Annotated in this window: 47 protein-coding genes and 2 pseudogenes (2 of these 49 only partly in view); 27 read left to right on the top strand and 22 right to left on the bottom strand. The window is 69.3% G+C overall.

What is annotated here, in order from left to right; all coding sequences use genetic code 11:
• Positions 1-1,093: the 5' portion of an aminotransferase class V-fold PLP-dependent enzyme gene (locus WMF11_RS25320; RefSeq protein WP_437979205.1), read on the bottom strand. It extends 224 nt beyond the left edge of the window; the window shows 1,093 of its 1,317 coding nt (coding positions 1-1,093); it begins with the start codon at positions 1,091-1,093; its stop codon lies beyond the left edge, outside the window.
• Positions 1,094-1,576: 483 nt separating this feature from the next.
• Between WMF11_RS25320 and WMF11_RS25315 the strand changes: the two genes are divergently transcribed.
• On the top strand, positions 1,577-2,815 hold the full coding sequence (locus tag WMF11_RS25315; protein ID WP_437979204.1) for a YncE family protein: 1,239 nt from the start codon (positions 1,577-1,579) through the stop codon (positions 2,813-2,815).
• Positions 2,816-2,988: 173 nt separating this feature from the next.
• Here WMF11_RS25315 and WMF11_RS25310 read toward each other — a convergent pair whose 3' ends face one another.
• Positions 2,989-3,954, bottom strand: coding sequence for a phytochelatin synthase family protein (locus WMF11_RS25310; protein ID WP_437979203.1), 966 nt, complete (start codon positions 3,952-3,954; stop codon positions 2,989-2,991).
• A gap of 309 nt (positions 3,955-4,263) precedes the next feature.
• Here WMF11_RS25310 and WMF11_RS25305 point away from each other — a divergent pair, with 309 nt between their 5' ends.
• The 3 genes and pseudogenes from WMF11_RS25305 to WMF11_RS25295 form a co-directional block, all read left to right on the top strand.
• Positions 4,264-4,740: a hypothetical protein gene (locus WMF11_RS25305; RefSeq protein ID WP_437979202.1), complete on the top strand. Its 477-nt coding sequence runs from the start codon at positions 4,264-4,266 to the stop codon at positions 4,738-4,740.
• Entirely contained in the window at positions 4,737-6,140 is a 1,404-nt protein-coding gene (locus WMF11_RS25300) for a multicopper oxidase family protein (RefSeq protein ID WP_437979201.1), read from the top strand. The genes WMF11_RS25305 and WMF11_RS25300 overlap by 4 nt, the downstream gene beginning before the upstream one ends.
• Before the next feature lie 172 nt (positions 6,141-6,312).
• Positions 6,313-6,465, top strand: a pseudogene (locus WMF11_RS25295) (prolipoprotein diacylglyceryl transferase family protein); the annotation flags it as partial.
• Between the two features lie 11 nt (positions 6,466-6,476).
• Here the strand turns inward: WMF11_RS25295 and WMF11_RS25290 are convergent.
• The 3 genes from WMF11_RS25290 to WMF11_RS25280 are packed head-to-tail and all read right to left on the bottom strand — an operon-like array spanning position 6,477 to position 8,634.
• Complete coding sequence (locus tag WMF11_RS25290) at positions 6,477-6,938, bottom strand: methyltransferase family protein (protein ID WP_437979200.1); 462 nt, start codon at positions 6,936-6,938, stop codon at positions 6,477-6,479.
• A gap of 48 nt (positions 6,939-6,986) precedes the next feature.
• Positions 6,987-7,877 carry a sterol desaturase family protein gene (locus WMF11_RS25285; RefSeq protein WP_437979199.1) on the bottom strand — a complete coding sequence of 297 codons (891 nt, stop codon included), beginning with the start codon at positions 7,875-7,877 and terminating at the stop codon, positions 6,987-6,989.
• A gap of 46 nt (positions 7,878-7,923) precedes the next feature.
• Positions 7,924-8,634 (bottom strand): helix-turn-helix domain-containing protein, encoded by a 711-nt coding sequence (locus WMF11_RS25280; RefSeq protein WP_437979198.1) that lies wholly within the window; start codon positions 8,632-8,634, stop codon positions 7,924-7,926.
• Positions 8,635-9,528: 894 nt separating this feature from the next.
• Between WMF11_RS25280 and WMF11_RS25275 the strand changes: the two genes are divergently transcribed.
• Positions 9,529-9,951, top strand: a complete 423-nt coding sequence (locus WMF11_RS25275; protein ID WP_437979197.1) for a hypothetical protein — start codon at positions 9,529-9,531, stop codon at positions 9,949-9,951.
• Here the strand turns inward: WMF11_RS25275 and WMF11_RS25270 are convergent.
• Positions 9,948-10,412: a hypothetical protein gene (locus tag WMF11_RS25270; protein WP_437979196.1), complete on the bottom strand. Its 465-nt coding sequence runs from the start codon at positions 10,410-10,412 to the stop codon at positions 9,948-9,950. The two genes, WMF11_RS25275 and WMF11_RS25270, sit on opposite strands and share 4 nt — an antisense overlap.
• A 488-nt stretch (positions 10,413-10,900) precedes the next feature.
• On the opposite strand from WMF11_RS25270, the gene WMF11_RS25265 reads away from it, so the two are divergent.
• The 3 genes from WMF11_RS25265 to WMF11_RS25255 are packed head-to-tail and all read left to right on the top strand — an operon-like array spanning position 10,901 to position 14,902.
• The gene (locus WMF11_RS25265) at positions 10,901-13,048 is read left to right on the top strand and encodes a TOMM precursor leader peptide-binding protein (protein WP_437979195.1); all 2,148 of its coding nucleotides are present in this window, start codon (positions 10,901-10,903) and stop codon (positions 13,046-13,048) included.
• Between the two features lie 11 nt (positions 13,049-13,059).
• Positions 13,060-13,842 (top strand): SagB/ThcOx family dehydrogenase, encoded by a 783-nt coding sequence (locus tag WMF11_RS25260; protein WP_437979194.1) that lies wholly within the window; start codon positions 13,060-13,062, stop codon positions 13,840-13,842.
• Between the two features lie 22 nt (positions 13,843-13,864).
• A complete protein-coding gene (locus WMF11_RS25255) occupies positions 13,865-14,902 on the top strand; it encodes a TOMM precursor leader peptide-binding protein (protein WP_437979193.1) in 1,038 nt (345 codons plus the stop codon).
• A gap of 111 nt (positions 14,903-15,013) precedes the next feature.
• Here the strand turns inward: WMF11_RS25255 and WMF11_RS25250 are convergent.
• Positions 15,014-16,241, bottom strand: a pseudogene (locus WMF11_RS25250) (IS701 family transposase).
• A gap of 145 nt (positions 16,242-16,386) precedes the next feature.
• On the opposite strand from WMF11_RS25250, the gene WMF11_RS25245 reads away from it, so the two are divergent.
• The 7 genes from WMF11_RS25245 (at position 16,387) to WMF11_RS25215 (ending at position 25,183) form a co-directional block, all read left to right on the top strand.
• A complete protein-coding gene (locus WMF11_RS25245; protein WP_437979192.1) occupies positions 16,387-16,965 on the top strand; it encodes a hypothetical protein in 579 nt (192 codons plus the stop codon).
• A 767-nt stretch (positions 16,966-17,732) separates the two neighbouring features.
• A complete protein-coding gene (locus WMF11_RS25240; RefSeq protein WP_437979191.1) occupies positions 17,733-18,068 on the top strand; it encodes a hypothetical protein in 336 nt (111 codons plus the stop codon).
• A gap of 1 nt (position 18,069) precedes the next feature.
• A complete protein-coding gene (locus WMF11_RS25235; protein ID WP_437979190.1) occupies positions 18,070-19,446 on the top strand; it encodes an efflux RND transporter periplasmic adaptor subunit in 1,377 nt (458 codons plus the stop codon).
• A gap of 1 nt (position 19,447) precedes the next feature.
• On the top strand, positions 19,448-22,582 hold the full coding sequence (locus tag WMF11_RS25230) for an efflux RND transporter permease subunit (RefSeq protein ID WP_437979189.1): 3,135 nt from the start codon (positions 19,448-19,450) through the stop codon (positions 22,580-22,582).
• Positions 22,579-23,151 (top strand): TlpA family protein disulfide reductase, encoded by a 573-nt coding sequence (locus WMF11_RS25225; RefSeq protein WP_437979188.1) that lies wholly within the window; start codon positions 22,579-22,581, stop codon positions 23,149-23,151. The genes WMF11_RS25230 and WMF11_RS25225 overlap by 4 nt, the downstream gene beginning before the upstream one ends.
• Complete coding sequence (locus WMF11_RS25220; protein WP_437979187.1) at positions 23,148-24,503, top strand: TolC family protein; 1,356 nt, start codon at positions 23,148-23,150, stop codon at positions 24,501-24,503. The genes WMF11_RS25225 and WMF11_RS25220 overlap by 4 nt, the downstream gene beginning before the upstream one ends.
• A gap of 44 nt (positions 24,504-24,547) precedes the next feature.
• Positions 24,548-25,183 (top strand): cation diffusion facilitator family transporter, encoded by a 636-nt coding sequence (locus tag WMF11_RS25215; RefSeq protein ID WP_437979186.1) that lies wholly within the window; start codon positions 24,548-24,550, stop codon positions 25,181-25,183.
• 108 nt (positions 25,184-25,291) lie between these two features.
• Here WMF11_RS25215 and WMF11_RS25210 read toward each other — a convergent pair whose 3' ends face one another.
• From WMF11_RS25210 to WMF11_RS25200, 3 genes are read right to left on the bottom strand one after another with little or no spacing between them, the layout of a single operon-like run.
• The gene (locus WMF11_RS25210; RefSeq protein WP_437979185.1) at positions 25,292-26,926 is read right to left on the bottom strand and encodes an FtsX-like permease family protein; all 1,635 of its coding nucleotides are present in this window, start codon (positions 26,924-26,926) and stop codon (positions 25,292-25,294) included.
• A complete protein-coding gene (locus tag WMF11_RS25205) occupies positions 26,923-27,615 on the bottom strand; it encodes an ABC transporter ATP-binding protein (protein WP_437979184.1) in 693 nt (230 codons plus the stop codon). Before WMF11_RS25205 ends, WMF11_RS25210 begins: the two co-directional genes overlap by 4 nt.
• A gap of 34 nt (positions 27,616-27,649) precedes the next feature.
• The gene (locus WMF11_RS25200) at positions 27,650-28,318 is read right to left on the bottom strand and encodes a methyltransferase family protein (protein WP_437979183.1); all 669 of its coding nucleotides are present in this window, start codon (positions 28,316-28,318) and stop codon (positions 27,650-27,652) included.
• Between the two features lie 624 nt (positions 28,319-28,942).
• Here WMF11_RS25200 and WMF11_RS25195 point away from each other — a divergent pair.
• The 6 genes from WMF11_RS25195 to WMF11_RS25170 all read left to right on the top strand — a co-directional run bounded on the left by WMF11_RS25195 (position 28,943) and on the right by WMF11_RS25170 (position 34,249).
• Positions 28,943-29,554: a heavy-metal-associated domain-containing protein gene (locus WMF11_RS25195; RefSeq protein WP_437979182.1), complete on the top strand. Its 612-nt coding sequence runs from the start codon at positions 28,943-28,945 to the stop codon at positions 29,552-29,554.
• Complete coding sequence (locus WMF11_RS25190; RefSeq protein WP_437979181.1) at positions 29,551-29,892, top strand: DF family (seleno)protein; 342 nt, start codon at positions 29,551-29,553, stop codon at positions 29,890-29,892. Before WMF11_RS25195 ends, WMF11_RS25190 begins: the two co-directional genes overlap by 4 nt.
• 72 nt (positions 29,893-29,964) lie before the next feature.
• Positions 29,965-30,156 (top strand): hypothetical protein, encoded by a 192-nt coding sequence (locus WMF11_RS25185; protein ID WP_437979180.1) that lies wholly within the window; start codon positions 29,965-29,967, stop codon positions 30,154-30,156.
• Between the two features lie 17 nt (positions 30,157-30,173).
• The gene (locus tag WMF11_RS25180) at positions 30,174-32,351 is read left to right on the top strand and encodes a heavy metal translocating P-type ATPase (RefSeq protein ID WP_437979179.1); all 2,178 of its coding nucleotides are present in this window, start codon (positions 30,174-30,176) and stop codon (positions 32,349-32,351) included.
• A gap of 25 nt (positions 32,352-32,376) precedes the next feature.
• The gene (locus WMF11_RS25175) at positions 32,377-33,024 is read left to right on the top strand and encodes a hypothetical protein (protein ID WP_437979178.1); all 648 of its coding nucleotides are present in this window, start codon (positions 32,377-32,379) and stop codon (positions 33,022-33,024) included.
• A 7-nt stretch (positions 33,025-33,031) separates the two neighbouring features.
• Positions 33,032-34,249: a YncE family protein gene (locus WMF11_RS25170; RefSeq protein ID WP_437979177.1), complete on the top strand. Its 1,218-nt coding sequence runs from the start codon at positions 33,032-33,034 to the stop codon at positions 34,247-34,249.
• Positions 34,250-34,315: 66 nt separating this feature from the next.
• On the opposite strand, the gene WMF11_RS25165 is transcribed toward WMF11_RS25170, so the two are convergent.
• Entirely contained in the window at positions 34,316-35,722 is a 1,407-nt protein-coding gene (locus WMF11_RS25165; protein ID WP_437979176.1) for a WD40/YVTN/BNR-like repeat-containing protein, read from the bottom strand.
• Positions 35,723-36,169: 447 nt separating this feature from the next.
• Here WMF11_RS25165 and WMF11_RS25160 point away from each other — a divergent pair, with 447 nt between their 5' ends.
• Entirely contained in the window at positions 36,170-36,463 is a 294-nt protein-coding gene (locus tag WMF11_RS25160; RefSeq protein WP_437979175.1) for a DUF5132 domain-containing protein, read from the top strand.
• A 185-nt stretch (positions 36,464-36,648) separates the two neighbouring features.
• Entirely contained in the window at positions 36,649-38,844 is a 2,196-nt protein-coding gene (locus WMF11_RS25155) for a heavy metal translocating P-type ATPase (RefSeq protein WP_437979174.1), read from the top strand.
• Positions 38,845-38,874: 30 nt separating this feature from the next.
• On the opposite strand, the gene WMF11_RS25150 is transcribed toward WMF11_RS25155, so the two are convergent.
• The 9 genes from WMF11_RS25150 to WMF11_RS25110 form a co-directional block, all read right to left on the bottom strand.
• Positions 38,875-39,045 (bottom strand): hypothetical protein, encoded by a 171-nt coding sequence (locus WMF11_RS25150; protein ID WP_437979173.1) that lies wholly within the window; start codon positions 39,043-39,045, stop codon positions 38,875-38,877.
• Positions 39,046-40,048: 1,003 nt separating this feature from the next.
• Entirely contained in the window at positions 40,049-40,876 is an 828-nt protein-coding gene (locus tag WMF11_RS25145; protein WP_437979172.1) for a hypothetical protein, read from the bottom strand.
• A gap of 194 nt (positions 40,877-41,070) precedes the next feature.
• Positions 41,071-41,265: a hypothetical protein gene (locus WMF11_RS25140; protein ID WP_437979171.1), complete on the bottom strand. Its 195-nt coding sequence runs from the start codon at positions 41,263-41,265 to the stop codon at positions 41,071-41,073.
• A 24-nt stretch (positions 41,266-41,289) separates the two neighbouring features.
• A complete protein-coding gene (locus tag WMF11_RS25135; protein WP_437979170.1) occupies positions 41,290-42,036 on the bottom strand; it encodes a c-type cytochrome in 747 nt (248 codons plus the stop codon).
• A gap of 143 nt (positions 42,037-42,179) precedes the next feature.
• Positions 42,180-42,374 carry a hypothetical protein gene (locus WMF11_RS25130; protein WP_437979169.1) on the bottom strand — a complete coding sequence of 65 codons (195 nt, stop codon included), beginning with the start codon at positions 42,372-42,374 and terminating at the stop codon, positions 42,180-42,182.
• Positions 42,367-45,609: an efflux RND transporter permease subunit gene (locus WMF11_RS25125; RefSeq protein WP_437979168.1), complete on the bottom strand. Its 3,243-nt coding sequence runs from the start codon at positions 45,607-45,609 to the stop codon at positions 42,367-42,369. Before WMF11_RS25125 ends, WMF11_RS25130 begins: the two co-directional genes overlap by 8 nt.
• A 10-nt stretch (positions 45,610-45,619) precedes the next feature.
• Positions 45,620-46,951 (bottom strand): efflux RND transporter periplasmic adaptor subunit, encoded by a 1,332-nt coding sequence (locus WMF11_RS25120; protein WP_437979167.1) that lies wholly within the window; start codon positions 46,949-46,951, stop codon positions 45,620-45,622.
• Positions 46,948-48,126 carry a TolC family protein gene (locus tag WMF11_RS25115; protein ID WP_437979166.1) on the bottom strand — a complete coding sequence of 393 codons (1,179 nt, stop codon included), beginning with the start codon at positions 48,124-48,126 and terminating at the stop codon, positions 46,948-46,950. Before WMF11_RS25115 ends, WMF11_RS25120 begins: the two co-directional genes overlap by 4 nt.
• A 221-nt stretch (positions 48,127-48,347) precedes the next feature.
• Positions 48,348-48,668 (bottom strand): hypothetical protein, encoded by a 321-nt coding sequence (locus WMF11_RS25110; protein ID WP_437979165.1) that lies wholly within the window; start codon positions 48,666-48,668, stop codon positions 48,348-48,350.
• 1,097 nt (positions 48,669-49,765) lie between these two features.
• Between WMF11_RS25110 and WMF11_RS25105 the strand changes: the two genes are divergently transcribed.
• The 3 genes from WMF11_RS25105 (at position 49,766) to WMF11_RS25095 (ending at position 51,336) form a co-directional block, all read left to right on the top strand.
• Positions 49,766-50,062, top strand: a complete 297-nt coding sequence (locus tag WMF11_RS25105) for a hypothetical protein (RefSeq protein WP_437979164.1) — start codon at positions 49,766-49,768, stop codon at positions 50,060-50,062.
• Positions 50,063-50,293: 231 nt separating this feature from the next.
• Positions 50,294-50,539, top strand: a complete 246-nt coding sequence (locus WMF11_RS25100) for a hypothetical protein (RefSeq protein ID WP_437979163.1) — start codon at positions 50,294-50,296, stop codon at positions 50,537-50,539.
• A gap of 569 nt (positions 50,540-51,108) precedes the next feature.
• Complete coding sequence (locus WMF11_RS25095; protein WP_437979162.1) at positions 51,109-51,336, top strand: hypothetical protein; 228 nt, start codon at positions 51,109-51,111, stop codon at positions 51,334-51,336.
• Between the two features lie 290 nt (positions 51,337-51,626).
• Here the strand turns inward: WMF11_RS25095 and WMF11_RS25090 are convergent, their stop codons facing one another.
• Positions 51,627-52,172: a TetR/AcrR family transcriptional regulator gene (locus WMF11_RS25090; RefSeq protein ID WP_437979161.1), complete on the bottom strand. Its 546-nt coding sequence runs from the start codon at positions 52,170-52,172 to the stop codon at positions 51,627-51,629.
• Positions 52,173-52,261: 89 nt separating this feature from the next.
• Between WMF11_RS25090 and WMF11_RS25085 the strand changes: the two genes are divergently transcribed.
• Positions 52,262-53,515: an FAD-dependent monooxygenase gene (locus WMF11_RS25085; RefSeq protein WP_437979342.1), complete on the top strand. Its 1,254-nt coding sequence runs from the start codon at positions 52,262-52,264 to the stop codon at positions 53,513-53,515.
• 162 nt (positions 53,516-53,677) lie between these two features.
• Here the strand turns inward: WMF11_RS25085 and WMF11_RS25080 are convergent, their stop codons facing one another.
• Positions 53,678-56,860: the 3' portion of an RCC1-like domain-containing protein gene (locus tag WMF11_RS25080; RefSeq protein ID WP_437979160.1), read on the bottom strand. Its footprint extends 405 nt past the window's final position; 3,183 of the gene's 3,588 nt are visible here — the last part of the coding sequence; its start codon lies beyond the right edge, outside the window; it ends in the stop codon at positions 53,678-53,680.

Raw genomic sequence — 56,860 nt, 5'->3', positions numbered from 1 at the left:
ACATCCCCGGCTCGTCCGGGGTCAGCACCTCGACGTTGCCGAGCTGCTTCACCCGGCTCACCCATCGATCTCGCAGGTAGCACAGCCGGGCCTGCTTGACCGCGGCGCCCAGCGCCAGGTGATAGTCCAACGCGACCGGCAGGGTCAGGAAGGGGGCGACGTCGATCGTGCCCGAGTGAACCCGGGAGCGGATGTCGTCCGCCGTGAACAGCTCGTCGGCAAGGAAGCGGGCGACGTCGGCAATTCGACTCTTGCGGATATAGAGGAAGCCAGCGCCGAGCGGAGCGTTGATCCACTTGTGCAGGGAGAATCCAGCGAAGTCTGCATCCAGGTCGCCGACGTCGAAGTCCAGCTGGCCCCAGGAGTGGGCCGCGTCGACGATCACGTCCACGCCGACATCCCTGGCCATGGCGACGATCTCGTGCACGGGTACGACGAGGCCAGTCCGGTTGTTCATGTGGCTGAGCAGGAGCAGCTTGACCCGTGGGTGCTCGCGCAGCGCCGAGGCGTAGGTGTCGAGCACAGCCTGTCTGGTCGGCGGTTCGGGGATAGCGATCGGCACGACGTCCACGCCGCGCCGATCGCGCAACCAGTTGAACGCGTACTGGCAGCTCGGATAGTCGACGTCGGCATACATGACAGCGTCCCCCGGCCGCAGCCGGTCGTAGCCGGCGATGAGGCACTGCAGCGCCTCGGTGCCACCCCGTGTGAGCGCGATCTCCTCCTTGGGCACGCCCGCCACAGCGGCCAGCCGTTCGCGGATCTCGTCGACCTCTGCCTTGTACGTGGTGCGCAGCAAGTAGGAGTTCAGCTCGTTCAGCCGCTGGCTGTTGCGCATGTACTCGCGGTAGATCGGCTCGGGCATGATCCCGTAGTAACCGTTATCTAGATTGATAAAGTCTGGATTCTCCGGGTACTCGCGGGCGACCCCACGCCAGAACCCCTCGTCATGAGCGAGCACGGCGGGATCAACCCCCGTCGGCGCGGCGATCAGGGGAGAGCGTTCGGCCTGGGAACAAGCCGCAAAGGGCGCTCCGAGGGCGGTCGCGAGCGTGGCTACGTCAGCAAAAAAGTTCCGTCTGGACGAGGACATCCCGTTCCTCCACCATTCCCGTATTCGTGAGAGAGTGCGCCCCGGCGCTCCGAGGTTTCGATGCCGCGGAGGGGGATACGACATTGGCATGCTATCGACAGCGCTGCCTCAAAAGGCGCATCACCGTCTCCGACGGTCACGGCATCGGACATCGTCTGCCGCCGCAGCGGTCCGGCCCAGGAGCTCACGCTGGAACAGCGCCGCACGGGGTGTCCCCGGGCTGCAAGGAGGTTGAGCCTCGAACGAGTGGTCCTGTCTGGCCGGCCGCGAGCCGCCGCCCGGCTAGCTCGGACAGCATCTCCAGGCGCGCGTTGGCATCGCAACCACCCGGACATCGCCATGGGCCTGGCCTCTTGCGGCTGTCAATCAGGAATTTTCTGCCTCCAGTCGACTCCTGGTCGATTCATCGCCGCGTCCGGCGCGGGCGGGTGCGTGCTAGGGTGCGGCGTGTACGGGCAGGCGGCGCTCGTCTCGAGGTCATCCATGGTCATTGCGCGATTCCTGGGTTGCGCGCTCGCGGCGGCGACGCTGGCGAGCTGCAGCGATCCCGATCCCATCATCGAATACCGCTACCGTGCTTACGAGGGCGACCCGTATCCAAACCGGCCTCCGGAGATCGTGGTTCCGGAAGGCGGCATGGGCGTGGTGACCGATAGCCTCTCCGATACGATCTCCCTCATCGCGCTCGAGACCGGAGAGCGGTTCGGCGTCCGCCCGGTGGGCCGCGATCCCGTGACGATCGATGGGCCCCACCGCGTGGCCGTGGACGCAGCGGGCGGCGCGCTCTACATCACGCTGTCGTACCCTTCCACCGCCGGCGAGATCGGCTCCCATTCGGTACACGGCGGGAGCGCGGTGGCCGGCTATGTCCAGAAGCTCGCGCTCGACGACCTGCGCCTCCTCGGACAGGTGCGCGTCGAGCCCAACCCGGCCGACATCGTGATCTCGGAGGACGGCAGGCGCGTGGTCGTCTCTCATTTCGATCTCAAGCGCGCGCTCGACAACCCAGAGGATCCCGAGGCGGCGCGCTCATCGCTCGCGGTCGTGGATCCCGATGCGGTCTTGCCTGGTGGCTCGGCCGCGCCGAGGCTCATCCCGGTCTGCAAGGCCGCGCACGGGATCGCCCTCTCGCGGCCGGACGGCGCCCGGGCCTACGTCGCCTGTTATGGCGACGACGCGCTCGCGATCGTCGACCTGACGGACCCGGACGCCGAGGTAAAGCTCGTCCCCGTCGGCCCGCCCTTGGCGCCCGACGCCCACTCCTCGGGCTACGGGCCCTACACCGCCGTCATGTCGCCTGATGGGAAGACCATCGCCGTGAGCAACACGCTGAGCAGGGACGTGCGCTTCTTCGATGTCGAGTCGGAGACGTTCGACGAGTCCAAGAGGATCCTCACGATTGGCGCGCCCTACTTCGCCGCGTGGACCCCTGACGGGAGCGCCGTCTACGTGCCGACGCAGGTGCCCGACATGATCGCGCGGATCGGCATGGACCCGGACGACAACGGCGCCATTTCCCGGAACATCAGGGATGATTGCGTGAGGCCGCACCTTGCGGAGCTCGACGAGGAGCACGGGCTCTTCGTCGTCTGCGAGGGCGATCAGACCGTGACGCCGGGCAAGGTGCTCCGGCTCGATCCCGAGACGCTGGAGATGCGCAGCGAGTCCGAGGTGGGCCTCTATCCCGACGCGTTCGCGCGCGTCGCTGCGGGGGCGCGATGAGGGCGCGAGCAGGTCACGGCCACGCTCGCCTGCGCTGATTGTGCTCGTCCGTCGCGCTACTTCCGCGCGCTCGTATCGATACCGTCCGCGCGCATCTTCTCTGTGGAGGCCGGTCCGGCGACCGCGCCGGCCCCCCACGTTGACGAGCACGACCACGGCCAGCTCGATGCCTGCTACAGCGGCGGTGGGCGAGCGTCGAGAGCCGCCACCTGGGCGCGCAACCGCGCCAGGTGCTGCTTGACTGTCTGGGGCAGGTCGGGGCGGCGCAGCAGCTCGAGCAGAAGCGGCATGCTGGAGACTCCCTCGCGCAGGCAGCCGGTCAGCACCAGAACGTCGGTGCCGTCGAGATCGCGGAGAAAGCGCTCGACCTCGGCCCAGTTGGCCTCGTGCAGCGCAGCCACGGGCGCCACCGGATGCTCGCGCCGGATCGTCACGAACCCGCGGGACCGCCCCGAGGTGGGGTCGACAGGCAACATGGCGCGATGGAGCGCTTCGAGCGGGACCCAGTGAGGCGGGTACTTGAAGCGCGCCACGTCGAGCAGGAGCGCGAGGTCGCGGTCCGGGTGCATTCCACCGACCGGCGAGAAGTGGCCGCTCCCGGTCTGGTCCAGCGTCCGGCGGTCATAGGCAACGACCACGTGGTTGTCCTTGGCGCACGAGGTGGCGTCTCGGACCGCGGCGCGGAGCGCCTCCAGCGAGGAGGTCTCCGCGAAGCTCACGTCGGCCCGGGCGCCATTGCATCGGGCCAGGCATGCCAGCTGCGTCAGCGTGACGCCGTCGCGAGCGACGTCGTCGAGGGAGCGGCAACAGTCGAGTTGCTCCTCCGAGAACCAACGCCAGGGTCCCTTCCAGACACGCCCCGGATCGATCTCCAGCGCGTTGAGGACCATGACCAGCGTCCCCAGACCGCAGAAGGCAGGCTCGGCCTGAGTGTGGAACTGCTCGACGAGAGGGAAGAAACTCTCCATCGTCCCCAGGGCGAGCGCTTCGCGAAAGACCGCACGCCCCTCCTCGGAGGAGAACGGGATGCAGCCCGGTGGTAAGGGGCGCTTGTGATACGAGGGCATGGCAGAGGGGACGTGTTGCATGGTCCAGCGCAGCGTAGCAGAGTGCCCCCTTGCCGCGCCGGCCTGTTCCATGAGGCCTCGCGCGGTCGCCCTCCTGAAACGTGACCGGCCGCCCCGCAAGGCCGTATCGTCGATACCTCCTGCCCCTTCTGGCCGCGACAGGCTCGGAGGCCAGCCCGGCGGTACGCCTTGCCGGTGAGCGGACGGATCGAAGAACGTTGCGGGCATCCGCCTCTGGGCGCCGCAGGTGAAAAGACGTGTCCACGCGTCACGCCTGGCCCGCTGGTGCCTAGAACAAGTGGCGGCGTCCCGCTGCACCTCGCCGCTGTGACCGAATGGGTCACATTCGGGGACGCCAGGAACCAGCAAGGAGACACCGTCATGGCTTGCTCTCGATTCATCGGCCTCGCTGCTGTCAGCCTCGCCCTCGCCGCCTGCGGAGGGTCGGAGACGGGCCCCTCTCCTGTCGAGGGCACGGGAGGGGACGGCGGTGCGGGAGCGGCGAGCGGCACGGGGGGGCACGGCGGCACTGGAGAGGGCGGTGGGAGCGGCGGCGGGCCTGCGGCGACGACGCCCGATGCGCCCGTCCTGTCGTTCGTGATGCCGATGCTGGACGTGCTTCACGTCGAGTGGGTGCCACAGCCGGAGTGCGATGAGATCGAGGGCGAGCGCAAGGACCTGATGAACGACTACGCCGTCGCCTTTACCGTCGCAGGATCGAAGAAGGCCTACATGGACTCCGAGGCGACAGAGAACATAAAGTATACGTACCGTATGCGCTGCAAGGTGGGCGAGGTCTACTCCGGATACTCGAACGAGATGTCCGGCAATCCCACCGACGAGGAGGGCGCACCATGAGACGGATTTCGCGTGCTCTTTTGGGCGTCGCCTCGCTGTCGCTGCTCGCGGCCGGGTGCGTCGCCGAGCAGGCAGAGGAGCCGCCCGCCCCCGATGCCTGGGGCGAGCCCGCCGCCGCGCCCGACAGGAACCCCGATCCCAGGATCGTCGAGGTCGACCTCGAGGCCAGGGAGGCAGAGAAGACCTACCTGGAGGGCACGACCACCGCGGTCTGGTCCTACAACGGTACGGTCCCAGGGCCTCTGATCGAGGCGAACGTGGGCGACACGCTGATCGTCCACTTCAAGAACAGCCTGCCGGAAGCGACGACGATCCACTGGCACGGCGTCCGGGTGCCCAACGAGATGGACGGCGTGATGGCCGTGCAGCAGCCGATAGCGCCCGGCGCGACGTTCACGTACCAGTTCACGCTGCAGGATGCGGGGCTCTACTGGTTCCACCCGCACGTGATGGAGCCGGAGCAGATCCAAAAAGGGCTCTTCGGCCTGATCCGCGTGCGCGGACCGAACGAGCCGGAAGCCGACGTCGAGAAGATCGCCGTGCTCGGGGACGTGTTCCTGAACAAGGACGGGACCTTCAATGAAGAGCTCGACGACGACACGATCATGATGGGCCGCGAGGGCAATGTCGTGCTCGTCAACGGCCAGGTGATGCCGGCGCTCGATGTGCGGCCGGGCGGGCTCACGCGGCTCCGGATCGTCAACGTGGCGAACGGGCGCTTCTTCAACCTGGCGCTCCCGGGCCACACGTTCCGCGTCATCGGCACCGACGGCGGGCTGATCCCGAAGCCGTACGACACCGAGAGGCTCCTGGTCTCTCCCGGCGAGCGCTACGACGTGCTGTTGATCGCCGACGGCGAGCCGGGAACGGAGCTCACCCTGATGAACGAGCCCTACGAGCGCGGGCACCACACCGGACTGGCCGAGCCGATGCCGCTCGCCAGGGTGCGGATCGGCTCGGGACCCCGGCTGTCGGGGCGTACGCTCCCCGAGACGAGCCCTGCCATCGAGCGGCTCCCGGGCGGGCCGGCGGAGGCGACGATCACGTTCGACGAGGGGTATGTCGATGGCAAGCTGACGTTCACGATCGACGGCAAGGCGTTTCCGGACGTGCCGCCGATCAGCGTCGAGAATGGATCGATCCATGTCTATGACCTGAAGAACGACGCGGAGATGGACCACCCGTTCCACCTGCACGGCTTCTTCTTCCAGATTCTGGCCAGGGACGATGTGCCGGTGGCCGACGAGGATCTCGCCAACAAGGACACCGTGATCCTGCCGCAGCGGTCCACCGTGCGCATCGCGACGCGCTTCGATGAGCCGGGCATGTGGATGTACCACTGCCATATCCTCGAGCACACCGAGCGCGGCATGATGGGTGAGATCCACGTCGAGCCCTGAGGAGCCGCTCACCGTCGCAGTCAGCCCGTGCGCTCGACCACGCCGGCCGCGTACGAGCTCACGAACGCGCTCGACGCGCCCTCCTGAGCAGCGCCGGGGGCTTCGCCTGCGAGGCCCGCGCGCGCCCACGCCTTCTCGAAGGCCCACCTCGCCTTGAGGCGGCGCCGCCTTCGCGACCGTGGCCGTCCTCTACGCCGTGGGCCGCTTCGCCGTCGAGCTCGCCCGTGCCGACCCGCGGCCCACGGCTGGTCCGCTGAGGCTGCCTCAATGGCTGAGCCTCGCGGTCGTGGCGATGGTGGCCTTTGCGTGGGCGCGCGGCCGCTGAGCGAGAGCTCGTTATTTACGAATGAGGCCGAGCCCCGGCAGAAAGCGCCCCACCTTCTCGCAGTAGGCGGCGTAGGCCTCGCCGTGGGTGCGCAGCAGGTACGGCTCCTCGACGAAGCGAACCTGCAGCTCTATCGCGATGACCAGCGCCACGAACGAGGCGAGCGCAGCGGCGTTCGGAACAATCAGCATCATCCCGAGCGCGGCCAGCATCATGAAGCTGAAGATGGAATTCCGCATCAAAGCGAACGGCCCTCGGGTCACGAGGCTCGTGCGCTCCGCCTCGCTGACGCCGACGCGCCACGACTCTCCCATCGCCCCCTGTGACCGCAGCGTGCCGAGCGTACCTGAGATCGTCATGGCCACGTCGAGCCCGACGGCCATGGGACCGGGCTCGGCGAGCGGCCCGACCCAGGCCACGAGCTCCGCGATGGGGGCCGCCACGCCGAGCAGGATCGCGAGTGCAAAGAGCACCCCGCCGCCTCGGTGTACGCCGTTGTCGATCCCATCAGCGTCGATCGCTCATCCCTGGCTCGCCCCCCTCGAACGCGCGAGCAGAGGCCACCGTAACTGACCGATGTAATCACGCGGGAGATCCGGTTCGTCGTCCATCCCCACATCGAGCGGAGCATCTCCTTTCTTGAGAAGCGCCGTGCCAAAGAGGTAATCCCATACGGACAGGATCGCGCCGTAGTTGCCCTGCACGTCTCTGTAGAGGCGCTGGTGATGCCAGCGGTGCGACTCTGCGACGGCGAAGATGTACCGCAGAAGACCGGCCTCGTACTGGATGTTCCCGTGCTGAAGCATGAGATGGATCGTGATTGCCGCCATGTAACAGGCGACCACGGTCGGAGGCGCGCCCAGAACCCCGAGCACCAAGAAGGCTGGCGCTCCCTCGAGGAGCTCGTGCAGCACGTGGCGTCGCTGCCCGTTGAGCCAGTAAAGCCGGCGTGGGCTGTGGTGAACCGCGTGCAGGCGCCACAAGAACCGCACGGTATGGCTCGCACGATGGATGGCATAGAGACTGAGATCCAGGATCGCCGCCCCGAGCACGACCTGCGCTACGAATGGCCATCGTGACGGCCATAGGCCGAGCGCGCCGCCAGTCCTGGCATGGATGAGCGCGTAGAGCGCTGCCGAAATCTGGCTCACCGCGAGATTGCCTGCGAAGTGCAACACGTCCACGCGCAGGTCGCCCTGGTCCTTCTGCCACGCGCGCGCGTGTGGCCAGAGGCGTTCGAGCGCGACCACGATGACTGCTGCGAGGAGCAGTACGGGAGGTCCGACACGCCAGTAGGAGGCACCGGTGCCGACCTTGTATACGACGACAGCGGTTCCGCCGAGGAAGACGGTCGGGTAGATGGCGATCGCGAGCAAACGGCGTGCCCAGGAGGCTTTGGATGTACGATGCATGGAGCGAGGGTGCATCCGATGCTTGCCCCCGGCTTGAACGAACTGGCTAATCGGAGCGGGGCGTGATCCACTCCGCCCACCCGACGACGTCGGACGGCGCCACGCCGAACATCCTGTGGAACACGCGGTTCAGATGCGCCGCGTCCGCGAAGCCGGCCGCGTGGGCGCTCTCGGTGATGGACGCTCCGCGCTCGATGTGCAGCGCCACGTTCTGCAACCGGAGCCATAGGACGTACGGGCGGATCGGGATGCCGACGGTCTCGGTGAAGAGGTGAGCGAGCCGTCCCGGCGAGAGGCCGCCATGCGCGGCGAGCTGCTTCAGGCGGACAGGGCCGTCGAGGAGCTCGGGGAGGGCGCGGAGCACGCGCGTGATGGCTGGGTGGACGGGACGGGGCTGCGCATCTTCCGGCACGAGTCGGTCGACCACGGCGCTCGCCAGGCGATCGGCATCCGCCCACGTCTCGGGCTGGCGCGTGGTGAGGCCCAGGAGCCTGGGTTCGGCAGCGCGCCGCCACGCATCCAGCGGCGCCCGGGGCACCGACAGCCTCCGGAGCCGTCGGCCCGCGGCCCCGTCGGGGTCTACGTAGACCATGACGGAGGATGCCACGGGCGCGTCGATCGCATGCGAGGCATCCGGCGGGATCAGGGCGACCTCGCACGGCTCCGGCCGCTCCCCCTCCGCCTTCAGGAGCAGTGGCTGCTCGCCAGCGAGCACGATCTGGAACGCGTGGTGCGCATGGCGCTCCGTGGGCCCCACGGGGCCTACGTACACCAAGCGGCCAAGGCCCATGAACAGACGTCCCCGCCAGCAATCTCGGCTGCTCATCGGTCGTGGCGAGATTACACTGCTTCTTGGAATCGTGGGCGACTCGTTCCGCCCCGAGCGCGTCGGAGGACGCGGGTGCGGCCAAGCGCATCGGGCTAACGACGCTCTCGACACGCGACGAGACGCTGACGTCGACCGCAAGCTTGATCGATCGTGGTCCGGTCCGCGAGCTCTGGCTGAGCTCGGTGGTCCATACGGCCCGGGAGCAGCCTCTCGTCAAATTCGACGCGCCCCCGTCACACCTCCGCGGCCGCCGCCTAGAAGCGGGCAGGAGGTTTGTCGTGATGGGTGTGCTTCGTAAGTCGTGGGCGAAGCTGGCTACCGGCGTCCTGCTGATGGGCGCGCTCGGCGCTGGCGGTACGGCGGTGTACGACAGATACACCTCTGACTGCTGCTACCCGGGGTCACCGTGCTGCGCGGGTGGAGCGTGCTGATGAGTAGCCGGCATCCGGCGCAGTAGACCTTTCAAAGAATGCGCCAGGCGTCCGAACCGAGGACGAGTTCGATCGTTGGATGACGTGCCAGGCGCAGGGGAGCGGAGCGCGTTCGATCCGCTCTTCTGTGCGCCGTATCCCGGGGGCTGCGCTTCGTGTGCGGCGGCTGGGTCCGGATCGGGCCGCTGGCGCAACATGGTCGGTGCGCAGCTTCGGCGGCTGCTAGGAGGGCTCGATGAGCAGTGATTCCGGGACCGCACGCCGAGCGGCGAGGCGCGCGTACGAGGTCGGACGGCTGCGGGTGTCCATGGTGCGCGCTGCGAGAGTCACTTCGGTTGCCGCGGTGGTCGCGCTGATCGCCGTGGGGCGACGCGCGCTCGTATGGCTGCCAGTGACCCTGCTCGTTTGGGCCTTCGTCGAGTGGCGCGGGACGTGGCTGCTGCGCGGCGCGCGGTGTGGGCTCGTGGCGGGGCTCGCGACGCTCGCTCTTCCGCTCTCCGTGCTGCGCCCATCCTGCAGCGCGGATGTGGCCATCGGCTCGGGGGCGTGCTGCACGATGCCGGGGCTGTGCGTTGCGGCGGGAGCTCTGTTCGGCCTGTCCCTGGCCTTGCTCGTGCCGCGTGTGCCGAGCGAGCACCGCGCCACGACCGCCACGGGGATGGTGCTCGGGGTGAGCTCGCTCGCCGCGCTTCGATGCGGCGCGCTGATGTTCGGCGAGGCGGCCGGGCTGATCGGCGGGCTCGTCGCGGGTGTGGTCGCGGCGAACATCGCTCATGCATGGGTGGATCGCGGTCGAGCCAGAGCACGCGGTTAGCTAGTGTCCCCGCCCTGAAGACCGTGCTCGTCTTTCACGAGGCGTCCGCCCCCGGTCGGCATGTGCGGCGTGGCTTGCCCGGGTACAGAGGGCAGAGGCGGCACGGCTGCCCGCCTCCCGGTCACCCACGCGTCCGCCGCCGGCGTCGGAAGCCGCCAGCCAGCGTGGAGGACGGTCGCCCCGCGGGGCAGCGTGAGCGCGTCGCGATCGAGGAGGACACCCGACTTGTAGACGCGCGATACCCGCTCGAGCGCCCGGACGTCCGCCGTCGCGTCGCTGTCGACCATGAGCACGTCGGCGAGCGTCCCCGCCGCGAGCCGTCCGAAGTCGGGCCGCCCGAGCACGCCGGTCGCCGTGCGAAGAGAAGGAGCGAGCGGAGCGAGCGAGAAGGGCCCCGCGAGCCGGTGAGGGCGTCTCGCGCAACCGCGACGCTGGTCCGCCTGGATGACGGGAGATCTCATCCGAGATTCCGCTGCTCGTCCGCGAGTTGTCGAGTTGACGAAGAGTGCCTGTGAACCATTCAGTAATGGGGGCTCAAAACTGGAGGCTCAGCCATGACGAATATAAATATCACGAGTGAGACACCGAAGGATTTGGATATAGCGATGAAGGAGATCCGCAACGCCGTCGACGATTTGTCGGGCAGAATGGATAAGGCGGAAACGATGGAGCCGATCGGCGCCCACTGTGGCTGCGGCCACTGCGGCCACTGCGGCCACTGCCACTGCGGCCACTGCCACTGCGGCTGCGCCCGCAGCTAGCCCCGGGGTAGCCGGGCGAACGAGCGTGTTGGCTCTCGGCGATGCTCCCGTTGGCTCTCAGCAATGCTCCCGTTGGCTCGCGGAGCATCCCTCGTCCGGCGCCGGCATCCAACCTCATACCGACACCGCCGGCCCGGCGCGACGCAGGTCGGCACCTCGTCGCGCTGCCTTTTCTCTGGAGATCTCGCGTGGCCATCCAACGATCCAGCTCATCGACCTCCGCTTCACCGCTCGAGGAGGGCGCCCCGCCTGCTCCGGACGAGGCGCGCGAGCGGCTCGCGCGGTCGCGCGTCCTCGTCGTCGGCCTCGAGCCGTGGGGCGCGGTCGCGGCGCTCGAACTCGCGGCCTCGGGCGTCGGTGCGCTCCACATCCTCGACGACCGAACGGTCACGGTGGACGACCTCGGCCCGTTCGCCGAGGCGGACCTCGGGAGAGAGCGCGCCCCTGCGCTCGCCCTCGCGCTGTCGCGCCTCGCACCCCGGTGCGCGGTCACGTACGGGGCGCTGGTCGCGCGCGCAGAGCGCCCGCTCGTCCAGGAGGACACCGGCTGGGACCTGATCCTCGCCTGCGTCTCGAACGACGATCTCCTCGTTCTTCAGAGCGTCGCCCGCTTCGCCCACGGCGCTTCGATCCCGTCGCTCAGCGCCCACCTCGACGGGCTCGACGCGGTGATCGGCCCGGCCGTCGTGCCCGGCGAGACCGCGTGCTGGGAGTGCTGCCGTCTCCGACAGCTCGCGACCAGCGACAAGGCCGAGGCCGATCACGCGCTCCAGGCGTCGCTCCTCGCCGAGCGCCGGGGCCCCCGGGCGCGCACCTACCTCGCGCCCGTGCCGGCGTTCCTCGGCTACGCGGTCGCGCTCGCGGCCATCGACCTGCTCGTCCGCCGGGGCGCGTCGCGGCTCTCGGGCGGGTTCATGGTGCAGAACCTGGTTGACCCGGAGGCGTCGTTCCACGCCGTCCTGCAGATGCCCTGGTGCCCGGTCTGCGGCGGCGCCGCCGGCGCCCGGCGCGAGGGGACCGCTCGAGAGGCCCCGAGCGTGCGCCTCTCCGGCGCGCGCGACGCCGCGGAGCTCCGCCGGCTGCTCGCTGGCATCGTCGACGCGCGGACGGGTATCGTCAGGCACCTCAGGCTGGACATGAAGAGCCCGGCGCTCGCGCTCGAAGCGCCGCTCACCGCCACGGCCGTCCTCAGCAATTACACCGAGGGCGCGGGGCACGCCCACCGCTGCGGGGAGCCGGAGGTCGGCACCGGAAAGGGCACCACCGCCGTCGACGCCCTGATCAGGGCGGTGGGCGAGGCGATCGAGCGCTACGCCTCCGCGCGCGTCGACAAGGCGGAGTTCCTCCGCGCCTCAATCGTCGAGATGAAGGGCGACTTCATCGCTCCGGAGCGGCTGGGTCGCTACGAGGAAGCGCAGTACGCCCGCCCCGGGTTCCCCTACGTCCCCGTCGTTCCGACCACGCCGATCGACTGGGTCCTCGGGCGCTGGCTGGACACCGGCGCGCCCGTGCACGTCCCGGCGCTCGCGGTCTACTACAGCTACTGCGCTCCACCCGAGGCCCGCTTCTTCGATGTGACCTCGAACGGGCTCGCCGCGGGCGCGACGCTCGACGACGCGTCGATGGCGGCCGCGCTCGAGCTCATCGAGCGTGACGCGTTCATGATCTCCTGGCTCGCTCGCAGGCCGGGGCGACGGATCATGCTCGACGAATCGATCGACCCCGACGCGCGGGAGGTCGCCCGCCAGCTCGCGGATTGCGGCGCCCGGGTCGAGCTGTATCTCCTGGAGGCGGGCATCGCGGTCCCCGCGGTCATGTGCGTGGGTTACGGCGATGGCAAGCGCTGGCCCGGCGCCGTGGTCTCGCTCGCTGCCCACCTGAGCCCCCGCGCGGCCATCAGGAAAGCCATCCTGGAGCAGGGCCAGATAGTGAGTTACGTCATCCGCTTCGTCACCGGCCAGGAGGTCGTCATCCCCGAGCGGCCGGAGGACGTGCGCACGCTCAACGATCACGCGGCCTACTACTTTCCCGCGGAGCGCGCCGCCGCCTTCGCGTTCCTCCGCGAAGGCGGCGCGGTGACCGCCTCGCAGCTCGAGGAGCCCGGGGAGGTCTCGCTGTCCGAGCTCGCCCGGCGCGTGACGGCCGCGGGGCTCCGCATCGCGATCGTCGACGTGACGTCGCCCGATCTCGCGGCAACCTCATTCCGCGTCGCCCGGGCCCTCGGGCCCGAGTTCCAGCAGATCCACTTCGGCCATGAGGTCGCGCAGCTCGGGAACCCGCGCCTCCGCTCGATGGCGCCGTACGGAATCAACCCTGATCCCCACCCGATGGCCTGAGAGAGGACACCATGGCAAGGAGCAAAGAGGTGGACGTCGCGCGGCTCTATCACCTCCAGTCCTCGCACGTGAGATCGCGGCCGCTAGAGCGGACGTTCGATGGAGATCTCCAGCCGCGCCGCTTCCGCACCTACGCGGGCTCGGCGCGCACTGCGCTGCCCGGGCGCGATTTCGCGGTCGACACCCCGCTCGGCGCGGTGCTGGAGCAGCGGCGGTCGGTCCGCGATTTCGCCCTCAGGCCGATGCCGCTGGAGACGCTCGGGCGGCTCCTCCACGCGAGCTACGGCGTCCGGACGCTGCGCAAGGGCGATGGGGAGTGGAGCAGCCAGCGCCCCGCGCCCTCGGCGGGCGGCCGGTACCCGCTCGAGATCTACGTGGCGACGCAGGCCGTGGAGGGGATCCCGGACGGCCTGCACCACTACGACGCCCGGGCGCACGAGCTCGAGCTCCGGCGGGAAGGCGCCGCGCACGCCGCGCTCGCCGATCTGGCGATCGGTCAGGACATGCTCGTGAACACCAACGTCGTGGTCGTCGTCACGGCGATCCCGTTCCGCACGATGTGGAAGTACGGCCAGCGCGGCTACCGCTACGTATGGCTGGACGCCGGGCACCTCGGCCAGAACCTCTATCTCGTCGCGACGGCCATGGGCCTCGGCACGGTGGCCATCGGCGGCTTCTATGACCAGGAGCTCAGCGCGCTCCTCGCGCTCCCGGCCGACGAGGAGGCCATCTACGTCGTCTGCATAGGTCATCCCGGGCCGGGAGAGGGCCGGTCAGAGACCGAGCACGCCTGAACAACGACCGTCGGAGAGCACCATGCCCAGCATTCGACTCAGCCGCTCGGCCAGCATCACGCCCACGGGCGTGGGCGTCATCCTCCAGTCCGACCTGGGCGCCTTCCAGCTCACCGGCTCGGACGTGAGCGCGTTCGTCGAGCGCATGGTGCCGCTGCTCGACGGGTCGCGCGATCGCCAGGCGGTCATCGAGGCGCTCTCCGACTACTCGCCGGCGAGCGTGATCCGGTTCCTCGACCTGCTCGAGGCGCGCGGGTTCATCGAGGCGACGCCCGACGCGGCGGCGCCCCTCGATCGCGAGCGCCTCCGCGGCCAGGACGAGTTCCTCCGGCGGTGGCCCGCGGCCGCCGCCGGGGCGCAGCAGCGGCTCGCGGGCGCGCGTGTGCTCGTCGCGGGCCTCGAGCCCTGGGGCGCCTCGGCGGCGCTCGCGCTCGCGGCGGCGGGGGTCGCCGCGCTCCACCTGGTCGACGACGGCGTCGTCGGGCCGGGCGACGCCGCGGTGCTCCGGGAGCGCGGCGCGGCGGCGCTCGGCGCGCCCCGCCGCGCCGCCGTGGCCGCGCTGATCCGCGGGCGCGCGCCGCGGTGCCGGGTGGACGAGAGCTCCGCCGCCGCGCTCGAGGAGGGCGATCTCCGCTCGCCCGAGGGGCGCCCCCACCTGATCGTCTCGGCCGTGCGCGCGGACGACGAGCCGCTCCTGGAGCGTGTCGCGCGGTTCGCCCACCGCGATCGCATCGTGTCGCTCTGGTCGCACCTCGCGGGCGCGGTGGCGGTCGTCGGCCCCCTTGTGTTCCCGGGCGAGACCGCGTGCCGGATCTGCGCGGAGGTGGGGGCGCTGAACCCCGCTCTCGCCGCGCGCCCGGGCGGCGCGCCGGCCCCGCACGCCGGCGCGATGGGCCAGCTCCTTGGCCAGCTCGCGGCGATGGAGGCGCTCAAGGCGATCACGGCGTACACGGCCCCCCGGCTCGCGGGCCGACTCCTCGTTCAGGACCTCTGCACCTTCGAGACGTCGCACCACACGCTCGTGCGGCTGCCCTGGTGCACGGTGTGCGGGGAGGGCTAGTACTACAGTTGTACTTATGGCGGCCGAGCGCCACGGCGCCGGTAGTGACAGCTGCGCGCCAGCGCCTGGTGATGCCGCCGCCACCAGGACCAGCTCAGGACCGCGTCGGGCTCAGCCGGCGCGGTCCACTGCAGCGCCCAGAGCAGGCGGCGCACCTCGGGGACGGTCAGCGGGATGAGCGCGGCAGACCGACTGGGCGCGGCGGATTTTTTTCCCGGCGGGCGCCTCGGAAGCAGCCCGCTGGACCGTCAGGAATGCGTGCGCAAAGAGCGCGAGGGTGATGTGACGGTACCAGCCCGTGAAGCTGCGGACTTCGTAATGGTCGAGGCCGACCTCGCCCTTCGCACTCTCGAAGCACTCTTCGATCGACCAGCGGCTCCCCGCGGCACGGACCACTTCGAACGATGGGGTGGTTTTCGCGGCGAAGACGGCGTAGTACGCGACGTCTGTCGGATCGGCGAGGCTGCGGCGGAACAGGATTCCGCGTTGCCAGCGACACGGCTTCGCTGCGGAAAAGCGGGCGAAGGCCCAGTCATAGATCCGTGGTCCCTTGGCACCGTCGCCTGCGCTGAGGCGGTGCCAGCCATCCGCAGGCACCTGTCGCAGGAGCTCGCTCACCTTGATCTGGCGCCATTCCTTCCAGATCCGGTGCTGGCTCGAGACCGCAAGCACGTACGGCTGCTCTCGTTCCTCCAGCCAGCGCCGCAGCTTGCTGTCGTCACCGTACACCTCATCGCCCACAACCCAGGCGGCAGGTACGCCTGCGTCCAAGGCTCGCTGCACCATCTGCAGCGCCAACTGCGGCTTGGTTGCAAACGTCACGTTCTCGGGTACTCGTGCGCGCTTGCAGCGCGCACGGTCCTCGATCCATGACACCGGCAGGTAGAGTGCTCGATCGAGGAAGGTACGCCCTCGCAGCGTAGCATAGGAGAGAAAGACCCCCACCTGAGAGTTCTCGATCCGACCGGCCGTGCCGCTGTACTGCCGCTGCACCCCGGCCGAATGCGTACCCTTCTTCAAGAAGCCCGTCTCATCGATCGCCAGCACGCCCGTTGGATGGCCGAGATGATCGACGACGTAGGCGCGGAGGTCGTCGCGCACAGCGTCCGGATCCCAACGCGCACGACTGAGCAGGTGCTGCAGTGCGTACGGGGGTCGGATCGCCGATAGCCTCGGCGAACTGCCAGCTGTTCTTCCGTTCGATCGGGCTGAGCAATCCCCTGAGGTAGTCGGCGACATGGGCACGAACCTCGGCGCGTGCGAAGTGGCTGCCCACGCGCTCGACGAAGCCTGCCCAGGCGCGTGCCCAGACTTCACTCAGCGCCGCGGGTTCGTGCAGAAGCGCGACGTCCGACCGAGCCGGGCGTCGGGATGTCTGTGGTGCGGCGGGGACCATGCACGAGACCCGCCGACCCGAAAGCGTGCGGCTGTAGGACGGGGCCGGCTGCCTCGCCGAAGTACGACTGTAGTACTAGGAGGGCTCGATGAGCAGTGATTTCGGGGCCGCACGCCGAGCGGCGAGGCGAGCGTACGAGGTCGGACGCCTGCGGGTGTCAATGGTGCGCGCTGCGGGAGTCACTTCGGTTGCCGTTGTGGTCGCACTGATTGCCGTGGGACAGCGCGCGCTCGTATGGCTTCCCGTGCCCCTGCTGGTCTGGGTCTTTGTCGAGTGGCGTGGGACGTGGCTGCTGCGCGGCGCGCGGCGTGGGCTCGTGGCGGGGCTCGCGACGCTCGCTCTTCCTCCCTCAGTGCTGCGCCTATGCTGCAGTGCGGATGTGGGCATGAGCTCGGCGGCGTGCTGCACGATGCCGGGGCTGTGCGTCGCGGCGGGCGCTCTGTTCGGCCTGTCCCTGGCCTTGCTCGTGCCGCGTGTGCCGAGCGAGCACCGCGCTACGACCGCCATGGGGATGGTGCTCTGGGTGAGCTCGATCGCCGCGCTTCGGTGCGGCGCGCTGCTGTTCGGCGAGGCGGCCGGGCTGATCGGCGGGCTCGTCGCGGGTGTGGTCGCGGCGAACATCGCTAATGCATGGGTGGATCGCGGTCAAGCCAGAGCACGCGGCTAGAAGTGGTGGCTTCGACGGAGAATTTCGAGACGATGCAGCGTCTGCCGAGAACAGCGTGGGACAGAAGTAGTGCATCCGTCATCGATCTGGGTTAGTCTTCCGGCCGTGACGCGGCGGCCAACCTCAAGAACGCGGGGGATCCGGCAGGTGGTCCGGATCATCTCGGTGTTCGTGCTCGCCGTCCTTCTCAGCCAGTTCACGGCCGCCTTCCTTTTCCCGTGCGTCGAATCCGTCGCTGAAGCATGCGGCGCCTCTATCCCAGCGGGGAGCGGCGAGCACGACGAGGACGAGGACTGCCCCTGCCCCATCGACTGCGCCCCGGGCTGCCTTGGGGCCACGCTCCGCGCGGTCGCGGCAGCACCGCTCGACCTCGTGCTCCCAGCTCCGGTAGCCGCAGAGATCACGTGGTTCCGTGCCGGTCGTGCTCCCCCGTCCAGCGAACCAGCCGACATCCTCCACGTCCCAAGGCTCCGCGCCTGACCAGGCAAGCGCCCTCGCTCCCCGGTAAGCGCTGATCGTCTGGTGCCGTGAGCGTCTGAGCGCGCTCCGCTTGCGCACACGCCGTTGGCGTGCTGCCTGGGTCGGGCGCCGCAGATGACCAGGCTCGAGGTGGTCATGCGAGCGCGGAGACGGTGGCGGCGCTGCCCTGCCTGACGACCGGCTCCGCACCGCGGCGCAGCAGCCGCGCGCCTCGTCGCGCTGGGTCGGGCAGGCCGCGCCTTGGTGCGCGCGCAACATAGGGATCCATGTCGGAAGGAGTGTCGATCATGAACGTTCGTCAACTTGTACTGTCGATTGTCGCAGCACTGGCCCTGGGTACTGGAGCCTGCTCCAAGGAGCCGGGCGCCTCCGCCAAACCGGAGCAGCAGAGCGCGGCCTCCGAGGCCAAGGGGCACGCACCGAAGGAGGTGAAACCCGGCTCGCACGAGGACTGGTGCGATGAGCATCAGGTGCCGGAGTCGCAGTGCACCCGTTGCAGCCCGGAGCTGGTCCCCGCGTTCAAGGCGACCGGCGACTGGTGCGCCGAGCACGGGGTGCCCGAGTCGCAATGCCTGAAGTGCAATCCCAACCTCAAGATCGTGCGACCGACCAAGGAGTCGTGAGATGCGCCGTGAACTGATTCGAAGGCGCGGCTGCGCCATGCTCATCGCGCTCGTCGCCTGCGGCTGCAGTGGTAAGGACAGCGCGTCTTCCCACGGGGAAGCGCGCGCCGAGGCCAAGGCCAGCGCACCGCCGGCGGAGGGGGCGATGTGCAAGGAGCACGGCGTGCTCGAGGCCCTGTGCACCAAGTGCAACCCCAAGCTGGCGGCCATCTTCAAGGCCAAGGGCGACTGGTGCGGCGAGCACGGCTTTCCGGAGTCGATCTGCCCGACCTGCCACCCTGAGCGGGGCGGCAAGCCGGCGGCGGACGTGGGCAGCGACGGGGCCCCTGCCGACGGGACGAAGATCCGCTTCAAGAAGAAGGACACCGCCACAGTGGCCGGGATCGAGACTGCAAAGGCGATCGTCCGCGCCGGCGGTGGTGGCGTGGCCACCACGGCGCGGCTCGCCTACGACGCGACGAAGCTCGCCCAGATCAACGCCCGATCCCCCGGCGTGGTCCGGGAGCTCAAGGTCGACGTCGGCAGCAAGGTCAAGAAAGGCGACGCGCTGATCGTGGTCGACAGCGCCGAGGTCGGCGCCGATCGGGCCAAGCTCCACGCGGCTCGGTCCCGGGTGGACATCGCCGAGCAGAACCACAAGCGGGAGCAGTCCCTCGTGCAGGAGGGGATCGCTTCTCAGAAGAGCCTGCTTGCAGCGAAGCAGGAGCTCGATGAGGCCAAGAGCGAGCAAGCGGCGCTCGCCGCGTCGCTCTCGGTCATGGGAGCATCCGGAAGCGGGGTCGGAGGTTACACCCTGAGCGCCCCTATATCGGGTGTGGTCACCGAGCGCAGCGCCACGATCGGCAAGCTGGTGAGCCCTGATCAGGTCCTCATCGAGATCGTGGACACCTCGTCCATGTGGGCGGAGCTCGACATCCCCGAGGCCGATCTGCCGCTCGTGGCACCTGAACAGGCGGTGACGCTGGTCCTTGACGCCCTGCCCGGGCGCGAGTTCTCCGGCAGCATCACCTACCTGGCGCCCGCGGTGGATCCGCACACCCGCACGGCCAAGGCGCGCGTGCCGCTCCCGAACCCGGACGGCGCGATGCGCGCGCACATGTTCGGTCAGGCCCGGATCGCCGTCAAAGGAGAACGGGAGGCCGTCATGGTCCCGCGCGCGGCCGTGCAGCGCGCCAAAGACGTCCACCTCGCCTTCGTGCGGCTGAAAGAGGACGAGTACGAGACGCGACGCGTCGAGACCGGGATGACCGAAGGAGAGCTCGTCGAGGTGAAGAAGGGGCTTCGTCCCGGCGAGGACGTGGTGACACAGGGTAGCTTCCTGCTGAAGACCGAGACGCTGAAAGAGAGCATCGGGGCCGGCTGCTGCGAGGGAGAGTGACGTGCTCAATAAGATCATCGAGCTCTCGCTCCGGCACCGGCTGATCGTGATTCTGCTCTCGGTCGGCGTCGTCGTTGCCGGCGTGATCGCCTTCCGGCGCCTACCCATCGACGCATTCCCCGACACGACGCCGGTGCAGGTGCAGATCAACACGGTGGCGCCGGCGCTCTCGCCGCTGGAGATCGAGCGCCAGATCACCGCCCCGGTGGAGCAGGCCATCTCGGGGCTCCCCCGCCTCGAGGAGGTGCGTTCTCTGACGCGCTTCGGGCTATCTCAGGTCACCGTCATCTTCGAGGATGGGACCGACATCTACCTCGCGCGGCAGGTCGTCTCGGAGCGGCTCCAGAGCGTGGAGCTCCCGCCTGGGATCGCGCGGCCGCAGCTGGGTCCGGTGGCTACCGGCCTCGGCGAGGTCTTCCACTACACGGTGGAAGGAGAGGGCAAGAGCCTCGCCGAGCTCCGGTCCATACACGACTGGATCATCAAGCCCCAGCTCCGTTCCGTTCGCGGCGTCGCGGAGGTCAATGCCTGGGGCGGAGATGAGCGGCAGATCCACGTCGTCGTCGACCCGGTCGCGCTCCACACCCGCGGCCTGACGCTGGCCGACCTCACCGAGGCGCTCGAGCGTAACAACGAGAACGTCGGAGGAGGCACGCTCGATCAGGCGGGCGAGTCCAGCCTCGTCCAGGGCGTGGGCATCGTCACGCGGCTGTCGGACATCGAGGACATCGTGGTGCGGACCGACGAGGGCGTCCCCATCCGCGTCCGCGACGTGGCCAAGGTCCGCGAGGGGCGGGAGATCCGGCGCGCGGCGGTCACCGCCGACGGCAAGGGCGAAGCCGTCCTTGGCCTCGGCTTCATGATGATGGGCGAGAACAGCCACGACGTGACCAGCCGCCTCAAGCTGCGCCTCGAGGAGATCAAGAAGAGCCTGCCCGAGGGCGTCCAGGTGCGGACGGCCTACGACCGGACGGAGCTCGTCGACAACGTGCTCCGGACGGTGCGCACCAACCTCTTGGAGGGGGCGCTCCTCGTCATTGCGGTGCTCTTCGCGTTCCTGGGCAACTTGCGCGCGGGCCTCATCGTGGCGGCCGCGATCCCGCTGTCGATGCTGTTCGCCTTCGACCTGATGCTCCGCGCAGGCATCGCCGGCAGCCTGATGAGCCTCGGCGCGATCGACTTCGGGCTGGTCGTCGACAGCTCCGTCATCATGGTCGAGAACTCGGTTCGCAGGCTCGCGGAGGACGATACCGACCGGAGCAAGATCGAGGTGGTGAAGGAGGCGGCGATCGAGGTCCGCAAGCCGACGATGTTCGGCGAGCTGATCATCATGATCGTCTACCTGCCCGTGCTCTTCCTCGAGGGAATCGAGGGGAAGCTCTTCCGGCCGATGGCGCTGACCGTCATCTTCGCCCTGATCGGCTCGATGGTGCTTTCGCTCACCCTGATGCCGGTGCTCGCGAGCTTGTTCCTGCCCAGGCGGATGGTGGAGCGGGACAACCTGCTCGTGCGCTCGTTGAAGCGCGTCTACCGCCCGGTGCTCCGGCTCGGGCTCCGATACCGCTGGGCCGTGCTCGCCGGCGCGGTGCTGATGCTCGGCAACGCGGCCTTCGTGGCGACACGCCTCGGCTCGGAGTTCGTGCCGAAGCTGCGCGAAGGCTCCATCGTGATCAACACCGTGCGGCTCGCGGGCGTGTCGGCCGATGAGTCGATCCGGTATGGGCTCCAGATCGAGCGAGCGCTGCTCAAGAAGTTCCCAGACGAGATCGAGCGGATCTGGAGCCGGACCGGGACGCCGGAGGTGGCAACCGATCCGATGGGCCTCGAGCTCACGGACGTCTTCGTCACGCTGACGCCTCGCGAGCGATGGAAGCAGGGCTCGACGCAGGAGGAGCTGGTCAAGGCCATGCAGGAGGAGCTCTCTGCGCTGCCCGGTATGCGGATGGCCTTCATGCAGCCGATCGAGATGCGCGTGAACGAGATGGTCGCGGGCGTCCGTGGCGACGTGGGGGTCAAGCTCTTCGGCGACGACTTCGACGTCCTCAAGGCCAAGGCGCGCGAGATCGACCGGGTGCTCAAGAGCATCCCTGGAGCTGCCGACGTCTCGACCGAGCAGATCACCGGCCAGCCGGTAGTTCAGATCGAGGTCGATCGCGCAGCGATCGCGCGGCACGGGATCGCGGCGCGAGACGTGCTCGACGTGGTCGAGGCCCTCGGGACGCGCGAGGTCGGCGAGATGCAGGAGGGCGAACGGCGCTTCCCCATCACGCTCCGCATCGACGATCGCTACCGGAAGGACCCGGCCAGCGTCGCGCGCATCCTCGTGACGTCGCCCGGCGGCGATCACATCCCCCTGGCGCGGCTCGCCAAGATCACGCTCACCGAGGGGCCCACCACGATCAACCGCGAGTGGGCCAAGCGCCGCGTGGTCATCCAGGCGAACGTGCGGGACCGCGACGTCGGCAGCTACGTGAAGGAGGCGATGGCCGCGATCGAGCGCGAGGTGGATTTGCCGCCGGGCTACTACGTCCGTTATGGGGGCCAGTTCGAGCACCTCGAGCAGGCGAAGACGCGGCTGCTCATCGTGGTCCCCATCGCGCTCGCGCTCATCTTCGTGCTGCTGTACTTCACCTACGGTCGCGTCCTCGACGCGCTGAGGGTCTTCACCGGCGTGCCCTTCGCCGCGGTCGGCGGCATCTTCGCGCTCTGGCTCCGAGACCTGCCCTTCAGCATCGCTGCCGGCGTCGGTTTCATCGCGCTCTCCGGGGTCAGCGTGCTCGGCGACATGGTGCTCGTGTCGACGATCCGCGATCTCCTCGCGCGCGGGCTGCCCATGCGGCAGGCAATCCTGGAAGCCGCTGAGCGGAGACTGCGTCCCGTCTTGATGACGGCGCTGGTCGCGAGCCTCGGCTTCGTTCCGATGGCCATGAACACCGGCATCGGCGCCGAGGTGCAGCGCCCGCTGGCCACGGTGGTCATCGGCGGGGTGGTGTCCTCCACGCTGCTCACGCTGCTGGTTCTCCCGGTGCTGTACGATCTCATCGCAGCGAAGCACAGCGCGTCACCGAGGGCGGAGCCGGCGCCGCCTCACGCTGAGCAGGGCTTCGCACCTGTCGAGCCCAAGCCTGCCGCATGACCTCGGGCGCAAGGCAGTGGCTACGTGGTCTCGGAGTCCTGGGCGCGCTGGGGCTCGTCCAAGGCGGCGCGGTGCTCACCTACCGCGCCGTCGAGGAAGCAAGGTCGCAGCGCGTCGATGCTCCGTTCGACACGGAGCCCTTGCCGGCCGCCGAGGCGCCCGATGTCGAGGTAGAGAAGGCGGACGGGAGCCGCGTCCGCCTTTACGACCTGCGGGGCCGGACGGTTTTGCTCCATTTCTGGGCGACCTGGTGCGGCCCCTGCGAGGCGGAGCTCCCGGGGCTGCTCGCGTTTGCGCGCGAGCATCAAACGGAAGGGGTCATCCTGCTCGCCGTTGCAGTCGACGAGAGCTGGCATGTCGTGCAGTCGTTCTTCGAAGGAACCGTGCCGCCGGACATCGTTCGCGGGGTGCAGGGCGACGAGCACAAGCGGTACGGTGTCAGGACGCTGCCGGATACATATTTCGTGCAGCCATCAGGCAAGCTCGCGTTTCACGCGGCCGGCGCGCGCGAGTGGCGTTCGGCAGCGGCGCGCGCCGTCCTGGCGGAGGCGCAGCGGGGGACGCCATGATCATCGCTCGCCTGGCGGTGCGGGACGCATCGCGGCATCCCACCGCCGCCGGAAATATCAACAGAATCTCAACGCAAAGGCGCCAAAAGCGCCCGGAGGTGTTGAACGGCATGTTTCATCTCTCGATATCTCGCCGTATTGCAACGGCGGCGTGTGTAGTGGTCCCTCTCCTCACGTCGTCCGTGCGGGTCAATGCAGAAGAGGCACTTACACGGGCGCGCATTGCCGAGCTGGTGAGCGCGGCGCCCGCCTCGCGCGTCTCTGCTGCGGAGATCTCGGTTGCGCGCGCCTCGACCGCCGCCGCCGGCGTGCTCTCGCTCGAGAACCCGGCCGTCTCGTGGATGGGTGGCGTGCGCCTCAACCCGGACGGGTCCAAGCCGTTCGCCAGCGTCGCGTCCCTGTCATGGCCCATCGACCTCGGCGGTCAGCGCTCCGCGCGCATCGATGCCGCCAAGGCCGAGGAGCACGCCGTCGTGGCGACGAACAGCGACGCCGCACGACGTCAGCTGCTCGCGGCGCTCCTCCAGCATGCCCTCGTGCTCCAAGACGAGCGACAGGTCGCCCTCGCCGCGGTCCGCCGGCTGCTGGCGCAGCGTCTCGCGGCCGCGGCCGAGAAGCGCCGCGCGGCGGGTGAGGTGCCGGCGCTCGATGTGACGCTTGCGCTGCTCCAGGCTGGACGGGACGCCGCCGCCGAGCACTCCGCGCAGGGGGCCCGGGACGCGGATCGGCAAGGGTTGCTCACCCTGCTTGGGCTCCAGCAGCCGGGACCGGCCGTGGAAGGGGTGCTCGTGCCTGAGGGCGATCCACCGGCGCTGCAAGCTCTCCTCGCCAGCGTTGACCACCGCACGGACGTCCGCGCGGCGAAGGCTTCAATGGACGCCGCGCGGGCGCGCTGGGGGCGCGAGCGCGCGGCACGCTGGCCGACGATCAGCATCCTCGCCCAGTACGAGCGAGACGACGGCGCGAACATCGGGCTGCTCGGCCTCAGCGTGCCCGTCCCCCTCCTGAACGCCAACCGCAGTGCCGCGGCGACCTCCGCCGCGGAGGTCGATGCCGCTCGAGCCCGGCTCGACGCGAGCATGGCCGGGGCCACCGGGAACATCCGAGAGCTCTACGCGCGCTACTTGGCGACGAAGACGGCCCTCGATGCACTGGCACCGTCGGCCAAGTTGATCGAGCAGACCGCGGCGCTCGCGACGCGGGCTTATGAGCTCGGAGAGAGCGATCTCGCGAGCGTCCTTCTGGCCCATCGCGAGGTCCTCGATGCCCAAGCGGCGCTCCTCGACGCCGAACACGCCCATGCAAACGCCAAGATCGAGCTCTTGATCTCCGCGGGAAGGCTCCCGCGCTGAAGCTGACCAGAGGACCTCTGATGACCGCACAAGGAGATGAATCCATGAGCTCGATCGCCACCTCCAATCGCACTGAGCTGCTCCAGCGAGCCCTGCGGCTGGAATATTTGACGGTCGGCTGGAACGTCGTCGAAGGGGTCATCGCGGTCACTGCCGCCCTTGCCGCGGGAAGCGTCGCGCTCCTGGGATTTGGGGTCGACAGCTTCGTCGAGAGCCTGTCCGGCAGCGTGCTGATCTGGCGGCTCAAGGCCGAAGGTGGGAAGCGCGACCATGAAGAGATCGAGCGGATTGAGCACCGGGCGCGCAAGCTCGTCGCAGTCTCCCTCTTTGCGCTGGCAGCGTATATCACCTTCGATGCTGGTAAGGCGCTCTGGCTCAAAGAGATGCCTGAGACGAGTCTCGTCGGCATTGTGCTTACGGCCATATCGCTCGCCGTGATGCTGTGGCTCGCGCGGGCAAAGAGGAGAGCCGCCGCCGCGCTCGGGAGCCGGGCGATGGCGGCGGATGCCTTCCAGACCACCGCGTGCTGGTGGCTGTCGCTGATCACGTTCGGCGGGATCGGAATCAACGCGCTGTTCGGCTGGTGGTGGGCCGATCCGCTCGCAGCGCTCGGTGTGGCCTACTTCCTCGTACACGAGGGGCGGGAAGCCTGGGAAGGCAAGGACGAGTGCTGTGAATAGGTGCGTGCGGATCGGCTAAGCCGGTGACCTCATGGATCTCAATTCTCAATTCAACCACCGGCGGCGCGGTGCTGCGTCTACTCTCCTCGAAGCTCGCCAGGGCAAGCGTCAATCTACATCGAGTGCCACGACCTCGGCGCGCGCCCCTTTCAAGTGGTACAGGGCCTCCCCGAGGGGCGTGCGCTCAGCCTTGATGGTGAGAGTTCCCCGAACGCGCACGACGTGCAGCGTCGCCTCGATGGGCTCGTTCAGCTCAACGAGGATGCGTTCGTTCCGCGCCGGCTGAGGAGCGTCCTCGTGGAACAGCTCGGCCGGCTTGTTGGGATCGTCCGCGACAAGGAAGAAGGCCGAGTGCCAGGCTGCCTTGCCAGGCGCGAAGGGCACGTACTGGTACCCTTCCAGTTCGACGTGGGTGCCCTCCAGGTCAGCGACCGCCGGAGGTTTGGGCCCATCGCCGTCCCAGTTGCGAAGAGCGTTGAAAATCGGGTACGCCTGCACGCCTGGCATCCGCCGTCCGGCCTGGCCCATGTCCATCGCGGTTGGCAGGTAAGTCACGAACAGCACCAGCAGGAAGAAAACGAGTCGGCGCAGGTCGGAGAAACTCCTTGGAGCTATGATCTCGCGCCATGGCCGGTGCACCCCGCTGAGCGCTTGAACCGGATCAATCTGGTAGGCCGACAGCGACGTCACGACACCTGCACCGATGGTGGTGCCGAGGGCGGCTACGCCGACCATGATCGCGTCCCAGCCGAGCCGTGGCGCGAACCCGTAGCCGATGCCAGAGAGGGATGACCCGGCAAGCTCGACCAGCACCTGGGCGAGCACTAGGCCCAGAGCGGCGCCCGCGAAGCCGATCACAGCGGACTCGAGAGCGAGGACCAGCACTAGGGTGCGTCGCCTCGCGCCGATGGCACGCAGAACGGCTAGATCGCGCAAGCGCTCCCGGACACTCGAGTAGAAGGTAGCTAGTACGAGCGCGAAGACGAGGACGACGATCGCCACCGACAGCCACGACACGATCTCGTCGACGGCGCTCACCATCCGGACGATCCGGCGGAGCGCTGCTTCAACGTCGATCACGTTGGCTCCCGGAGCGGCCAGATCCCGGCGAAGCGCCTCCCCATCGGATGGCGCGCTCGGGACGACGAAGATCGCCGAGATGGCTGTCTCGTCCGAGCCGAGCGGTAAAAACACGGTCCGGTCAACCGCGGTGCCCGTGACCTCGAGCACCCCAACGACGGTGGCGCGACGCGACCCCTCGACGAGCGATGCCCCGGCCCTGAGACGCTGGTCACGTGCGACTGCGCTTCCCACCACGACGGCGTCGCCCTCGTCGTCCCGGAAGAAACGACCTTCGCGCAGGTGTACAGCCCCCTGGCGCATCCGGAAGTAGGCGCGTGACGTGGAGACGAGGGGGCCATCGGTCCCATGGCGGATGCGAAGGGGTGCGACCTGTAGCACTCCTGGGCTGGACGTGACGCGGCGCAAGACATCGGTCGGCAGATCCGGCAGTTCCGGCGGTTCAAGGAAAAGCGCTGCGAACAGGAGGCGCGATGAGGAATCGCCCACTCCCACGAGGATAGGAACCCCGTCTGCGGGCGCCACGGCGCCCTGCCTGAGCGCGGCGGGAATGGCGCGAAGGCTCGCGACGAGCCCGACGGACAGGCTGATGGACATCACGCTCATCAAGGTCGCGACCGCGCGCCAGCGCAGGAACCTGCGGGCAAGGTCCCAGGCATTCATGCAGACCTCGTTTTCCGACCGAGGGCCAACGACCGGGACGGAGGGAGGGCCTCCTGGTCATGGCTGACGACGATGAGGGTCGCATCGTGCTCTTCGCAGTGCTTGTCCAGCTCTCGCAGCAGCCGGCGCGAGCCACGTGGATCGAGGCTCGCGGTCGGCTCATCGCAGAGGACCACGGCGGGATCGTTCACCAGCGCGCGCGCCGCAGCCACGCGTTGCTGCTCGCCTGTGGAAAGCTGCGATGGACGATGGTGAAGCCGCTGCGCGAGTCCGAAGCGAATGAGCATCGCCTCAGCCCTCTCGCGCTGCGCTCGGCGGGACCCGACCCCCCCGAAGCTGGCAGCGCAGAGGACATTCTCGAGGGCGGACAGCGGCTCCAGGAGGCAGAATGTCTGGAATAGGTAGCCGATCCGACGCGCACGGAAGCGGTCGCGGGCGGCTTCGGATAGGCCGAAGAGGTCCACCCCGTCCACGTAGACGCGTCCCTCCTGCGGGCGGAGCAGGCCGGCGATGACATGCAGCAGCGTCGTCTTGCCCGACCCGTTGGGGCCTCGTACGACGAGACGCTCTCCGGCCGCGATCTCTAGGCTCTCCAGCCGCAGCGCGGGGACGCGCCGCCCGTCACCCAGGACGAAGTCGTGCCGGAGATCCCGCAGCTCAACGGCGAGCGGTGTAGTACCTGACGTCATCGGCCCAAGCAGCTAGTCGGCTCACAATTTCGGGCTATTCGTCGCGCGAGGAGGCCTTTCCGGGTACTGACGCGCCATCGACGGTGCGCTTCGACGGCACTCCAAGGCCAAAGCCGGGGATGAAGCGTCCCGCGCGCGCACAGTATTCGGCGTAGGCGTTCCCGTGCGTGCGCAGGAGGTACGGCTCTTCGACGAAGCGGACCTGCAGCTCGATCGCGACGACCAGCGCCAAGAAGGAGGCGAGCGCGGCCGCGTTGGGGAGGACGAGCGCCAGGCCGAGCGCGGCCAGCATCATGAAGCTGAAGATCGGGTTCCGCACCACCGCGAACGGCCCTCGGGTCACGAGGCTCGTGCGCTCCGCCTCGCTGACGCCGACGCGCCACGACTCACCCATCGCCCCCTGTGACCACAGCGTGCCGAGTATTCCCGCGATCGTCGTGGCCGCCCCGAGCCCGACGACGAGCGGGCTGGGCTCGGCCAGAGGACCAACCCAGCGCGCAAGCTCCACGACAGGGGCTAGCACCGCAAGGAGGAGCGCGATCGCGAAGAGCACCCCACCGAGCCATGGCAGCGACCCAGGTGGGCCCGATATACCGCGAAAGCCCGTCGATCCAGTCGCACGGCGCTGCCTGAGCGAGCGCCATCCAAACGCGAGCCCGAAATAGAGCGCGTAGAGAGCAAGGGCGATCCAGGGTCTAGGCATGTCAGGCTCCTACCTCGATGCTCGCATACGTTGCGGTAGTCGTGGGAGAGATCAAGGTCACGCCCGCGCGTGCCCGGTCCGCAGCGCTCTCGCTTGGGGCGCGCCAGCCTCTAGCGCCCGTGCAGCTGAAGGCCACCAGGCCGTCCGGGCGTACGAGGAGCGTGTGCGGCAGCGTCGAGACCCCGACGCGCCGCTCGGCCGCGGGCACGCCGGCTCGCACGAGCTCCGGTCGCCCCTCGCCCCCGAAGATGGCGCGCACGACCCCCCAGTTCTCCTCGACGCTCACGGCCACAAGCTGAAGGCTTCCGGACCAGGACGCCCGCGGTAGGGCCGACTCGTCGGAGTCGAGGACGTGCGCGCACCACCTGCTCCGGCGAGGCGACAAGGTCGGAGCCTCTTCGGCGTCGGTGCCCAGGTCGCGGCCGCGGGCTCATCGGGGTCTTGGCGGCAGCCGTGCAAAAAACATACGGTTAGCGCTCCGGCGCGCTCGCCAGCGCGCTCGAAGTGGTAGGGGTCCTGGCCCCCGCCGTGCAAAAAACCTGCAGCAGCGAGTCGCCGAGCTCGCTGGTGCGCCATCCCAGCGCGCGGGTTTCTAGGGACACGTATGTTAGAAGGTACTAAAATATGGATGTGGATCCCGCTGCGTCGTCAAGCCGTCGCGTAGCCCGGTACTCCCTGGTGGGCGCCGTGCTGGCGACTGTCGGTGCCTCTTCCTGTTGCCTCGGCCCGCTGCTGCTCGCCCTGCTTGGCGTCGGCGGGGCCGGCGCTCTCGCGGCGCTCGCTGCCTACCGCGGGCTGCTCCTCGGCGTGATGGTGGCCCTGCTCGCCGTGGCATTCGTTCTGTCCTATCGGCCTCGTCGCACGGATGCGTGCGTGTGCTCGGCGGCAAGCACGCACCGTGGTCGGCGTGCGCTCTGGCTTACGTCGGCGATCGTGCTCGTCGCTGCGGCGTCGCCTCCAGTGCTCGCGCGGCTTGCGCCTTCGTTCGGCCCAGGCCAGGCCAGCTCAACAGACACCCTATTCCGCTCCGTCGTGGTCTATGTCGATGGCATCGACTGCGAAGCGTGCGCCGGTCCGGTCCGCAAGGCCCTCGCAGAGGTGGGCGGCTTGCGAGAGATGCGGCTCGATGTCCCCGCGAAGGTCGTTCGGATCGACTACGAACCGAGCGCCGAACGCCCCGAGGTCTACGTGCGAGCGATCGAAGCGCTTGGCTATGAAGCACGGACGGAGCCATGAAGCAGCGCATCGTCGAGGTTCTATACTTCGCGTCCTGCCCCCACGGGCAGGCGGCAGTGGATCGCGTGCGGGAGGTGAGCGAGGGGGCTGGCGTCGCGGTGGATCTTCACGTCGTCCAGGTAGAGAGCGAGGAGGCAGCGCACCGCCTCCGTTTCCTCGGCTCGCCCTCGGTCCGGGTCGACGGGCGCGACGTAGAAGGCGACGTGGAGGGGCGGACTGACTACGGTCTTCAATGCCGCGTGTATGCCGACGAGAGCGGGTTTCATGGGGTGCCGCCCGCCTCGTGGATCCGCGCGGCTCTGCTCGCACCGTCGGAGCGCCCCGTGGGCGCCGGCTGAAGGGTGACGATGCCTGTCCGATGCGAGCCCCCCAAGACGGGGCGTGACGTTGTCGCCCGATGGAAACGTTCGATGACGTTCACGCCCGACCTGGACGAGCGCGCGGCCGTGCTCGCCCTGCAGCGCGCGGATGCGGGCTCTGGCAGAGTCGTCGCGGCACACCGCCTGCCTTCCTGCTGTGAGCGCACGCTCGACAGTTCTGTCCAACTTTTTCTGTTCCTCTCGCGGCGCGATGCTCATCATACGCCTGCGGAGGCGTCATGAACACCTTGGACACGCAAATGAGCGCCCAGCCCGTCGACGACGCGAAGGAGGCGAAGTTCACCATCGACAAGATGGATTGCCCGACGGAGGAGCAGCTCATCCGCAGGCGGCTCCAGCGCGTCGAGGGCGTCACCGGGCTGGGGTTCGACCTGATGCAACGCGAGCTCACGGTGAAGCACCGGCTCGATGACGAGCGCCCGATCGTTGCGGCCCTCCAGGAGATCGGGATGGCGCCCGCGCTGGTCGTCGGGCCCTCCGCGGTCTCGAAGGCGCCCGCCGGACCCGAGAGCGCCTCGCTCTGGGCCAAGGCGCTGCTTGGAATTTCGGGCGCCGCAGCGTTCACGGCCGAGGCGGTCGCGTGGACGACGGGACGGGAGAGCTCCCCCGCGGTGATCGCGCTCGCCGTCCTCTCGTTGCTCACCGGCGGGCGGGAGACCCTGAAGAAGGGCATCGTCGCCGTCCGGACCCTCACCCTCAACATCAACTTCCTGATGACCGTGGCCATCGTCGGCGCAGTGCTCATCGGCCAGTGGCCCGAGGCGGCCATGGTCACCTTCCTCTTCGCGCTGGCCGAGCTCATCGAGGCGTACTCCCTCGACCGGGCGCGCAATGCCATCCGCGGGCTGATGGAGATGACCCCGGAGAGGGCGACCGTGAAACGGGGCGGGCGCTGGGTCGAGGTCCAGGCCGCTTCCGTCGCCGTCGGCGAGGTGGCGCGGGTCAGTCCCGGAGAACGCGTCCCCCTCGACGGCAAGGTGGTCTCGGGGCGGTCCACGGTGAACCAGGCACCGATCACGGGTGAATCGATCCCGGTGCAGAAAGATCCCGGGGACCCGGTCTTCGCGGGGACGGTGAACGAGCTCGGCGCGATCGAGTTCGAGGTGACGGCGAACAGGGGCAACACCACGCTCGACCGCATCGTCCGCTCCGTCCAGGAGGCCCAGGCGGAGCGCGCGCCAGCCCAGCGCTTCGTCGATCGGTTTTCCCGGTATTACACCCCGGTGGTCGTGGTCCTGGCGATCGTCGTGGCTGCCCTGCCCCCGCTCGCCTTCGATGCCCCCTTTCGCCCCTGGCTGTACCGGGCGCTGGTGCTCCTGGTCATCGCGTGCCCCTGCGCGCTCGTGATCTCCACGCCGGTGACGGTGGTGAGCGGACTCGCTGCCGCTGCTCGACACGGGATCCTGGTGAAGGGGGGGGCCTACCTCGAGGCAGGGCACAAGCTCCGGGTGGTAGCGCTCGACAAGACGGGGACCCTGACGCACGGCCGCCCCGAGGTCACCGATGTCGTCCCGCTCGATGGCATGCCGGCAGAGGAAGTGCTGGCGATCGCGGCCAGCGTGGACGCGCCCTCCGAGCACCCGGTCGCGCGAGCGATCGTGAAGAAGTGGACCCACGGCTCGGCGAGCCCGAACGAGCTCCGCCCGGCGCGCGACTTTGTGTCGATCACCGGCCGCGGCGCCAGGGCGGAGGTCGATGGCCGGAGCTACTACATCGGCAACCATCGCCTTGCCGAGGAACGAGGCGCCTGCAACGCCGAGGTGGAGTCGGCGCTCGAGCGGCTGGAGGACGAGGGAAAGACCGCGGTGGTGCTCATGACCGAGGAGAGAGCCCTCGGCGTGATCGCTGTCGCCGACACACCGCGGGAGACGAGCGTCGAGGCCGTGCGGCGGCTCCATGAGCTCGGCGTGAAGACGGTGATGATCACGGGGGACAACGCCCGGACGGGCGCCGCGATCGCGAAGGCCGTGGGCATCGACGACGTCCGCGGCAACCTCCTCCCCGAGGACAAGGTGAAGGCCATCGACGAGCTGGTCAGCCGTCATGGCGCCACAGGGATGGTGGGCGATGGGATCAACGATGCCCCTGCGCTCGCCAAGGCTTCGATCGGCTTCGCCATGGGGGCCGCGGGGACCGATACCGCCATCGAGACCGCCGACGTCGCGCTGATGGAGGACGACCTCCGCAGGCTCCCCGAGTTCATCGAGCTGAGCCGGAGGACGGCGACGATCCTCGGCATGAACATCGCGATCGCGCTCGGGATCAAGGCGGTGTTCTTCGCGCTCGCCCTGCTCGGGGAGGCGACGCTGTGGATGGCCGTGTTCGCCGACATGGGGGCGAGCCTGCTCGTGGTATTCAATGGCCTCCGCTTGCTCCGCGCCGGTCGAGGTGGGGGGCGCGCCGGTCGGTCCGCTTGATCGCTGGAGCGAACTGGAGGAACGCATGAGATTTCGCTGGCTGCAGTGGGTGCCCCTCGCGTCCGTCGCCATCTACGCCTGCTCGGGGTCGGACGATCCGGCGGCGGGTCCGCCGTCCGGCTACGCGGACGTCGCTCTGGAGGGCAAGGTGACGGACGAGACGCTCGTCGCCTTCGTCCAGGCCCTGGAGCAGCGAGGCGAGGCGGATGTACCTTCCCGCGCGCCGGTCGTCGCAGAGCCGGCGAGCGGCGCGGTATTGGCCCGCGGCGAGCCCGCGACGTTCCGCTGGAGCTTCGGCGCGACAGCGGTGCGCGAGGCGCCGGCGACCGATCGCTGGGCGGGCCTCGACGTTGCGCGCCCGAGCGCCGCCGCGGGCTTCCTGGGGGGCCTGGGCGATCTCCTCGGCGGACCGCGACGGGCGCTCGCCCACGGAGACCCCTACAGCGGGACGGCGACGTTCGTCGTGTTCTCCGACGAGGCGGGCACCAAGCTCCTGCGCGTGCTCACGAGCCAGCAGGAGTTCACGCCGTCCCAGGAGGCCTGGGACGAGATGGCCGCCGTGGGCGTGCCGATCACGCTGGAGCTTGTCTCCGCGATCTTCGAACAGAACCGGGTCGGACCGGACGACGGCCCGGTCGCCGGAGCCGCCATGCAATTCACCATCTCGCCTTGAGCACGCCATGAGCCGAAACATGCGCACGCTCGCGGCGGCGGCGCTCGCGGCCGGATGCGCGCCGGAGACGGTGACACAGTACGACTACGAGCCCTATGAAGGGCGAGCCTACCCCGACGGCCGCACGAGCGTGGCGATTCCCGCAGGCGGGATGGGGCTCGTCACCGACAGCCTCTCCGACACCGTCTCCCTCATCGACCTGGGCACCGGCGAGCGCTTCGCGCAGCTCCCGGTGGGCCGCGATCCCGTGGGCGTCGACGGCCCGCACCACGTCACCGTGAGCAAGGCTGGGACCGAGGTGTTCATCGCGCTGTCCTATCCGGTCCTGGCGGCCACCGGACCCCACGCGCAGCATGGGTCCAGCACCCAGAGCGGCTACGTGCAGAAGCTCTCGCTGGACGACCTCCGCATTCTCGGACAGGTGCGCGTGGATTCGAACCCCGGCGACATTGTCGTTTCGGAAGATGGCAGGCGCCTCGTGGTCTCCCACTTCGACCTCCCCCGCGTGCTCGCCAGCCAGGGCGACGTCGACGCTGCCCGGGCGACCTTGGCCGTCATCGATCCCGACCAGGTGCTCCCCCTTGGTGCGCCCGATCCGAAGCGCATCCCCGTCTGCGCTGCGCCGCATGGCGTCGCGCTGTCCAGGCCAGACGGCGCGCGCGCTTACGTCGCTTGTTACGGCGAGGACGCGCTCGCCGTCGTCGACCTGGACGGGGGCTCGGTCCTCGAACGCGTTTCTGTCAGCAGCGCGGCCGGTCGTGTGGGCAGCCCCTCGTACGGCCCTTACTCGGCCGTGCTCTCGCCCGATGGCGACACCATCGCGATCGGCAACACGGTCTCCAAGGACGTGCGCTTCTTCGATGTCGCCTCGGGCGCGATACAGGCCGACCGTACCCTGTCCACCCAGGGTGCGCCGTTCTTCTCGGGCTGGACACCGGACGGCGCTCGCCTCTACGTTCCGACGCAGACGCCGGACGAGCTGCTCCTCATCGACACAGCCAACGGCAACGTCGAGGTATCGCGGCGCTCCTTCTCCAACGACGAGTGCGTCGCGCCCCACGTGGTCGAGGTGCAGGGCTCCGTCGTGTTCCTCGTCTGTGAGGGTGACCATGAGAAACCAGGGAGCGTGCTTCGGCTCGATGCGGTGACGCTGGAGACCCTCACGTCGACCGAGGTCGGCATCTATCCGGACGCCATCGCGCGGGTCGGTGGAGGCGGCTCGTGAGCCAGGGCTCGCGGGAGCGCGCCCATCTTGCCGAGCAGGCGCTCGGGGCTCACCCCATCGCCGGCGTCATCGCCCGTGGCCTCGGCGCACCGCCGCGCGGGCGCGCACCGACGGCTCGCGGCGCCTGAACCGGAGCGCGCCTGCGAACGCGCTGGCGATCGTCACGACGAGCCACCCATTCTCCCTGCCGGCTCCTGCTATCGCCTTGCTGCGGCACGCGCAGCCACCATCGTCCACTCCTCCCGGCGAGGGCCCCGGGCCCGACGTCGCGCCGCTCGCGCTGCTGGCTCCGCAGTCCTCCGCGCCGATCGTGAGCTTCGTGGCTCCCCAGAGCGGTGGGCAGAGCGAACCGACGCTGGTCTCTGGACCGCACTCGAGCGGACCGCAGAGGCTGCTCAGATGCATCATCGGAGCGAAGCTGCTTCCTTCGTCCTGGGACACGCCGACGGTGAAGCCGTCGGCGAACTCGTCGGCGCAGGCGAACACGCCCGCGTCGACCCACGTCATGCACCGGACGCCCAAGGAGCTGACCTTCTCGAAGGTCAAGGTGCTCGTCGGTCCGCGCCAGACGCCGTCTTGTTCACCGCCGACAAGCACGGTCGCGCCGTCCGGCGAGAGCGCGAAACCGGACAGGCTGCCCTGGCCGTCGAACACCGGCATGAACGTCGCACCGCCGTCCTTCGAGACGAGCAAACTGTCCGTCGGCTCGCCGTCGAGCCGGACGTAAAGGACGTCGGCATCGCTCGGGTCGATCGCGCTCAGGTACGGTAGGTGCTTGTCATCGCTGCCTGGAATGTCGAAGCGCTCCCAGGTCTGCCCTCGGTCCAGGGTCCGCAGCAGGGCGCCGGGATAGCCTGGAGCGCCGAAGCGACCGCTGACAACCACCCGCGACGGCTCCGAAGGGGCGACGTCGACGGTGAGCGCGAGGAACTCCTGAGGCAGGTCGACGCCCGCCTGCGCCCAGGTGCCGCCGTTGTCGCTCGACTCCCAGAGCTGCGTCAGGAACTGACCGCTGCCGATCCCGGTGCTGGTCACCAGCACGGCCTTCGACGGGTCCGCCCGCTCGGCAGATAGATCGATGACGTAGCGGTCGGCGAGCCCACCCCCGGCGAACGACCAACCGCAACCGTCGTCCCTCGAGGCGCTGAGCCCATCGAAAAGGCCCGCGATGAGCGTGCCATCCGCCAGGATGGCAATCATGGGATCTTCGTACCCGCCGTACCCGACCGCGGCCTCGCACATCCAGCTCCACGTCTGACCCGCGTCACGCGTTGAAAGGACGCCGTACGTGGCGCGCACGATGACGTGAGAGGGGTCGGACGGATCGACAGCGATCAGGCCCGCGGCGGGGAAGCGTCCGTTCGCAGAGGCGGGAGCGGGAATCGCGAGCGCCGCGGCAGCGAGCGCTGCGGCAACGATCTTGCGCCCCGAGGTGGCGCGATCCAGCAGGATGCAGTCGGTCGAGTTCGTCACGCTGGCGATGGTACCGCAGTCCTTACATCGGCGGGGAGCGGCAGCGAGGTGGCTCGACTGGGTGGTTTCGGCGACGCAGGACCGCGGCGCGCGCCGCGGCAGCCGAGCCCGGCAGGCGCGCTCCGTTGGAGACGCCAGCGGGGCGCCGGGCGCTGCGCGATATGGGAGTGTTTGGATGAACATGCGCGCTTCCAGGCGCGCTCCGAAGCTGAGTTCACACGCTCCGTCACCCGCTCATGTGTGACTCCCGCGACCGCGTCGCTCTCCCCATCGACGCGTTGAAGCGCTGGAAACGCGGCTCAATCAGGATGGTCTCAAGGACGACGAGGATGGGGAAACTATCTTCGGTGAACGGCTTGCAGAGCGAGCGGCAACAGCTATTTCTCAGCTCAAGCCGAACGGCGGTGTTCTGGTAAACGGCTACCTGCCGAATGAAAGGCACCCCTGATGTCGCTGCAATTGGCTCAATCGAAGCTGTTCGTCGCCCTCTCGAGCCTCGCCGCTGGCGCGCTCCTCGCCCCTCTCGTAAGGCGCGCGGTGCGTCCCTTGGTGCTTCTCATCGTCAAGGGCGGCATTGTTACGCAACGGGAGCTCACGGGCATCGTGGAGGGGCTCCGCGAGGAGCTGCAGGACATCGTCGCCGAAGCAAAGGCTGAGCTTGGCGATGTGTCCGAGCCGGCCTCGGGCGAGAACGGGCATGCTCATGACCATGCCCACGCACACCAGCGGGCAGGCGCGTGAGCCTTGCTGGAGCGAGCTCAGACCCTCCCAGCACGACGCGGGACGCTCGCTTGCGTCTGCGCTCCGTGGTCGGGGGGCGGATGCGGTGGGAGGCGCGGGGCCTGAAGAACAATCCCCGCTATGCCGCCGCCGTCGAGTCTGCGCTTCAGGAAGAAGCAGGCATTGAGGAGGTTCAGGCCAATCCCGTGACGGGGCGCCTGCTTCTGCGCTGCGATCCCGGGCTCACCCCCACCGGTATCCAGGCGAAGCTTCGCGCCGCCCTCTTGTCTCCCCCGCTGGACCACGACGCCTACCGGCTGTGGCAGGAGCAGCGGGCGGCCACACGCGAGGCGCGCCAGGGAGGCGGGCATCACCAGCACGAAGACCACGAGCACGGGGATCTCGACGCACAGGTGCGTAACCTCGTCCTCGGCGGCTCGGTCCTCCTCGGCCTCGGCATCAAGAGGCTCGCGCTCGGCGCCGGCGCGCTGGCGTCGAATCCGATCATCGGCGGCATCAATATCGCCGCCACGCTGATCTCGGGGTACTCCTTCCTGAAGGGGTGGTGGCGCACGATCTCGGGCCAGACCGGGATGAACACGGATACGCTCGTCGGGTCGGCGACGATCGCCAGCCTCCTGTTGCGCGAGAACGTCACCGCGCTGACCGTGCTCTGGCTCCTCAACCTGGGCGAGTACCTGCAGGCGCTGACGTTGAGGCGCACGGAGCGAGCGATCCGCGATCTTCTCGAGATGCCGGACGAGGAGATCTGGCAAGTCCTCGGTGAGCAGGAAGTGCGCCGCCCCGTAGCGGAGCTCCAGCCAGGAGACGTGATCGCGGTCTATGCGGGCAAGCGCATTCCGGTCGACGGCGTCATCGTGGAGGGCCAGGCCACGATCAACGAGGCTCCCATCACTGGCGAGAGCGTCCCCGTGATGAAGATGAGCGGAAATCCCGTCTACGCTGGGACCGTGCTCCTGTCCGGCGGCCTGCGGGCGCGTGTCGAACGGGTCGGCAGCGATACGGCCGTCGGGCGCCTCATCCAGCGCGTGGAACAGGCGCGCGAGCTGCAAGCCCCTATTCACACCGTGGGGGAGCGGTTCTCCAGACGGTTCGTTCCTGCCTCGTTCGCCATGTCCATTGCAGTCCTCGCCTTGACGGGCGACGCGACCAGGGCGCTGACCATGCTGCTGATCGCATGCCCGTGCGCGGCGGGTCTCGCCACGCCCACCGCGGTGAGCGCGGCGATCGGGAACGGAGCGCGCCGCGGTGTGCTCATCAAGGGCGGCACCCACCTCGAGGCCGCGGCGAAGCTGGATGTGATCGTTTTCGACAAGACGGGGACACTGACGCAGGGAATTCCCTCCGTGCAGCGGGTGATCTCGCTCGTGGACGACTACACCGCCGAGCAGGTCCTCTCGCTCGCGGCGACCGGCGAGCTGCACTCCCAGCACCCGCTGGCGCTCGCGGTGGTGGGCCACGCGGCCGAGCGCGAGATCACGGTCCAGCCCCACGACGCATGTGAGATCCTGGTCGGGCGGGGGATGCGCGCCGACTGGCAGAACAACATCGTGCTGGTGGGCAACCGCCGGCTCATGCAGCAGTTCGACATCGCGGTGTCTGCCGAGGCCGAGGCCCGTTACGCGGAGCACGCTGCCGAGGGCGAGACCGAGATGTACGTCGCCCACCAGGGTCGCCTCATCGGGCTGATCGGCGTGCGCGACAAGATCCGTCCGGACGTGGCGTCGTCGCTGGCGCAGCTCCGCCGGGAGGGCGTGCAGCGGATCGCGATGCTGACCGGGGACATCGAGGAGTCAGCCCGCGCGGTCGCCGGCGCCGTAGGGCTCACGGAGTGGCGTGCCCAGCTGCTGCCCGAGCAGAAGTACGAGTGGATCCGCGACCTGAAGGCGGCGGGGTTCCACGTCGCGATGGTGGGCGACGGCATCAATGACGCGCCGGCGCTCGCGCTGGCCGACGTCGGGATCGCCATGGGCACGGCCGGCTCCGACGTCGCCATCGAGGCGGCGGACATCGCGCTGGCGGCCGACAACATCGCCGGCGTCGTCACGACGCTGCGGCTCAGCCGCCAGGCGCTGAACGTCATCCGCCAGAACTACGGCATCGCGCTGGGCGTCAACGCAGGGGGCCTGGTGGTCGGGGCGATGGGCGCGCTCAACCCGTTCATCGCGGCGGTGCTCCACAACCTGAGCACGCTCCTCGTCGTGTTCAACTCGGCGCGCCTCATCGGTTACGAGCCAACGCTCCCGGCCGGAGCGAGCACGGCCACCGGGCGACCGAGGCGCGCGTCTCGAACGGTCGCGCATCCTGCGCCCGGTCCGCAGGACACCGAGCGCGGCGTCCCGTGCGTGCCTCGCGACGCGCCCACCACCGCGGGGTCCTGAGCGCCGGTCGCGTGGCCCTTCGGGCGCATGTCAGAGATCGCTATCAACGCATGCTCTACCGTTGTCGCCGCCGCCGGGGCGACAACGGTCGTCGGAGCCACGGCCGGCCAGGCGCGCTTCATGAACCTGCCGGAAGAGCCGGTGAACGGTTTCGTCGCGATCGGGCTCGGCATGCTGCTGCAGATCGTCCTCCATCGCCATGGTCCGCCTCCGCGCTGCGGGCTCCAGGGCGGCACGGCCCGCGTGCTGGGCGTGCTGCTCAGGCCCGCACCGAGGAGGCTGGCATCGAGGCGGATCGGCCACTACCCGGTGGTTCTGCCGGCTCAATGTCCTTTGTCTCGCCGCGCATCTCCTGATTCGTACGGTTTTGGTCTTCCTGTGTGGGCCTTTTGCGGCAACACATGCACACAGACCTACGGCACACGCTTCGCTCTCGATGCAGGGCTGGATCGCGCTGGGGACCAAGACCACTCCAGGGCGACAGAGGAGGAGCCGATGAGCAAGTGGATCATGGGAGCTGCAACGATGATGACTGCTCTGGCAACGGGGTGCGCCGTCGAAGCCGGGGATGCGGACGATGGTGACGCCGACCTGGCCGGTCTAGAAGCGTCGGGACCGACGTCGGAGCAGTACGGTGGGGAGAGGGACGGAAGCGGGCTGACCGTGACGAGCGGGGCGCGCAGCTGGGGGCGTCCAGGCGGAGGCTGTAGGCCTAGCTACCCCGGTCGCCGGCCCTGGGGAAGCGGCTACAACGACCCTTGGGGCTGGGGCGGCGGTTACTACGGTGGCGGTGGCCGCCAGCCCTTCGGTGGTTACTATGGCAGCCGCCCGCCCTTCGGTGGTTACTATGGCAGCCGCCCGCCATATGGGTGTCACAGCGGGAATCCGTGGCGATGGTGACAGCGTGATCTCCAGGCGGGCATCGCCGGTTCAACGCTCCTGAGACATGCCTGTCCCAGGCCCCAACCCCTCCAGTACCGCGGTCATGTCGTGAACGGTCCACCCGACCGCAAGGGTCGATGTCACGAGAAGCTCGCAACACCATGGTTGGCGAGACGGAATGTCTCGTGAAGACGGTGACGCATGTGGGCATCGCGGCTCGCCTCATCACCCTCGGCACCGGGCGCCGCCAGAAGGCGCGTGGTCAGGTCGGGCCGGCGTGTGCAGCCCAAGCGCGGCCCTGCGGTTCACGCGCGGCTGCTGCTCAGAGGCGAGGCTGCGCGGCGCGCCGGGGGCCGTAGCTGCGCAGCAGCACGAGCGCCGCCAGGAGGACCAGCCCAGCGACACCGAATCCGGACGGCAAACGTCGCACCCACGCCTCCTCGTCGACGCCTAGCACCCCGAGCGCCAGGCCGAGCAGCCCTCCTGCGGCCTCGCCGGCGCGGCTCGCGGGCGTCTCCGCGCGGCTCGCGATCGCCTCATGCGACACTGCGTGGACGAGGAGCCCTGCGATCGTGGCGAGCACCCAGGGTTCGGCGCTCTCGAAGCGTTGCTCGCCGATGAGCCGCGGCGTCAGGGCACCGAGGACGGTGGCGAGCGCAATGCCTGTGAGCGCAGCGCACGCGACGCGCAGGCCATCGGCCCCCGCTCTGGTGTCGCGCGTCAGCAGGCAGACCACCATGGCGAGCGGCACCGTGTGCGCTGCGAGAGCCAGCACGACCGGCGTGGACAGCAGCCCGGCCCGGGCGAGCGATGCGACGGCCGCGCCATCGCCAAATTGGTGCACGAGCACCGCCGCGTACCCCAGCGCGCGCGCCATCCTCGGTGCATGATCGACACAGTCCTCCCCGACCACGAGGTGCTCCATCACCATCGGCGCCAGCAATCCGGCCGCAGCCGGCAGCAGCGCGCGCCAGCCCAGCTCGCCGAGCGCCTCGGGCAGAAGGTGGAGCAGCGCGATCGACGCCGCGGCAACGACCGCGAACGTCCGCATCGCAGGCATGATGCCGCTGTCCCAGCCGCGAAGCACCGCCAGGAGCCCGCCCAGTACGACCGCGAGCACGAGAAGAAAAATGCCGAGCGCGAGCGACATGGGTGCCCCCCGGCGCCGATCCATTGTGCATCGCAGCCGGGATGGGAAGCACGGGACGAGCGCTGAGGGCGCGGTGTCAGGAGAGCGCCGTCCCAGGCGTAGACGAGTCGCCCTCGACGGCGGTTGAGCCGGCCTGGTGCCGGTCGGGGCGGAGGATTATAGGCCCTTGTTCTGGACGGTTTATGAGCAACGATTCAGTGTTTGTGGCCGTCTCCCTCCTTGTGGTCGTGGCCGTCTCCCTCCTTGTGATCGTGGCCGTCACCCTCCTTGTGGTCGTGCCCCTTGGCATCCTTCGACTCGGTCTTGTTCTTGTCGCCGCACCCCGCGACCACCGCGGCGGAGCCAAGCGAGACGAACAGGACGAGCGACAACCATCGAAATCGATTCATTCGAGATCTCCTTTCCATTGTGTCTCACGGCACGCCCAACAGCTCCAGCAGGTCGCCGAGGTCCTGATCGGTCAGCTTCTCCAGCGAGAAGGGCGGCATCTCGCCGCCATAGCCAAGAAAGCCGCCGTGGCGCACCTTTTCTACGAACACGAGGCGCCGCTCGAGCGGCGTGTACTCCTCGAGCGGGTGGTCGTCGAGCCACTCTCCGGGGAGCGTGGACGCGTCCTTGACAAGCTTGCCCGCGCCTGTGCCGACCGCCCCATGGCAGTTGGCGCACGCGCGAGCGTAGGTCGCTGCCCCCCGAGCCGCGTCGCCTGCCGGAGGATTGGTGACAGCGACGACGACCGTGAACGGCACCTCCTGCTCTCCAGCGGGCCCCTCGGTCAACGACTCGAGGTAAGCGTACATGGCCATCGCCTCCGGGTTGTCGCTGGTCCAAGGGTCGCTCTGGAGCATGAAGTAGTACAGGCAGTGGTTGATCGAGCGCAGCAGCTCGATCTCCTTGCCACCCCAGTAGGACGGGCGACTCACCACGCCGGCGAGGGGAGCGCCCGGGAGGATGAGGTCGGTCTCGCCCGCCCTACGCGCATGGCACGTGGCGCAGGTGGTTCGGTTGAACGATGCGTCCGTGACTCCGGCGTCGGTGAAGAGCGCTTCGCCATGGTCGATCGCTGTGCCCTCCACGATCTCCACCTCCGGGTCGCCCGCGCAGCTCGCCGACGTTCCGAGGACGAGCGCGAGCTGCCAGATCCGTGCGGTACGAACGTTCATCGACCTCATACCCCAGCTTCCTTCCCGCCCGGCAGAAGCGCCCGGCGTTCCGTCTCCCTCACGCGACGCGCGCCACCCGCGTCGCGGCGCGGTCGTGGGCTGGCTCGTCCACCGGTGCGCTCCATGCTCGAAGCCCTTCCTGACTAGCGTGAGGGGCGGGCCATCCCCGTCTCGCTGCCACCACCGGCCCCGCCGGCGCCCTCGTGCCCGCCTCCCTCGCCCTCCTCGCATTCCTCGCCCTCGTGGCAGTTGTCGCCGCCACAGCCGACGGCGCTCGCGGCGGACGCCATGGCGACGATGGCTGCCAGCACGAGGGGATAACGATGTTGTTCAAGCATGGGGATCTCCTTTCTCGATGATGCGTTCGGGTAGGGGAGGCGCTGCGACGGCAGTCGCCTCTCTCGCATGGAACAAGCGGTAGAGGGTCGGCAGGATCAGCAGCGTGAGGGCCGTCGACGAGATGATGCCCCCGATCACGACCGTCGCGAGCGGCCGCTGCACCTCGGAGCCGGTGCCGGTCGCGAGCGCCATCGGGACGAAGCCGAGGGCCGCGACGAGCGCCGTCATGAGCACGGGGCGGAGCCGCGCGATCGAGCCGTGGAACACGGCATCGTCGAGCGACTCGCCCTGCTGGCGCATGTTCTCGATGAAGGTCACCATCACCAGGCCGTTGAGCACGGCGACGCCCGAGAGGGCGATGAACCCGATGGCCGCGGAGATCGAGACGGGCAGCCCGCGGATCCAGAGCGCGAAGATGCCTCCGGTCAGCGCGAGCGGGACACCGGTGAAGATGAGCAAGGCGTTCTTCAGCGTCCCGAAGGAAAGGAAGAGCAACCCGAAGATGAGCCCGAGCGCGACGGGCACGACCAGGGCAAGCCGCTGGCGTGCAGCGATGAGGTTCTCGAACTGCCCGCCCCACGCGGTCCAGTAGCCGGCCGGGAGCTTCACCTCCGCGTCGATCCGCTGCTGCGCCTCGGCCACGAAGCTCCCGAGATCCCGCCCGCGCACGTTCGCCTGCACAACGACCCGGCGTTTGCCGTTCTCCCGGCTCACCTGGTTGGGCCCCTCCTCGACGGCGATCTTCGCCACCGAGCCGAGCGGAACGAACGCCGCGTGCTCCTCCGGCCGGTCCGTCGCCGAGACGGTTCGCGTGGCGGCTTCCGGGCGGTCCGCTTCCGGGAGCGGAACGGGCAGATTCTGAAGCGCGCGAATATCACCGCGGATCGCGTCGGGGAGGCGGATGACGAGCTCGAAGCGCTTGTCTCCCTCGAACACCTCGCCTGCGCTGATGCCCCCGACCGCCGCCTCGATCACCGCCTGCACGTCGGCGATGTTGAGCCCGTAGCGGGCGGCGGCGTCCCGGTCGACGTCGATCGTGAGCACCGGCAGCCCGGTGACCTGCTCGACCTTGACGTCGGCGGCGCCCGGCGTCTTTCCGAGGATGCCGCCGATCTTCTGCGCCTGCTTGAGCATGACGTCGAGGTCATCGCCGAAGACCTTGACCGCGACGTCGCTCCGCACGCCCGAGATGAGCTCGTTGAACCGGAGCTCGATGGGCTGACTGAACTCGTAATTCTGCCCGGGCAGGTCCTTGATCACCTCCTCGATCGCCTCCGCGAGCTCCTCCTGCGTCTTCGCTTTCTTCCACTCGTTTCGCGGCTTCAGCATCAGGTAGGTGTCGGAGACGTTCGGGCCCATCGGATCGGTCGCGACCTCGGCCGTCCCGGTCCGGGCGAAGATGTGCTCGATCTCGTCGGGGAACCGCTCCTTGAGCACGCGCTCGAGCTGCATCTGCATCTCGACGCTCGTGGTGATCCCGATGGACGGGATCCTCGCCGGCTGGAGCGCGAGGGCGCCCTCGCTCAGCTTGGGCGCGAACTCGCTGCCGAGCCGCGTCGCGACGAGCCCCGAGACAGCGAGCAGGGCAATCGCGCCGAGCACCACCGTGCTGCGGTGGACGAGGGCCCAGCCGATGATCCACTCGTAGCTGCGCTTCGCGTGCCGGAAGAGGAAGTTCTCTTTCTCGGACACCTTGCCGGTCAGGAGGAGCGCCACGAGCGCGGGGATGAACGTCATCGACAGGATCGTCGCGCCGGCGAGCGCGAGGACCACCGTCTCCGCCATCGGCCGGAACATCTTCCCCTCGATGCCCGTGAGCGTCAGGATCGGCAGGTAGACGATAGCGATGATGATCTCACCGAAGATCGTCGCCTTCCGGACCTCCTGCGAGGCCTCGTAGGCCAGCTCGATCCGCTCCTCGCGGGTGAGCACCCGCCCGAGCCGGTGTTGCTCCTCGGCGAAGCGCCGGACGCAGTTCTCGACGATGATCACCGAGCCGTCGACGATGAGGCCGAAGTCGATCGCCCCGAGGCTCATCAGGTTTCCGCTGATCTTGCCCTCGACCATGCCGGTGATGGCGATGAGCATCGAGAAGGGGATGGCGAGGGCGGCGATGAGCGCGGCGCGAACGTTGCCGAGCAGGAGGAACAGGACGACGACGACCAGCGCCGCGCCCTCGAGCAGGCTCCTCTGCACGGTGCTCAAGGTCGCGTCGACGAGGTAGGTGCGGTCGTAGACGGTCTTGGCCGTGACCCCCTCAGGGAGCGACTTGTTGACCGACTGCATCCGCTCGCTCACGCGCTGCGAGACGGACCGGCTGTTCTCGCCGACGAGCATGATGGCGGTGCCGATGACGACCTCGCGCCCGTCCTCGGTCGCGGCGCCGGTGCGGAGCTCACGGCCTACGCCCACCTCGGCGACGTCCCCGACGCGGATCGGAACCCCGTCGTGATGGCCGACGAGGATGCGACGGATGTCGTTCTCGCCTTGAACGAGCCCGGTCGCGCGGATCAGGTACTGCTCGCCCTTGTGCTCGATGTAGCCGCCGCCTGCGTTGGCGTTGTTGCTCGCGACGGCCTCCAGCACGTCGCGGAACGACAGGCCGTAGCCGACGAGCTTCGCCGGATCGGGCGACACCTGGTAGAGTTGCTCGTAGCCGCCGATCGAGTTGATCTCCGTGACGCCTGGCACCGTGCGGAGCTGCGGGCGCACGATCCAGTCCTGGATGGTGCGCAGATCGGTGAGCTCGTAAGGTTTGCCGTCGGGCCGCCGGGCCTCGGGCGAGGCCTCGAGCGTCCACATGTAGATCTCGCCGAGCCCGGTCGCGATCGGGCCCATCTGCGGCTCGCCGAGGCCGGGCGGCAGGCTCTCCTTGGCCGCCGCGAGGCGCTCGCCCACGAGCTGGCGCGCCCAGAAGATGTCGGTGCCGTCCTTGAAGATGACGGTCACCTGCGACAGGCCGTAACGCGAGAGCGACCGGACCTGCTCGACGCTGGGGATGCCGCCCATCGCCCACTCGATGGGGAAGGTGACGCGCCGCTCGACCTCGACGGGCGACAGCGCCTTGACCGAGGTGTTGATCTGCACCTGGACGTTGGTGATGTCGGGCACCGCGTCGATCGGCAGACGGTTGAAGTTGTAGACGCCGAGCGCTCCGACCGCGAGCGTGAGGACCACCACGAGCCAGCGATGGCGGACGGAGAACGCGAGGATCTTCGCGAGGAGGGTGAGCATCGGTTCCTCCTCAGTGCGCGTGGTCGTGGCCTGCCTCGGATTTCCCGAGCTCGGCCTTGAGGATGAAGCTGTTCTTGCCGACGTAGCGCTCGCCCGCGGCGACGCCGTCCAGCACCTCCACGAGCTCGGCGCCCTGCGCGCCTGGAGCCTTGCCCTGGCGACCGGCCTTGATGGCGCGGACCTCGAAGGCGTCGCCCTCCTGGACGAACACGACGTCCTTCCCCTCGACCCTTTGCACCCCCTCGTACGAGACGACGACCGGCGCGTCGACCTGATCGACGGCCACGTCGGCGGTCACGAACAAGCCGGGCCGCCATGCGGCGCCAGGGTTCTTCAGCACGACGCGCGCTGTCGCCGAGCGCGTCTGCTCGCCGACGACCGGGCCGACGTAGGTGATCTCGCCCTCCGCGGGCTCCTCGATGCCCTCCGCACGCACGCGAGCGGTCTGGCCGGCGCGGACGCGGGCGAGGTCCTTCGCGTACACCGTGACGTTGACCCAGATCGTCGAGAGATCGGCGACGACGAACGCCTGCGTGTCGTCCTTGAGCACCTCGCCGATGTTGATGTGCTTCTCGATGATCGTGCCGTCGATCGGCGCGATGAGCGCGTACGCGCCTCCCTTCGCCCCGGAGCCCGCGCCGGACGACGCCTGGAGCTTCTGGGCGGCGCTGCGATGCTCGATCTTCGCCTCGGCGAGCGCCTGCTTCGCCGAGAGGTACTCCTTCTCGGCGGCGATCTTCTCCTTCCAGAGCGCCTCTTCGCGGTTGAAGTTCGCCTCCGCGAGCTCGAGCCGCTCCTTCGCGGTCAAGAGCTCCCGCTGGAACTCCGCGAACTCACGGCTATCGAGGATCGCGAGCACGTCGCCCTTCTTCACGGTGTCGCCGAGCTGCTTCCTCACCTCGCGCGCCGTGCCGGAGACCCGCGGCGTGACGTGGGCGAGGGCTTCGGCGTTGAGCGCCACTTCTCCCGGGAGCGACACGGTGTCCGCGACCTTGCCCGGGCCGGCCGCCAGGATCTCGAGCCGCGCGTTGTTGAGCGCCTCGGCCGACAGCTTGATCTTGCCCTCCTCGTGCTCGCCCTCTTCGCGCTCGCCGTGACCGTGCTCGCCCTCTTCGTGTTCGCCCTTTTCGTGCTCGCCGTGGCCGTGCTCGCCCTGCCCATGGGCCGCCTTTGCCGGCGCGCCGTGGTCGTGTCCTTCGTGCTCGTCGGCGTTGTGGTCGTGAACCGAGTGGTCGATGAGCAGCGCCCCCGTCACCGCTGCGGCGAGGAGCAACACAAGTCCCCCGGCCAGCGTCGCGATCTTCGCGCGCGTGAGCTCGATCTTCATCTTCGCGGTGCTCATTGCGGAATCCTCCCCGCCGCGACCAGGAGCTCGATCTTGGCGTTCGCGTGGGCGTGTTCGGCGTCGAGGAGCGCCGCCTGGGCGTCGAGCGCCTCGCGGCGCACGAGCAGGACGCTCGCGAGGTCGTTCTCCCCGAGCTCGTAGCCTCTCGTCGACAGCGCCACGGCCTGCGTCGAGAGATTCGCAGCAGGCGCGAGGTGGGTGAGCGCGTTCCTCGTTGCCTCGTAACGCGCGTAGAGCCCCTGGATCTCACCCGCCGCGCTGGCCCGGCTCGCTGCAAGGCGGGCGGTCGCGGCGTCGACCTCGGCCGCGGCCGTCGCTACCCCTGCCCGGTTCGCGTTCAGGATCGGCACCGGCAAGGCGAGGCCGATCATCCCGATGTTCGCCTGGTCGTCCCGCTCGTACTGGGCGAGCACGTTGACGGTCGGCCATCGTCCGGCCTGCTCTCGACCCGATTTGGCCCTGGCCGCCTCCACCGCCGCCATGGCGGCGCGCACATCGGCCCGCTGATCGGCCTCGCGGAGCAGCGTCGCGAGCGGAGGTGGGGCCTCCTCGGGTACCAGCGCGCCCGTGACTGCGCTGTCCTTCGACGCCTGGCCCAGCATCGACCGGAGTCCCAGCAAGTCGGCCTGGCGCGTTCCCAGGGCGGTCGCCTCGGCGGCGGCGTCGCGCCCCTCCTGGAGGCGCGCGAGCGCCACGTCGACCTCAGGCACCTCCCCCGCCTTCTTGCGCTTCTCCGACGCGGCGACGAGCCGCTGGCCGAGCGCGCGGCGCTCGGCCGCGAGGGCGACCTGCGCCTCGTCGCGCAGCACGAGCGCGTGCTGGAGGAGCGCGGCCAGCAGGAGCCGCCGCTGCGTCTCGTCGGCGGTGGCCAGCGCGGCGCGCTGCTCCGCCTTCGCGGCCTCGACGCGCGTGCCGCGCTGGCCGCCCAGCTCCAGCGGCCACGACAGCGAGGCCACGGCAGCGGCCGGCTTGCCCCCATCGGGGTTGAATCGGATCCCTCCCATCCCGGACAGGACCGGATTTTCGAGCGAAATGACCCCGGCGGCGGTGACGGCGGCGCCGGCGACGGCAGCCTCGGAGGAGGCGACGCGCGCCGCCGGCGCAACGCGTACGAGCTCGGCGATCCGAGCGCGGGTGAGCGGGGCCTCGGCGGCGATCGCCGCCTTCGGCATCAAGAGGTGGAGAGCAGTCGAGGAAATGACGAGCAGACGACGTAAATGCGTACGGAACATGGACGGCAGCCCTCGAGCGCATCGAGCGCTCGCGCGAAGAACCGCGGTTCTGCCCGGTCAGGATCGCGCGAGAGGGCCGAGCCACGTCCGCGCGGCGCAGAGGCGCTCACGCGCCTCTGTGCTGCGGCCGTGCTCGTGGATGCGAACCTGACGCGGGCGCCTCAAGCGCGCGGGCGTCGGGGTGGCCGTTCGAGGCGGTGAGTAAGGGAGCGCCCCGGCATTTCCGGCGGCGTCGAGGCGACGATCTCGTACGCCTCGAGAAGGCTGTAGGGCAGCACCTCGCCCAGGGGCAGGGTCATGGGGATGCGGCCGCAAGCGCAGTCCTGGCAGCTCGGCGGACACTCGCGGTGCGGGCGGTCCGGCTCCTCGTCATGACTCTCCTCTGCGGAGGACGACGCGAGCATCGGGTGCTCGCAGGCGATCGCAATGCCGAGTGCCTGGAGGGTGTGGCCTTGAGCGATGAGACCGACGACGAGGAACACCGGAAGCACGGCGCAGATCCAGCGAAGGATCGCGCTGCGTGGACGGTGGGGTCGCCGGACGCGGGACATCTGCTGCGAGATTGGAGGAAAGCGCGGCAAGCGTCAAGGAAGCCCTTGCTTCGCTGAGGAGATGCGAGGCGGCGCGGTTCCAAGGTTTACCCTTGGGCCCGATTGGCCGTTGCGACCGGGGCGACCGCCGCCGCGCTGTCCGCCTCGCTCAAGGAGTTCCGGATCGTCCTGGGCCCTCGATCGATCACGCTGGTGATCCGCGAGGGCGCTCGCTCCCACACCATCCCGCAGCGCTGGCTCGCCAAGGGCTGGCCGGCCGAGGAGGTCGCCGTAGGATTCATCGCGCGGGGTGCGGGGGGCGCAAGCGGGGCGGCGCGCCGGCGGGTAGCGCCCCGCGGGTCGTGGGACCTCGGCGGTGACGCGGTAGTAGGATGGCGTCCGATCGGAAGGAGGCATCCATGAAGGCCGCGGCCGTGCTGGAGCGCGACTTTGATGGGGGCTTCGATCCTCACGGCGTAGTCGAGCGCGAGCAGGCGCGCGGTCTCCCGGAACTCATGGGCGCTGCCGTAAAGGAGTCGGCGAGCACGATGTCGCCGGGGATCCCCTCGCGCACGGCACGCTCGAGCATGCCTCTCATGATCTGGCCGCGGCGCCCCCGGCGGCTCTGGGTAGCGGCGACCGTCGCGCTCCACGGCGGGATAGCGGTCTTCATGACGCCGTTTGTGCTCTTGGCCGAATGGTGCACTCGCCGAGCGTGGCGAGGACGATCGCGCAAACGAGCGGCCCGGCGTGATGGACGCGGTGCTGGACGATGATGCCCATGTCGTCGCCGATCGCCTCGATGCGATCGGGGTCGAGCTGCCCGAGCGCCGCTCCGCAACCTGGCGCGCGAAGGCATCGCGCAGGGCGTGCGCATCGACGGCGGAGTGCAGGGGGCGATGCAGGTGCGGCGCGACGAGGAGGTACATGCCCCGCTCTCGTCCCACCGCTGAAGAGTTAGCCAGATTTTCAGCGCCCTTCGCGGTGAGGTGCGCTTGCGTACGCGGGAAAGCGATCCTCAGGGGCCACCCGATTAACCATTGATATTAATGAGGATGATGGTGGCCTTCCCCATAGCAGGCCAGGTGATGCTCGCGGTCGTGTGCGCATGGCCCGAAATGGGAATGCTCCACCCAATGATGGTGGAAACCGCGGTGCTCAGCCAGATGATGGCACTCGTGGTCGTCGTGTACGCAGCCCAGAAACTCACGACCATCCCGTGCTTCTGCGACGTCGTCCTCCTCAGGAGCGGCGCTGCGCAAGGCGTCGGATGTGGGCTCATCTGCGGCGGCGCTGACACCGAACAGAGTCAGCATGAGAGCGACGGCCACGGCGGATCCTCTTGAAATCATGGTAAATTCCTCCTTTATCGAAAAAAACTAATTCGAGTTAACTATGTGAGGCAGCCGTCAAAGGCGGCTGCCGGCGACGAACCTTGGATGGGGGACCTTCACCGTCAAGCCGAAGAAAAGTGGCGGGCTGAGCATCACCCGCTGTTGTAGCCTTCTCAAAGGCACCAAATGGCAGGATGGCAGGAGAAAGAGGAGGGCGTTCACGCCTGAGTTCAAGGCGAGGCGGTGCGGCTGGCGAAGGCGGACGACCATAGCTTCGGTCAGGTGGCGAAGGACCTCGACCTGACCGAGGCGGCGCTGCGCGACTGGAACAAGCGTGCAGACATCGACGCGGGCCACGACCCGCCGGGAGCATTGATGATGCCCGAACGTGACGAACAGCAGCGGCCGCGCCGCGACGTGAAGCGGCTGGTCACGGAGCGTGCAATCTCAAGAAAGCGGGCATGCACAGGGCGCACCCGCGAAGCATGAAGCCGGTAGACCGCGGGCGCGGCTCGCGCCCGGCCAAGGTCGACGCTTCATGTAGGCGCGCCTCAGCAGTACATCGGCGCCTGCGCGTGGATACAGCGCGATCAGGCCGCCTTTCTGCAAGGGGGAAACAATTCAGAGACGCAAAAAATAATTCTGAACAATTCCAATTGATTGCGTGCTCGGCCCGGCCGCCACTGCTGCGACCGATGGAACGGCGGCGAGCACAGGCGTCTGGCTGCGCCTTCGGCTAGCCGCGTGCTGCTGGGGGCGCAGCTTCGGTCACCGGTCTGGCGCTCCGAGGACCGATGGCGTAGGTGCGGAGTCATGGCCGAAGCGTTCGGCCGTGTGGCGAATCAAACTGGTTGAGCGCTCGCCCTCGGGCTGGGCGATGGCCATTGCCCCCGATGAGTTGGCCGCGGTCGGGGGCGTGATGGTCGGTCTGCCGTCTACTTCCGGGGGCTGGGCTTCGCCTCGGCGTCGCGCGAGGCGGTTCCAGCTGAGCTCGCCGCCTCCCCGGAGTTCGCGGGAGCCTGCCCAGCATCGGCGACCTGCTTGATGCTCCGCTTGTGATGCCAGCAGAGCCGGCGGGCGCCGGCGAGCTGCAAGGCTCCGACGGCGACGCGAGCGCGCGGCGCGCTCGACTGTCGGCCCAAGCTTGCCCGCCGCTCCGGTGCCTCCGGGAGCCCGAGCAGCCGACCGATCGCCTCGTGAACGACTCGGGCCGCCTCCTCGTCCCCGAGCGCGACGGAGCGGGCAAGCGTCTCGGAGAGCGAGGCGACCACGGCGGCCCGAGATGACGGGCTGGCCGTCGCGAGCTCTCCGGGCCCAGGGCTCGCCGGTTGGGCCCGGGTTGGGGCCATGCCCTCCGAATGGGTGCGATCCGTCGTCACGCTCCCCCAAAATCTCGGGGGATCCGACGGCTCGCGACGGTTCGCCACGGCAAACTCGTCCTTATGGCACCTCGTTCGGTGCTCGCCGCGCCCACCCGCGCGCCGCCGCGCACAGCCCCCCGCCGGCGCTCCCATTGTCTCGGGGGCGCCGGTCGAAGGGCGTCGAGCTGCACGGCGGTGAGGCATGCGGATGCGATTCATGATGTCGGCGCGAGCGCGGCGAGGGCGGCCTCGACGGCGAGCGACTTGACCTTCTCCATGGGCACGTCGGTGAACTCGATGACGCAGTCGGAGAGGCCGCCGATGGCGACCACGGCGCGGGCCCGGGCGGCGAGGGAGGGGCGCGGGCCGATGAGAAGGCGCATCAGGCGGCGGCGCCACTCGATCATGCGTATGCCCAGGTCGAGGTAGGCGAGCGTGGCGAGGTCGCGGACCACCATCGTGAGGGTGTCGCGGTGGCGGTGCAGGAGATCGAAGTAGTCGGCGAGCAGGACGCGCGGGTCAGGCTGCGGGCCGCCCTCGCGCTCGGCGACGAACGCGTCAATGTCCGCGAGCAGCGGCTCGACGATGCTGGCGACCAGCGATTCGCGCGAGTCGAAGTGGTAGTAGAGCGCGGGCTTGGTGATGCCGAGGTGATCGGCGATCTCGCGCAGGCTGGTCCGCTGGACCCCCTGGCGCGCGAACAGCTCGCGCGCCACCGCCTGGATTCGCGCCTTGGTGTCGGAGGGCCGGGCTCGGGGCACCCGCGGAGCGTAGCCGCTTACTTACCGTTCGGTAAGCCTTGTGCAGGGTTGGGCCGCATGCTTACCTATCGGTAAGTAAGGAGGGGCTCATGGAGATCCTCATTTCGGGCGCCAGCATCGCCGGTCCGGTGCTGGCGTACTGGCTCAAGCGGCACGGGTTCCGGCCCACGGTGGTGGAGCGCGCGCCGACGCTGCGCAAGACGGGCGGCCACGCGGTCGACCTGTTTCGGCCGGCGATGGACATCGTCGAGCGCATGGGCGTGCTGGCGCGGGTCGAGGCCAAGAAGACAGGCACCGAGCGCATGACGCTGCTGCGCGAAGGGGTGCAAGGGCAGGTCGACATCGACGTCGGCCGGTTGATGCACGCGGTGTCCGACCGCCACGTCGAGATCATGCGCGACGATCTCAGCGAGATCTTCCACGACGCGACCCGGGGCGACGTCGAGTACGTGTTCGGCGACTCGATCGCCTCGCTCGCCGAGGACGAGGCCGGTGTCGACGTGACGTTCGAGCGCGGCGCGCCGCGGCGCTTCGACCTGGTGATCGGCGCCGACGGGCTGCACTCGAACGTGCGGCGGCTGGTGTTCGGCGAGGAGCGGCAGTTCGCCCGCTTCATCGGCGCCTACCTCGCGGTGATCTCGATCCCCAACTACTTGGGGCTGCACGACCACGCAATCGTGCTCGGCGGGGTCGGGCGGATGGCGGCGATCTACGGCTCGCACACGATCGACGACGCGCGCGCGGTGTTCCTGTTCCGCAGCCCGCGCGAGCTCGATGTCCACCACCGGGACGTCGCGCGGCAGAAGCAGTTGCTGCGCGAGGCGTTCGCCGGGGCCGGGTGGGAGGTGCCGCGGCTGATGGCCGAGCTCGATCGGACCCCGGCGTTCTACTTCGACTCGATCACGCAGCTGCGCATGGACTCGTGGTCACGCGGGCGCGTCACGCTGGCCGGGGACGCCGGCTATTCGCCGGGGCCGGCGGTCGGCGGCAGCACCAGCCTCGCCGTGGTCGGCGCCTACATCCTCGCCGGCGAGCTGGCGGCGGCCGGCGGCGACCACGCGCGCGCGTTCCAGGCCTGCGAGCGCAAGCTGGCCGACTACGTGCGCCGCAGCCGGGTGTTCGCGCTGAACGCCGCCAGGCGCCTGGTCCCGGGCAGCCGGTTCGACCTGTGGGCGCTGGCGCAGATCGGCCGCCTGGTCAGCGTGGCGCCGCGCGGGGTGTCGCGCGCGCTGGCCAAGCTGAGCAGCCACGGGGTCCGGCTGCACGACTCGATCGCGCTCAGGGAGTACACGCGCGCGCCGGCGGCGGTCCGCCAGCCTGCTGTCCTCGCCGACAGGCCGTGACGCGGGTGGATCCTTGATGTGCCGCTCCGCGACGTCGATCTGCGGCGGGAAGGTGATTGACCCCCGTCGACGCACTCCTTGCCTGGACCGGTCGGAGCCATCGACCTGCTTTCGCCACCGCGAGCGCGCCTCGACGTGCGGAGGCGCGCTCGTGTGCGAAGCTCAGAGCCCGGCGAGGGCGACGGGAAAGCTCACCCTCGGGCTGCCATTGCCGAGTTGACCCACGCCCACCGCGCCCCACGCCGCGATCGAGCCTGTCCGGCGGAGCACGGCGGTGTGGTTCGTTCCAGCGCTGATGCTCACCGCATCGGTGACGTTCGAGACCGGCACCGGCGTCAGCGCATCGGCCACCGAGCCGCGTCCGAGCTGCGCGCTGTCACCGCGACCCCAGCAGAACGCTCCCCCGAGGGCCGTGACCGCGCAGGTGTGCGAGGAGCCCGCGCTCAGGTGCACGACATCGCCGAGGTTCGAGACCGGCATCGGAATGGTGGCGCCCGTCGTCGTGCCGTTCCCCAGCTGTCCATTAGAACCGGAGCCCCAGCAGCTCACCGAGCCCGTGCTGTGGACCGCACACGTGTGAACCCTCCCCGCAGCGAGCCCGACGGCGTCGCCCAGGCCCAGCACCGAGACCGGCGTCGACGAGCTCGACAACGTGGCGTTTCCAAGCCCCCCTTTGCCCCAGCATGAAACAGCGCCTGACGCGTGCAAGGCGCACGTGTGCTCGCCACCGGCCGCGACGTCGACAGCGTCGGCGATGTTGAGCACGGTGACGGGCCTGGTCTGGGAGGTCGTGGCCCCGTTCCCGAGCCGACCGTCCCAGCCCGCCCCCCAGCAGGACACTTGCCCGTTCTGGCGCACGGCGCACGTGTGGAGAGGGCCTGCGCTGATCGCGACGGCGTCCGACAGGGCCGACACCGCGACGGGCGTGCGGCGGTCATCAAGCGTGCCGTTCCCGAGCCGGCCATTGGCGCCCTCCCCCCAGCACTGGACCTGCCCGCTCTGAAGCAGGGCGCACGTGTGGGATGCGCCCGCGGTGACCTGAACGGCGTCGGTGAGGTCAGACACAGGAGTGGGGGTCGTCTGGTCCACCTCGGAACCATTGCCGAGTCGACCGTGGGCCGCCTCGCCCCAGCACTGGACCTGGCCGTCCCAGCGCAGCGCGCACGTGTGGGATGCGCCCGCGGTGATCTCCACCGCGTCATCGAGGGGCACCACGGGGACCGGCAACGGTGCGGTATCGATCGTTCCAATCCCGAGCTGCCCATAGCCTGCCGCCCCCCAGCAGCGGAGCTCACCGGTGCTTCGCACGGCGCACGTGTGAGTTAGGCCCGCGGCCAAGGCGCGCGCGTCGCTCAGGTCCAGCACCGCAGTGCCGCCCCGGTTCGACGACAAGAACCTTCCAATCCCGAGCTGGCCATCGGCGCCATTCCCCCAGCACACGACGGCGCCGTTCCGGCGCAGCGCGCACGAGTGGCCCGTGTCCCAGCCGCCGCGCGCATTGCTCGTCTCGAGCGCGACCGCATCCGAGAGGTTCAATACCGCGACGGGCGTGAACATGGTGATCGCAGAGCCGTTGCCGAGCTGGCCAGCGAGCCCGTTCCCCCAGCAAACGGCGCCGCCGTTCGCCCGCACGGCGCAGCTGTGCCCCGCGCCGGCCGAGATCGAGATCGCGTCGTTCAGGCCGAACACCGGCAGGGGCGTCGACTGGTCCGCCGTGAGGCCATTGCCGAGCTGGCCGTCGTGGGCATCTCCCCAGCACACGACGGCGCCGGTGGCGCGCAGCGCGCAGGTATGTGCGCCGCCCGCGTCGATGTCGACGGCGTCGGTGAGGTCCGAGACCGTGACCGGCGTCGTCGCATTCGCCGTAGAGCCATTGCCGAGCCGGCCCGAGTCGCCACGACCCCAGCACACGACGGCGCCGGTCGCGCGCCGCGCGCACGCGTGATCGGCCCCGACGTCGAGGGCCACGGCGTCGCTGAGACCGGACACGGGGACGGGCATCGTCGTACTCGCGGTGGACCCGTTCCCGAGCCGACCGTCGCTGCCCGACCCCCAGCAGACGACGGCGCCGGTCGCGCGCAGCGCGCACCCATGGGACGAGCCAATCCCGACGCTCACGGCGTCGTTCAGGTTCGAGACCGGCGTCGGCGTGCCCACCGAGATCGTGGTGCCATTGCCAATCTGTCCGTTCGCGTTGTAGCCCCAGCAATAGACCTTCCCGCCCACCACGGCGCACGTGTTGTACTCGTTCGCGCTGATCGGGCTCGTCTCACACGCCCCGTCCTCGTCCCATAGCCCCTCGACGCACGTCGCCGACTGGACCCCGCCGGGACACGTCGCGAGCGCCACCTCGCCGTCGACGCACTCGTCGGGATCGATGCACGCGCCGGTGTCCGCCCAGGCGCCCTGCGTGCAGGTCTGCTGCTGATCGCCGCGACCGTTGAGCCCGCACGGGACGTCCTGCGTCGTGCCGTTCGTGCAGACGTCGGGGTCGACGCAGGCGCCATCATCCTGCCACTGGCCATCTGCGCAACGCTGCAGCCTCGTGCCCGCGCCGTTGTATCCGCAGCCCACCTCTTGCGTCGCGCCGTTCGTGCAGACGTCGGGATCGGCGCAGGCGCCATCGTTTTGCCATTGCCCTGACGTGCAGACCTGGGGCTTCGTACCGGCCCCGTTGAGGCCACACGCCGCCTGCTGCGTCGCGCCGTTCGTGCAGGCGTCGGGATCGGCGCAGGCGCCGTCGTCCTGCCACTGGCCGTTCGCGCAACGCTGCGGCGTCGTGCCCGCGCCGTTCAGCCCACAGGCGGTCCGCCGCGTCGCGCCGTTCGTGCAGGCGTCGGCGTCGGCGCAGGCGCCGCTGTCCTGCCATTGCCCTGCCGCGCAGACCTGGGGCTTCGTACCGGCCCCGTTGAGGCCACACGCCGCCTGCTGTGTCGCGCCGTTCGTGCAGGCGTCGGGATCGACGCAGGCGCCGTCGTCCTGCCACTGGCCCGCGGTGCAGATCTGGCGCTGCGCGCCGGCCCCGTTGAGCCCGCAGGCGAGCTGCTGCGTCGCGCGGTTCGTACAGACGTCGGGATCGACGCAGGCGCCGTTGTCCTGCCATTGGCCTGATGTGCATACCTGGGGCTTGGTTCCGGCCCCGTTCAGGCCACAGGCTGCTTCCTGCGTCGTGCCGTTCGTGCAGACGTCGGCATCGACGCAGGCGCCCGGCTGCCAGACGCCGCCCGTGCAGACCGAGGTCGCTGTCCCGGCGCCGTTGTGGCCGCAAGGCTCGCTCTGCCGGGCGTCGTTGACGCACTCGTCCGGATCGTCGCACGCGCCCTCGTCGACCCACACACCGTCGGT

The sequence above is a fragment of the Sorangium sp. So ce295 genome, from assembly GCF_051527405.1.
GTDB lineage: Bacteria > Myxococcota_A > Polyangia > Polyangiales > Polyangiaceae > Sorangium > Sorangium cellulosum_B.
The sequence above is the reverse complement of the archived record's forward strand: the minus strand, read 5'-3'. Positions and strand labels throughout refer to the sequence as shown.

Excerpts from the sequence above, each read along its gene's own strand:
- WMF11_RS25315 (WP_437979204.1), top strand. The coding sequence starts at position 1,577 with ATGGTCATTGCGCGATTCCTGGGTTGCGCGCTCGCGGCGGCGACGCTG.
- WMF11_RS25310 (WP_437979203.1), bottom strand. The coding sequence starts at position 3,954 with ATGGAACAGGCCGGCGCGGCAAGGGGGCACTCTGCTACGCTGCGCTGG.
- WMF11_RS25305 (WP_437979202.1), top strand. The coding sequence starts at position 4,264 with ATGGCTTGCTCTCGATTCATCGGCCTCGCTGCTGTCAGCCTCGCCCTC.
- WMF11_RS25300 (WP_437979201.1), top strand. The coding sequence starts at position 4,737 with ATGAGACGGATTTCGCGTGCTCTTTTGGGCGTCGCCTCGCTGTCGCTG.
- WMF11_RS25285 (WP_437979199.1), bottom strand. The coding sequence starts at position 7,877 with ATGCATCGTACATCCAAAGCCTCCTGGGCACGCCGTTTGCTCGCGATC.
- WMF11_RS25270 (WP_437979196.1), bottom strand. The coding sequence starts at position 10,412 with ATGAGATCTCCCGTCATCCAGGCGGACCAGCGTCGCGGTTGCGCGAGA.
- WMF11_RS25260 (WP_437979194.1), top strand. The coding sequence starts at position 13,060 with ATGGCAAGGAGCAAAGAGGTGGACGTCGCGCGGCTCTATCACCTCCAG.
- WMF11_RS25255 (WP_437979193.1), top strand. The coding sequence starts at position 13,865 with ATGCCCAGCATTCGACTCAGCCGCTCGGCCAGCATCACGCCCACGGGC.
- WMF11_RS25245 (WP_437979192.1), top strand. The coding sequence starts at position 16,387 with ATGAGCAGTGATTTCGGGGCCGCACGCCGAGCGGCGAGGCGAGCGTAC.
- WMF11_RS25240 (WP_437979191.1), top strand. The coding sequence starts at position 17,733 with ATGAACGTTCGTCAACTTGTACTGTCGATTGTCGCAGCACTGGCCCTG.
- WMF11_RS25235 (WP_437979190.1), top strand. The coding sequence starts at position 18,070 with ATGCGCCGTGAACTGATTCGAAGGCGCGGCTGCGCCATGCTCATCGCG.
- WMF11_RS25225 (WP_437979188.1), top strand. The coding sequence starts at position 22,579 with ATGACCTCGGGCGCAAGGCAGTGGCTACGTGGTCTCGGAGTCCTGGGC.
- WMF11_RS25220 (WP_437979187.1), top strand. The coding sequence starts at position 23,148 with ATGATCATCGCTCGCCTGGCGGTGCGGGACGCATCGCGGCATCCCACC.
- WMF11_RS25215 (WP_437979186.1), top strand. The coding sequence starts at position 24,548 with ATGAGCTCGATCGCCACCTCCAATCGCACTGAGCTGCTCCAGCGAGCC.
- WMF11_RS25210 (WP_437979185.1), bottom strand. The coding sequence starts at position 26,926 with ATGAATGCCTGGGACCTTGCCCGCAGGTTCCTGCGCTGGCGCGCGGTC.
- WMF11_RS25205 (WP_437979184.1), bottom strand. The coding sequence starts at position 27,615 with ATGACGTCAGGTACTACACCGCTCGCCGTTGAGCTGCGGGATCTCCGG.
- WMF11_RS25200 (WP_437979183.1), bottom strand. The coding sequence starts at position 28,318 with ATGCCTAGACCCTGGATCGCCCTTGCTCTCTACGCGCTCTATTTCGGG.
- WMF11_RS25195 (WP_437979182.1), top strand. The coding sequence starts at position 28,943 with ATGGATGTGGATCCCGCTGCGTCGTCAAGCCGTCGCGTAGCCCGGTAC.
- WMF11_RS25190 (WP_437979181.1), top strand. The coding sequence starts at position 29,551 with ATGAAGCAGCGCATCGTCGAGGTTCTATACTTCGCGTCCTGCCCCCAC.
- WMF11_RS25185 (WP_437979180.1), top strand. The coding sequence starts at position 29,965 with ATGACGTTCACGCCCGACCTGGACGAGCGCGCGGCCGTGCTCGCCCTG.
- WMF11_RS25180 (WP_437979179.1), top strand. The coding sequence starts at position 30,174 with ATGAGCGCCCAGCCCGTCGACGACGCGAAGGAGGCGAAGTTCACCATC.
- WMF11_RS25175 (WP_437979178.1), top strand. The coding sequence starts at position 32,377 with ATGAGATTTCGCTGGCTGCAGTGGGTGCCCCTCGCGTCCGTCGCCATC.
- WMF11_RS25170 (WP_437979177.1), top strand. The coding sequence starts at position 33,032 with ATGAGCCGAAACATGCGCACGCTCGCGGCGGCGGCGCTCGCGGCCGGA.
- WMF11_RS25160 (WP_437979175.1), top strand. The coding sequence starts at position 36,170 with ATGTCGCTGCAATTGGCTCAATCGAAGCTGTTCGTCGCCCTCTCGAGC.
- WMF11_RS25150 (WP_437979173.1), bottom strand. The coding sequence starts at position 39,045 with ATGGCGATGGAGGACGATCTGCAGCAGCATGCCGAGCCCGATCGCGAC.
- WMF11_RS25145 (WP_437979172.1), bottom strand. The coding sequence starts at position 40,876 with ATGTCGCTCGCGCTCGGCATTTTTCTTCTCGTGCTCGCGGTCGTACTG.
- WMF11_RS25140 (WP_437979171.1), bottom strand. The coding sequence starts at position 41,265 with ATGAATCGATTTCGATGGTTGTCGCTCGTCCTGTTCGTCTCGCTTGGC.
- WMF11_RS25135 (WP_437979170.1), bottom strand. The coding sequence starts at position 42,036 with ATGAACGTTCGTACCGCACGGATCTGGCAGCTCGCGCTCGTCCTCGGA.
- WMF11_RS25130 (WP_437979169.1), bottom strand. The coding sequence starts at position 42,374 with ATGCTTGAACAACATCGTTATCCCCTCGTGCTGGCAGCCATCGTCGCC.
- WMF11_RS25125 (WP_437979168.1), bottom strand. The coding sequence starts at position 45,609 with ATGCTCACCCTCCTCGCGAAGATCCTCGCGTTCTCCGTCCGCCATCGC.
- WMF11_RS25120 (WP_437979167.1), bottom strand. The coding sequence starts at position 46,951 with ATGAGCACCGCGAAGATGAAGATCGAGCTCACGCGCGCGAAGATCGCG.
- WMF11_RS25115 (WP_437979166.1), bottom strand. The coding sequence starts at position 48,126 with ATGCCGAAGGCGGCGATCGCCGCCGAGGCCCCGCTCACCCGCGCTCGG.
- WMF11_RS25105 (WP_437979164.1), top strand. The coding sequence starts at position 49,766 with ATGAGGATGATGGTGGCCTTCCCCATAGCAGGCCAGGTGATGCTCGCG.
- WMF11_RS25095 (WP_437979162.1), top strand. The coding sequence starts at position 51,109 with ATGCCAGCAGAGCCGGCGGGCGCCGGCGAGCTGCAAGGCTCCGACGGC.
- WMF11_RS25085 (WP_437979342.1), top strand. The coding sequence starts at position 52,262 with ATGGAGATCCTCATTTCGGGCGCCAGCATCGCCGGTCCGGTGCTGGCG.